This window comes from Acidovorax sp. CF316 (assembly GCF_000276605.1).
Lineage (GTDB): Bacteria > Pseudomonadota > Gammaproteobacteria > Burkholderiales > Burkholderiaceae_C > Acidovorax.
This window is the reverse complement of sequence record NZ_AKJX01000163.1, coordinates 1-55,593: the sequence shown is the minus strand read 5'-3', so window position 1 is coordinate 55,593 and position 55,593 is coordinate 1. Positions and strand designations below refer to the sequence as shown.

The 55,593-nt window shown below is 66.1% G+C and carries 55 protein-coding genes and 1 pseudogene; 23 read left to right on the top strand and 33 right to left on the bottom strand.

Annotation, left to right across the window (positions count from 1 at the left end; translation table 11 throughout):
* On the top strand, positions 1-748 hold a 748-nt coding region (locus tag PMI14_RS20655), incomplete at its 5' end, for a LysR substrate-binding domain-containing protein (RefSeq protein ID WP_007857301.1).
* A gap of 8 nt (positions 749-756) precedes the next feature.
* Here PMI14_RS20655 and PMI14_RS20650 read toward each other — a convergent pair.
* Positions 757-2,394 carry an HD family phosphohydrolase gene (locus tag PMI14_RS20650; RefSeq protein ID WP_007857300.1) on the bottom strand — a complete coding sequence of 546 codons (1,638 nt, stop codon included), beginning with the start codon at positions 2,392-2,394 and terminating at the stop codon, positions 757-759.
* A 94-nt stretch (positions 2,395-2,488) separates the two neighbouring features.
* Here PMI14_RS20650 and PMI14_RS20645 point away from each other — a divergent pair, with 94 nt between their 5' ends.
* The 8 genes and pseudogenes from PMI14_RS20645 (at position 2,489) to PMI14_RS35000 (ending at position 9,554) form a co-directional block, all read left to right on the top strand.
* Entirely contained in the window at positions 2,489-3,475 is a 987-nt protein-coding gene (locus tag PMI14_RS20645) for a rhodanese-related sulfurtransferase (RefSeq protein WP_007857299.1), read from the top strand.
* Positions 3,476-3,528: 53 nt separating this feature from the next.
* Positions 3,529-4,152 carry a glutathione S-transferase gene (locus PMI14_RS20640; protein ID WP_007857297.1) on the top strand — a complete coding sequence of 208 codons (624 nt, stop codon included), beginning with the start codon at positions 3,529-3,531 and terminating at the stop codon, positions 4,150-4,152.
* Positions 4,153-4,430: 278 nt separating this feature from the next.
* The gene (locus PMI14_RS20635; protein ID WP_007857296.1) at positions 4,431-5,495 is read left to right on the top strand and encodes an asparaginase; all 1,065 of its coding nucleotides are present in this window, start codon (positions 4,431-4,433) and stop codon (positions 5,493-5,495) included.
* A 557-nt stretch (positions 5,496-6,052) separates the two neighbouring features.
* The gene (locus PMI14_RS33655) at positions 6,053-6,508 is read left to right on the top strand and encodes a hypothetical protein (protein ID WP_146187897.1); all 456 of its coding nucleotides are present in this window, start codon (positions 6,053-6,055) and stop codon (positions 6,506-6,508) included.
* Between the two features lie 37 nt (positions 6,509-6,545).
* Positions 6,546-6,962, top strand: a complete 417-nt coding sequence (locus tag PMI14_RS20620) for a transposase (protein WP_035204866.1) — start codon at positions 6,546-6,548, stop codon at positions 6,960-6,962.
* Entirely contained in the window at positions 6,959-7,291 is a 333-nt protein-coding gene (gene tnpB, locus PMI14_RS20615; protein WP_007857293.1) for an IS66 family insertion sequence element accessory protein TnpB, read from the top strand. The genes PMI14_RS20620 and tnpB overlap by 4 nt, the downstream gene beginning before the upstream one ends.
* An 89-nt stretch (positions 7,292-7,380) precedes the next feature.
* Positions 7,381-8,889 (top strand): annotated as a pseudogene (locus PMI14_RS20610) (IS66 family transposase).
* A 200-nt stretch (positions 8,890-9,089) separates the two neighbouring features.
* Entirely contained in the window at positions 9,090-9,554 is a 465-nt protein-coding gene (locus tag PMI14_RS35000; RefSeq protein WP_146187896.1) for a hypothetical protein, read from the top strand.
* Between the two features lie 568 nt (positions 9,555-10,122).
* On the opposite strand, the gene PMI14_RS20605 is transcribed toward PMI14_RS35000, so the two are convergent.
* Both PMI14_RS20605 and PMI14_RS20600 read right to left on the bottom strand, forming a co-directional pair.
* A complete protein-coding gene (locus tag PMI14_RS20605; protein WP_007857290.1) occupies positions 10,123-10,719 on the bottom strand; it encodes a flavodoxin family protein in 597 nt (198 codons plus the stop codon).
* Positions 10,716-11,600 carry an NmrA family NAD(P)-binding protein gene (locus PMI14_RS20600; protein ID WP_035204835.1) on the bottom strand — a complete coding sequence of 295 codons (885 nt, stop codon included), beginning with the start codon at positions 11,598-11,600 and terminating at the stop codon, positions 10,716-10,718. The genes PMI14_RS20605 and PMI14_RS20600 overlap by 4 nt, the downstream gene beginning before the upstream one ends.
* 162 nt (positions 11,601-11,762) lie before the next feature.
* On the opposite strand from PMI14_RS20600, the gene PMI14_RS34310 reads away from it, so the two are divergent.
* Entirely contained in the window at positions 11,763-12,674 is a 912-nt protein-coding gene (locus PMI14_RS34310; protein ID WP_007857288.1) for a LysR family transcriptional regulator, read from the top strand.
* A gap of 1,836 nt (positions 12,675-14,510) precedes the next feature.
* Positions 14,511-14,870: a hypothetical protein gene (locus tag PMI14_RS34995; protein WP_146187895.1), complete on the top strand. Its 360-nt coding sequence runs from the start codon at positions 14,511-14,513 to the stop codon at positions 14,868-14,870.
* 910 nt (positions 14,871-15,780) lie between these two features.
* On the opposite strand, the gene PMI14_RS34990 is transcribed toward PMI14_RS34995, so the two are convergent.
* Positions 15,781-16,197: a hypothetical protein gene (locus PMI14_RS34990; protein WP_146187894.1), complete on the bottom strand. Its 417-nt coding sequence runs from the start codon at positions 16,195-16,197 to the stop codon at positions 15,781-15,783.
* A gap of 981 nt (positions 16,198-17,178) precedes the next feature.
* On the opposite strand from PMI14_RS34990, the gene PMI14_RS34985 reads away from it, so the two are divergent.
* The 6 genes from PMI14_RS34985 to PMI14_RS20555 all read left to right on the top strand — a co-directional run bounded on the left by PMI14_RS34985 (position 17,179) and on the right by PMI14_RS20555 (position 22,807).
* Positions 17,179-17,736, top strand: a complete 558-nt coding sequence (locus tag PMI14_RS34985) for a hypothetical protein (protein WP_146187893.1) — start codon at positions 17,179-17,181, stop codon at positions 17,734-17,736.
* Positions 17,737-17,938: 202 nt separating this feature from the next.
* Positions 17,939-18,823, top strand: a complete 885-nt coding sequence (locus PMI14_RS20575; RefSeq protein ID WP_007857286.1) for a LysR substrate-binding domain-containing protein — start codon at positions 17,939-17,941, stop codon at positions 18,821-18,823.
* A 114-nt stretch (positions 18,824-18,937) separates the two neighbouring features.
* Positions 18,938-19,756: an NAD(P)-dependent oxidoreductase gene (locus PMI14_RS20570; protein WP_007857285.1), complete on the top strand. Its 819-nt coding sequence runs from the start codon at positions 18,938-18,940 to the stop codon at positions 19,754-19,756.
* Positions 19,753-20,778, top strand: a complete 1,026-nt coding sequence (locus PMI14_RS20565) for a Gfo/Idh/MocA family protein (RefSeq protein ID WP_007857284.1) — start codon at positions 19,753-19,755, stop codon at positions 20,776-20,778. Before PMI14_RS20570 ends, PMI14_RS20565 begins: the two co-directional genes overlap by 4 nt.
* A complete protein-coding gene (locus PMI14_RS20560; protein WP_007857283.1) occupies positions 20,775-21,782 on the top strand; it encodes a Gfo/Idh/MocA family protein in 1,008 nt (335 codons plus the stop codon). The genes PMI14_RS20565 and PMI14_RS20560 overlap by 4 nt, the downstream gene beginning before the upstream one ends.
* Before the next feature lie 50 nt (positions 21,783-21,832).
* A complete protein-coding gene (locus PMI14_RS20555) occupies positions 21,833-22,807 on the top strand; it encodes a tripartite tricarboxylate transporter substrate binding protein (protein ID WP_007857282.1) in 975 nt (324 codons plus the stop codon).
* Between the two features lie 66 nt (positions 22,808-22,873).
* Here PMI14_RS20555 and PMI14_RS20550 read toward each other — a convergent pair whose 3' ends face one another.
* The 10 genes from PMI14_RS20550 to PMI14_RS20505 all read right to left on the bottom strand — a co-directional run bounded on the left by PMI14_RS20550 (position 22,874) and on the right by PMI14_RS20505 (position 31,767).
* Positions 22,874-23,407: a disulfide bond formation protein B gene (locus PMI14_RS20550; RefSeq protein WP_035204861.1), complete on the bottom strand. Its 534-nt coding sequence runs from the start codon at positions 23,405-23,407 to the stop codon at positions 22,874-22,876.
* Between the two features lie 71 nt (positions 23,408-23,478).
* The gene (locus PMI14_RS20545) at positions 23,479-24,603 is read right to left on the bottom strand and encodes a sulfate/molybdate ABC transporter ATP-binding protein (protein ID WP_007857280.1); all 1,125 of its coding nucleotides are present in this window, start codon (positions 24,601-24,603) and stop codon (positions 23,479-23,481) included.
* 22 nt (positions 24,604-24,625) lie between these two features.
* The gene (gene cysW / locus PMI14_RS20540; protein ID WP_007857279.1) at positions 24,626-25,540 is read right to left on the bottom strand and encodes a sulfate ABC transporter permease subunit CysW; all 915 of its coding nucleotides are present in this window, start codon (positions 25,538-25,540) and stop codon (positions 24,626-24,628) included.
* Positions 25,537-26,427, bottom strand: a complete 891-nt coding sequence (gene cysT / locus PMI14_RS20535) for a sulfate ABC transporter permease subunit CysT (RefSeq protein WP_007857278.1) — start codon at positions 26,425-26,427, stop codon at positions 25,537-25,539. The genes cysW and cysT overlap by 4 nt, the downstream gene beginning before the upstream one ends.
* A 3-nt stretch (positions 26,428-26,430) precedes the next feature.
* On the bottom strand, positions 26,431-27,435 hold the full coding sequence (locus tag PMI14_RS20530; RefSeq protein ID WP_007857277.1) for a sulfate ABC transporter substrate-binding protein: 1,005 nt from the start codon (positions 27,433-27,435) through the stop codon (positions 26,431-26,433).
* A 173-nt stretch (positions 27,436-27,608) separates the two neighbouring features.
* Positions 27,609-28,223, bottom strand: coding sequence for an alpha/beta hydrolase (locus PMI14_RS20525; protein WP_007857276.1), 615 nt, complete (start codon positions 28,221-28,223; stop codon positions 27,609-27,611).
* A gap of 73 nt (positions 28,224-28,296) precedes the next feature.
* Complete coding sequence (locus tag PMI14_RS20520; protein WP_007857275.1) at positions 28,297-28,938, bottom strand: peroxiredoxin; 642 nt, start codon at positions 28,936-28,938, stop codon at positions 28,297-28,299.
* Positions 28,939-29,051: 113 nt separating this feature from the next.
* Positions 29,052-29,783 (bottom strand): AAA family ATPase, encoded by a 732-nt coding sequence (locus PMI14_RS20515; RefSeq protein ID WP_007857274.1) that lies wholly within the window; start codon positions 29,781-29,783, stop codon positions 29,052-29,054.
* A gap of 30 nt (positions 29,784-29,813) precedes the next feature.
* The gene (locus tag PMI14_RS20510) at positions 29,814-30,683 is read right to left on the bottom strand and encodes an HDOD domain-containing protein (RefSeq protein ID WP_035204827.1); all 870 of its coding nucleotides are present in this window, start codon (positions 30,681-30,683) and stop codon (positions 29,814-29,816) included.
* Between the two features lie 136 nt (positions 30,684-30,819).
* Positions 30,820-31,767, bottom strand: coding sequence for a LysR substrate-binding domain-containing protein (locus PMI14_RS20505; RefSeq protein ID WP_035204824.1), 948 nt, complete (start codon positions 31,765-31,767; stop codon positions 30,820-30,822).
* Positions 31,768-31,892: 125 nt separating this feature from the next.
* Between PMI14_RS20505 and PMI14_RS20500 the strand changes: the two genes are divergently transcribed.
* Positions 31,893-32,537, top strand: coding sequence for an FMN-dependent NADH-azoreductase (locus PMI14_RS20500; RefSeq protein ID WP_007857271.1), 645 nt, complete (start codon positions 31,893-31,895; stop codon positions 32,535-32,537).
* 68 nt (positions 32,538-32,605) lie between these two features.
* Here PMI14_RS20500 and PMI14_RS20495 read toward each other — a convergent pair whose 3' ends face one another.
* The 9 genes from PMI14_RS20495 to PMI14_RS20455 form a co-directional block, all read right to left on the bottom strand.
* A complete protein-coding gene (locus tag PMI14_RS20495; RefSeq protein WP_007857270.1) occupies positions 32,606-33,154 on the bottom strand; it encodes an NADPH-dependent FMN reductase in 549 nt (182 codons plus the stop codon).
* Between the two features lie 185 nt (positions 33,155-33,339).
* Positions 33,340-35,400, bottom strand: coding sequence for a family 2A encapsulin nanocompartment cargo protein cysteine desulfurase (locus tag PMI14_RS20490; RefSeq protein WP_007857269.1), 2,061 nt, complete (start codon positions 35,398-35,400; stop codon positions 33,340-33,342).
* 9 nt (positions 35,401-35,409) lie between these two features.
* Positions 35,410-36,342 (bottom strand): family 2A encapsulin nanocompartment shell protein, encoded by a 933-nt coding sequence (locus PMI14_RS20485; RefSeq protein WP_007857268.1) that lies wholly within the window; start codon positions 36,340-36,342, stop codon positions 35,410-35,412.
* 73 nt (positions 36,343-36,415) lie between these two features.
* Positions 36,416-36,688 carry a helix-turn-helix transcriptional regulator gene (locus PMI14_RS20480; protein ID WP_007857267.1) on the bottom strand — a complete coding sequence of 91 codons (273 nt, stop codon included), beginning with the start codon at positions 36,686-36,688 and terminating at the stop codon, positions 36,416-36,418.
* The gene (gene epsC / locus PMI14_RS20475; protein ID WP_007857265.1) at positions 36,685-37,620 is read right to left on the bottom strand and encodes a serine O-acetyltransferase EpsC; all 936 of its coding nucleotides are present in this window, start codon (positions 37,618-37,620) and stop codon (positions 36,685-36,687) included. The genes PMI14_RS20480 and epsC overlap by 4 nt, the downstream gene beginning before the upstream one ends.
* A gap of 59 nt (positions 37,621-37,679) precedes the next feature.
* Positions 37,680-38,171: a rhodanese-like domain-containing protein gene (locus PMI14_RS20470; protein ID WP_007857264.1), complete on the bottom strand. Its 492-nt coding sequence runs from the start codon at positions 38,169-38,171 to the stop codon at positions 37,680-37,682.
* Between the two features lie 141 nt (positions 38,172-38,312).
* Positions 38,313-39,524 (bottom strand): N-methyl-L-tryptophan oxidase, encoded by a 1,212-nt coding sequence (gene solA / locus PMI14_RS20465; RefSeq protein WP_007857263.1) that lies wholly within the window; start codon positions 39,522-39,524, stop codon positions 38,313-38,315.
* A gap of 121 nt (positions 39,525-39,645) precedes the next feature.
* Complete coding sequence (locus PMI14_RS20460) at positions 39,646-40,764, bottom strand: hypothetical protein (RefSeq protein ID WP_238541874.1); 1,119 nt, start codon at positions 40,762-40,764, stop codon at positions 39,646-39,648.
* A gap of 195 nt (positions 40,765-40,959) precedes the next feature.
* A complete protein-coding gene (locus PMI14_RS20455; protein WP_007857261.1) occupies positions 40,960-41,913 on the bottom strand; it encodes an ADP-ribosylglycohydrolase family protein in 954 nt (317 codons plus the stop codon).
* 82 nt (positions 41,914-41,995) lie between these two features.
* Between PMI14_RS20455 and PMI14_RS20450 the strand changes: the two genes are divergently transcribed.
* Positions 41,996-42,691 carry an NUDIX domain-containing protein gene (locus tag PMI14_RS20450; RefSeq protein WP_007857260.1) on the top strand — a complete coding sequence of 232 codons (696 nt, stop codon included), beginning with the start codon at positions 41,996-41,998 and terminating at the stop codon, positions 42,689-42,691.
* 1 nt (position 42,692) lies between these two features.
* Here the strand turns inward: PMI14_RS20450 and PMI14_RS20445 are convergent, their stop codons facing one another.
* The 9 genes from PMI14_RS20445 to PMI14_RS20405 form a co-directional block, all read right to left on the bottom strand.
* Positions 42,693-43,448, bottom strand: a complete 756-nt coding sequence (locus tag PMI14_RS20445; RefSeq protein ID WP_007857258.1) for an ABC transporter permease — start codon at positions 43,446-43,448, stop codon at positions 42,693-42,695.
* 5 nt (positions 43,449-43,453) lie between these two features.
* On the bottom strand, positions 43,454-44,704 hold the full coding sequence (locus PMI14_RS20440; protein ID WP_007857257.1) for an ABC transporter substrate-binding protein: 1,251 nt from the start codon (positions 44,702-44,704) through the stop codon (positions 43,454-43,456).
* 33 nt (positions 44,705-44,737) lie between these two features.
* Positions 44,738-45,562, bottom strand: a complete 825-nt coding sequence (locus PMI14_RS20435) for an ABC transporter ATP-binding protein (RefSeq protein ID WP_007857256.1) — start codon at positions 45,560-45,562, stop codon at positions 44,738-44,740.
* A complete protein-coding gene (locus PMI14_RS20430) occupies positions 45,559-46,674 on the bottom strand; it encodes a hypothetical protein (protein ID WP_007857255.1) in 1,116 nt (371 codons plus the stop codon). The genes PMI14_RS20435 and PMI14_RS20430 overlap by 4 nt, the downstream gene beginning before the upstream one ends.
* Positions 46,664-47,260: a carboxymuconolactone decarboxylase family protein gene (locus PMI14_RS20425; RefSeq protein ID WP_007857254.1), complete on the bottom strand. Its 597-nt coding sequence runs from the start codon at positions 47,258-47,260 to the stop codon at positions 46,664-46,666. Before PMI14_RS20425 ends, PMI14_RS20430 begins: the two co-directional genes overlap by 11 nt.
* A gap of 110 nt (positions 47,261-47,370) precedes the next feature.
* Positions 47,371-48,405, bottom strand: a complete 1,035-nt coding sequence (locus PMI14_RS20420) for an AraC family transcriptional regulator (RefSeq protein ID WP_007857253.1) — start codon at positions 48,403-48,405, stop codon at positions 47,371-47,373.
* Positions 48,406-48,526: 121 nt separating this feature from the next.
* Positions 48,527-49,468, bottom strand: coding sequence for a CysB family HTH-type transcriptional regulator (locus PMI14_RS20415; RefSeq protein ID WP_007857252.1), 942 nt, complete (start codon positions 49,466-49,468; stop codon positions 48,527-48,529).
* A 106-nt stretch (positions 49,469-49,574) separates the two neighbouring features.
* On the bottom strand, positions 49,575-50,372 hold the full coding sequence (locus tag PMI14_RS20410) for a MetQ/NlpA family ABC transporter substrate-binding protein (protein WP_007857251.1): 798 nt from the start codon (positions 50,370-50,372) through the stop codon (positions 49,575-49,577).
* A 116-nt stretch (positions 50,373-50,488) separates the two neighbouring features.
* The gene (locus tag PMI14_RS20405; protein WP_007857250.1) at positions 50,489-51,583 is read right to left on the bottom strand and encodes a DUF6817 domain-containing protein; all 1,095 of its coding nucleotides are present in this window, start codon (positions 51,581-51,583) and stop codon (positions 50,489-50,491) included.
* A gap of 101 nt (positions 51,584-51,684) precedes the next feature.
* On the opposite strand from PMI14_RS20405, the gene PMI14_RS20400 reads away from it, so the two are divergent.
* Positions 51,685-52,281 carry a helix-turn-helix domain-containing protein gene (locus PMI14_RS20400; RefSeq protein WP_007857249.1) on the top strand — a complete coding sequence of 199 codons (597 nt, stop codon included), beginning with the start codon at positions 51,685-51,687 and terminating at the stop codon, positions 52,279-52,281.
* The gene (locus PMI14_RS20395; protein ID WP_007857248.1) at positions 52,278-52,823 is read left to right on the top strand and encodes a GNAT family N-acetyltransferase; all 546 of its coding nucleotides are present in this window, start codon (positions 52,278-52,280) and stop codon (positions 52,821-52,823) included. The genes PMI14_RS20400 and PMI14_RS20395 overlap by 4 nt, the downstream gene beginning before the upstream one ends.
* On the opposite strand, the gene PMI14_RS20390 is transcribed toward PMI14_RS20395, so the two are convergent.
* Complete coding sequence (locus PMI14_RS20390) at positions 52,810-53,724, bottom strand: LysR family transcriptional regulator (protein ID WP_007857247.1); 915 nt, start codon at positions 53,722-53,724, stop codon at positions 52,810-52,812. The two genes, PMI14_RS20395 and PMI14_RS20390, sit on opposite strands and share 14 nt — an antisense overlap.
* 70 nt (positions 53,725-53,794) lie before the next feature.
* Here PMI14_RS20390 and PMI14_RS20385 point away from each other — a divergent pair, with 70 nt between their 5' ends.
* Both PMI14_RS20385 and PMI14_RS20380 read left to right on the top strand, forming a co-directional pair.
* Positions 53,795-54,652, top strand: coding sequence for a DMT family transporter (locus tag PMI14_RS20385; protein ID WP_007857246.1), 858 nt, complete (start codon positions 53,795-53,797; stop codon positions 54,650-54,652).
* 29 nt (positions 54,653-54,681) lie between these two features.
* Positions 54,682-55,491: an N-acetyltransferase gene (locus PMI14_RS20380; protein WP_007857245.1), complete on the top strand. Its 810-nt coding sequence runs from the start codon at positions 54,682-54,684 to the stop codon at positions 55,489-55,491.
* The last annotated feature ends 102 nt before the right edge of the window (positions 55,492-55,593 follow it).

Sequence of the window (55,593 nt, the reverse complement as noted above, 5' to 3'; positions counted from 1 at the left end):
CCGGCTGGGCAAGCCGCTGTTTCGCCGCCTGCCCCGGGGCCTGGCCTTGACGGACGAGGGCCAGGCGCTGCTGCCGGTGCTCAGCGAGGCCTTCGAGCGCATTGCAGCCGCCCTGGACCATGTGAGCGACGCGCGCCCGCGCGAGGTGCTCACGGTGGGCGTGGTCGGCACCTTCGCCGTGGGCTGGCTGCTGCCGCGGCTGCGCGACTTTCAGCAGGCCTGCCCCTTCGTGGACCTGCGCCTGCTGACCCACAACAACCGGGTGGACATGGCCGGCGAGGGCCTGGACTACGCCATCCGCTTTGGCGACGGTGCTTGGCACGGCACCGAGGCCCAGTGCATATTGCACGCCCCCATGACGGCCATGTGCGCCCCGGCCCTGGCCCACCACCTGCGCCACCCGGCCGACCTGGCGCGCCAGCCGCTGCTGCGCACCTACCGCGTGGACGAATGGGCCGCCTGGTTCGACGCGGCTGGCGCGCCCTGCCCCGTGGTGCGCGGCGCCGTGTTCGACTCGTCCCTGACCCTGGCCGAGGCGGCCGTGCAGGGCGCGGGCGTGGCACTGCTGCCGGTGAACATGTTCACGCGCGAGCTGCAGCAGGGCCGCCTGGTGCGCCCGTTTGCTCTGGAGCTGCAGCACGGCGCCTACTGGCTCACGCGGTTGAAGTCACGCACGGCCAGTCCGGCCATGGAGGCCTTCCACGACTGGCTGATGGCGCAGGTGGGAGCCGCCGCGCAGGCGGCGTAAACACAGCTTCAGCCCAGGGCCTTGGCAATCACCTCGGCCGGGATCTCGTCCACCTGGGCTGGCTCCAGGAACTCCTGCCCGTAGCGCGCATACACGCCCTCGCGCACGAACACCTGGAACAGGTCGGGGTCGATGTGGCCGTTGTCGCGCATCTTGCACATGATGGCCAGCGCCTGCGACAGCGTCATGCCGCTCTTGTACGGCCGGTCGGCGGCCGTGAGCGCCTCGAAGATATCGGCAATGCCCATCATGCGGGCCTGCACCGACATCTGGTCGCGCGTGAGGCCGCGCGGGTAGCCCTTGCCGTCCATGCGCTCGTGGTGGCCGCCCGCGTACTCGGGTACGTTCTTCAGGTGGCGCGGCCAGGGCAGCGTCTCCAGCATCTTGATGGTGGCGACGATGTGGTAGTTGACGGTGTCGCGCTCGGCCTGGGTGAGCGTGCCGGAGCGGATGGTCAGGTTCTCCACCTCCTCGGCCGTGAGAAAGCTGGTCTGCACACCCTGCGGGTTGCGCCACTGGCGCGCGGCCGAGATGTCGCGCACGCGCTGCTGGTCCTCGGCGCGCATGGCCTCGGCGCCCTGGTTGCAGCGGCGCATGAACTCGCGCTCCTCCTCCAGCGTGTGGATGCTGCTCTGCAGGCCCTGCAGCTCCTGCGCCTCGGCCGCGGCGTCGACCACGGGGCGCAGCGCCAGCTGGCGGCGCAGGGCGGCCAGCTCGGCATCGCGCTTGAGCACCTCGAAGCGCGTGTCCACCAGGCCGATGCGGTCGTACAGGGTCTGCAGCTTGGTGGCCTTGTCCACCACGTGCACGGGCGTGGTGATCTTGCCGCAGTCGTGCAGCAGGCCGGCCATCTTGAGCTCGTAGCGGTCGCGCTCGGTCATGGTGAAGCCTGCCAGCGGCCCCACCTGCGTGGCGTTCACGGCCTCGGCCAGCATCATGGTCAGGGCCGGCACGCGCTGGCAGTGGCCGCCGGTGTAGGGCGACTTTTCGTCGATGGCCAGGTTGATCAGGTTCACGAACGACTCGAACAGCCGCTCCAGCTGGGTGATCAGCAGCCGGTTGGTCAGCGCAATGGCCGCCTGCGAGGCCAGCGATTCGGCCAGGCTCTGGTCGGCCGTCGAGAACTCGGTGACCTCGCCGCTCACGGGGTCGCGCGCATTGATGAGCTGCAGCACGCCGATAAGCTCGCGGTCATGGTTGCGCATGGGCACCGTGAGGAACGACTTGGAGCGGTAGCCCGTGCGCTGGTCGAACAGGCGCGTGCCCGAAAAGTCGAAGCCCTCTTCGCTGTAGGCATCGCCCACGTTCACCGTGCGGTCGTGGATGGCCGCATACGCCGCCACCAGCGAGTCGTTGGGCGAGCCATCGGCATTGCGCAGCGGCAACTGCGGGAAATCGATGGGCCGGCCCGTGGTGCCACCCAGCCGGATGTCGAGCGAATCGGTGCGCACGATCTCGAAGCGCAGGGCGGTTTCGTCCTCCGTCACGCTGTAGAGCGTGCCGCCATCGGCTCCGGTGATGGCCTTGGCGGCCTCCAGGATGTTCTCCAGCAGCCGGTCGATATCGCGCTCGCGCGAAAGCGCCGCACCGATGCCGTTGAGCTGCTCGAGCCGGCGAAAAAGGTGGACGGTGGATTCCTTGCTCATGAAGCGACCCTGGCTGCAACGTTGGCGACCACCCATCGTAACCAAAAGTGACCGCTATCATCAGTCCTTTCTGTCCAGTTTTACACCCGCCTCCGTGCAGTCCGTCACGCCCCCCATCCTCACCACCGCCCTGTACCAGTTCGTCGACCTGCCCGACTTCGAGGATTTGCGCGCCCCTTTGCAGGCGCTGTGCGAGGCGCACAGCGTGCGCGGCATGCTGCTGCTGGCGCCCGAAGGCATCAACGGCACCATCGCCGGGCCGCCCGAAGGCGTGCAGGCCGTGCTGGCCTGGCTGCGCAGCGATGCCCGCTTTGCCGCCCTGCAGCACAAGGAGGCCCTGGGCGAGCGCCAGCCCTTCTACCGCATGCGCGTGCGCCTCAAGCGCGAAATCGTGACCCTGGGCGTGCCCGGGCTGAACCCCGCGCGCAACGCCGGCACTTATGTGAAGCCCGAGGACTGGAACGCCCTGATCGCCGACCCCGCCGTGGTCGTGGTGGACACGCGCAACGACTACGAGGTGGGCATCGGCAGCTTCGAGCGCGCCATCAACCCCCACACCAAAAGCTTTGCGGAGTTTCCGGCCTGGGTGGAGGCGCAGTCCCAACCCGGCGGCGCCCTGGCCGGCAAGCCCCGCGTGGCCATGTTCTGCACCGGCGGTATCCGCTGCGAGAAATCGACCGCGCTGCTCAAGTCCCAGGGCTTCGACGAGGTGTACCACCTGCAAGGCGGCATCCTCAAGTACCTGGAGACCGTGCCCGAGGAAGACAGCCTGTGGCATGGCGACTGTTTCGTCTTCGACGAGCGCGTGTCGGTCGGCCACGGCCTGGCGCCGGGCCACCACCAACTGTGCCGCTCCTGCCGCATGCCCCTGGGCGCGGCCGAACTGGCTTCGCCCCACTACGTGGCCGGCGTGAGCTGCCCCTTTTGCCACGGCACGCGCACGCCCGAGCAGGAGCAGGCCCTGGCCGAGCGCGAACGCCAGATGCAACTGGCCAAGGCGCGCGGCGAAGAGCACATCGGCGCACGCCAGCCGGGCACACCCGCACGCGCCACGGCCAGTGGCGGGGACGAATCCCCGTGAGCGCTACGTCTCCCCTCCCCGTCCTCTACTCCTTCCGCCGCTGCCCCTATGCCATGCGCGCCCGCCTGGCCCTGGCCGTGAGCGGCCAAGTGTGCGAATTGCGCGAGGTGGTGCTGCGCGCCAAGCCCCAGGGCCTGCTGCAGGCATCGCCCAAGGCCACCGTGCCCGTGCTGGTGCTGCCTGATGGCACGGTGCTGGAACAGAGCCTGGACATCATGCGCTGGGCACTGGCCCACAACGACCCCGCCGGCTGGCTGAGCCCCAGCCAGGGCGATGAGGCCGCCATGCTGGCGCTGATCGCCGAATGCGACGGCCCCTTCAAGCAGGCGCTTGACCGGTGCAAGTACCCGAGCCGCTACCCCGATGCCGATGGCGCACTGGCGCGTGTGCAGGCCGTGGAATGGCTGCAGGGGCTGGAGGCGCGGTTGGTGGACCAGCCATTTCTGTTTGGCAACCACGCGGCACTGGCCGACATGGCGATTGCGCCCTTTGTGCGGCAGTTTGCCGGCATCGACGCCGATTGGTGGGGCGCACAGCCCTGGCCCAAGCTGCAGGCGTGGCTGGCGCAGTGGCAGGCTGGTGCGCTGTTTGAGAGCGTCATGCCCAAGCTCGACGCCTGGGTGGATGGCACGGTGGGCGTGCGCTTTCCGTTCCAGCATCCCCTGCCCGCCGCCTGAGCATTCTGGAATTCCGCACAGATCCGGCGCCGTTTGGCGGCTTTCCCGCCAGTGGGGACACCGTGCGCGCTGTCTGAAGGCCCTTGGTCCGGAGGAAATCCGGGTGCTTCCTCTCTCGAACCACCTCGCAAACAGGCACGCACCGGGGCGCGGAGTAGCGCCGGCGCGCGTGCTGGCACGGCGTTTGCGAAAGCGGCCTGCCCCGGCAAAATCACCGAGCCCTTTCCAAGAGCCCTGCTGCGGCAGCAGCCTTACGACAACAGACTGGAGACAAAACCATGCAATTGAGCGTCCACCGTTCCCTCGCCGCACTCGCGGCCTTGTGCCTTGCCTACGGGGCCGCCCTGGCGCAGGCCCCTGCCCGCCCGGTCGTACAGTTCATCGCCACCGGCGGCACCATCGCCATGAAGGTCGACCCCGTCACCAAGGGCGTCGTGCCCGCGATCTCTGGCGACGACCTGATGCAGACCGTGCCCGACGCCGGCAAGTACGCCACCATCGAGGTGAACAACTTCTCCGCCATGTCGGCCAACTACGTCGAGGCCAAGTGGTGGTCGCGCCTGACCAAGGCCGTGGACGACGCGTTGGCCCGGCCCGAAGTCAGCGGCGTGGTGATCGCCCAGGGCACCGACACCATGGAAGAGACGGCCTACTGGCTGGACCTGACCGTCAAGTCCAGCAAGCCCGTGGTCATGATCGGCGCCCAGCGCAACGCATCGTCGCCCGACTTCGATGGCCCGCGCAATTTGCTCAACGCCATCCGCATCGCCACCACCCCCGAGGCCACGGACAAGGGCGTGATGGTCGCCATGAACAACCAGATCAACGCCGCTCGCAGCGTGACCAAGACGCACACCGGCAATGTGGAGACCTTCAAGTCGGGTGACTTCGGCTTTCTGGGCGAAGTGTGGGACGACAAGGTCGTGTTCTCGCGCGCCCCGCTGCGCCGCCAGCACATCGACATCGGCACCGCCGAAATGCCCCGCGTAGAAATCCTGGCCATGTTCGGCGGCGCCGACGGTTCTCTGATGCGCTATGCCGTGGACCAGGGCGCCAAGGGCATCGTGGTGCAGGCCGTGGGCATGGGCAACATGAACGTCTCGATGTTCGAGGCGGTGAAGTACGCGCTGTCCAAGGGTGTGCCGGTGGTCATCTCCACCCGGGTGCACAACGGCCGCACGTACCCGCTGTATGGCTTTCAGGGTGGTGGCAAGACGACGTTCGAGGCGGGTGCCGTGATGGCAGGTGATTTGAGCCCGCAGAAGGCGCGGCTGCTGCTCATGCTGATGCTGCACCAGGGGAAGGCGAGCAAGGCGGAGTTGCAGGCGGCGTTTGAGCGGTGAACCGAAGACTCGCTAAATGGAATGCGCTCTCAGGAGCGCTTTTTCATTGGGCGTGCTTACGGCAGCTTCGGCCCGGTCCAGCCACTGCTACGATGACGGCTAACGGCCAAGAGCGGACGTCGCCAACGAATAAATGACAAAAATTCGCCCTACCTTAACCTCAGCAGCCAGCACGGGTCTTCTCTTGGGGGTCATTGCAGGGTGCTACGAGAAGCTAAGTGAGCTTCCTTCCCTCCAGACCTCGGCTTGGGGCGAGGCCGTGTGGATTCTTGCTGTGGTCTTAACCCTCGCGCTTGTCTCCCTTTTTGTCATTGGAATCCAAGAGCCTTTCAAGCGCCGCAGTGTCCAAGACCAAAGCCAAAGCAATCGGCGAGATCACGAGATAACAAAGCGCATGCTGGTTTGGATCTTGGCAGCTGGACTGTCGATGGTGGTGGTTCAGCCCCTGCTCTCGCTTGCGCTTCGCTTGGTCGGTTAGATGGAGTCTGACTAAGAGGGCTGCCTTGGGACCATGGCTGCCCGCTGAGCGACTCGACTGAGGCTGGATAATCGTGAGCATGGCATACCGATTCACAGGCTTTCTGGCGCGAGGTCTGGAGCGAGTTGCGGACTCCTCCGAGCTCCCTGCAGATTCAATTGTCCGATCCATTCAGACCCCGTTCTTAGGTATGGGCATCGCGCTTCCATCCCTGGCGGGAAAGCTGCTCACCATTTCTGAATTGTTGGCGCTCGCCAACCAAACGGGCATCGCGGCGGCGACGGCGTGGATGTTCATCGACTATGAGACCTGGGGTCGCGTTGATGCGGTGTATGCGGCCGGCCTGGCAGACGGCAGCGCCTTTGGCCCCTTTGACGATTCCAACGGCGAAACGGTAGAGACGACCTACCTCGACGCATGGCTCGCTTCGGCGTTAACAATGTCGACGCACTTGATTTCGAACCGTTCTACAGAGGCTTCTGGGGTGAGTAGTTGGTATGCGTCCGGCCATCCCATCTTGAATCTATCGCCATGATCGTGCATCGTCCCCACGATGGAGGATCGTGGAGACGATGAATCGAGTGTCGATAGATGAGCGCCCTCGGCGGCGCGAGTACACGGGGCAGTTCAAGGACGCCGTCCTTGAGCAAACGCGCCAGCCAGGAGCATCAGTGTCAGCCGTGGCTTTGAGTCACGGCCTGAATCCAAACATGGTGCACCGCTGGCTGCGTGAGGCTCGCCAGCAGATTGCGCTGGAGCGGTTGCAGGGTACAGCCGCGGCATTCGTGCCGCTGCGCTTGCCTGAGGTGTCTCAGCCGTCGGTCGCCATCAATTCGAGTTTGGAGGTTGCTCAGAAGCCTGTTCCTAATGAGCCAACCCAGGACATCCGCATCGAGATTAAACGACCCAGCGGCGGCTCGGTGACCGTGCACTGGCCACTGTCGGCTGCCGCCCAGTGCGCACAGCTACTGCGCGATGTGCTGCGATGATCCGGGTCGACCAAGCTTGGCTCGCCACCGCACCACTGGACATGCGTGCTGGTACCGATACTGCGCTGTCGAGGGTCATTGCCGTCTTTGGCGCTGCTCACCCTCACCACGCGTACCTCTTCGCCAACAAGCGCGCGAACCGCTTGAAGATCCTGGTGCATGACGGCATCGGCATCTGGCTAGCGGCGCGCCGGCTGCATCAAGGCAAGTTCATCTGGCCATTGCTAGGAGAGGCAACCTACGGGCTCGACCTGGCGCAGCTTGACGCCTTGGTGCTCGGTCTGCCGTGGCAACGCCTTGGTGAGCATGGCGTCATCAAACTGGTTTAAAGGACATGTTGCTTGGCACATGTCCGCAGCGATGCCATCAGGAGATCCGCTCTCACGGTCGGCGTCCTTCAGTGGCACAGTAAGCGTCCATGGTCGATGAGCAGCAAGCCCTGGACAGCCTTGACGCAGCACAACTGCGTGAGGTCGCTGCCCGCCTGCTGACCCAGCTGCGCCACACCCAAGCACTGAACGAGAAGCTCGCCCACGAGAACGCGCTGCTCAAGCGCATGAAGTTCGCCGCGCAGTCAGAGCGCTACTCTCCCGAGCAGCGAAGCCTGCTCGATGAAGAGCTCAATGCCGACTTGGCAGCAGTGGCGCATGAGATTGCGGAGTTCGACACCCAAGTGCCAGCACAAGGGAACAAGGCTCAACCCAAACGCCAGCACCTTCCAGCAAACCTGCCCAGACGAGAGATCCACCATGAGCCTGCATCCGTCTGCACGTGCGGCTGCTAGATGAAGCGAATCGGAGAGGACGTGGCGGAGAAGCTGGACTACACGCCGGGCGTGTTCACCGTGGAGCGCCATATCCGCGGCAAGTGGGCATGCGCGAGGTGCGGGCGCATCGTCCAAGAGCCAGTGCAAGCGCATGTGATCGACAAGGGCATCCCCACCGCCGGTCTGCTGGCCCAGGTGCTGGTCGCCAAGTATGCCGACCACCTGCCGCTCTATCGCCAGGAAGCGATCTTTGAACGCGCAGGCCTGGCTATCCCTCGCTCCACGCTCGCCCAGTGGATAGGCACTTGTGGAGTGCAGCTGCAGCCCCTCGTCGATGCCCTCAAGGCCGAAATCCTTCAGCGCGACGTGCTGCACGCGGACGAGACGCCTGTGCCGATGCTCAAGCCGGGCGCAGGCAAGACCCATCGTGCCTACCTGTGGGCATACGCACCCGGAGCGTTTGAGGACATGAAGGCTGTCGTATACGACTTCTGCGAGTCTCGCGCCGGCGAGCACGCGCGCAAGTTTCTCGGCGGCTGGAAGGGTAGCCTGGTGTGCGATGACTTCAGTGGCTACAAAGCCTTGATCGCATCAGGCGTCACCGAGGTCGGCTGTCTGGCACATGCCCGGCGCAAGTTCTTTGAGTTGCATGCGGCGAACAAAAGCCAGCTCGCCCAGTTTGCGCTCGATCTGTTCGCCAAGGTCTACTTGGTCGAGCAGCAGGGAAAGGCAATGGGTGCTGACGACCGCAGGGCAGCCAGGCAGGAGCAGTGCAAGCCCGTGCTCGACGCGCTTCATGAGTGGATGAGCCTCCAGCGGCAGAAGTTGCCGGACAGTTCGGCCACCGCCAGGGCTTTGGACTACAGCCTGCGGCGTTGGACTGCACTCACCCGATTCATTGATGACGGCCGGCTGCCGGTGGACAACAATTGGATCGAGAACCAGATCAGGCCGATAGCGATTGGTCGCAACAACTGGCTTTTTGCCGGTAGCTTGCGCGCGGGTCAACGAGCTGCGGCAGTCATGAGCCTGATCCAATCGGCACGGATGAATGGCCATGATCCGTATGCCTACCTGCGCGACGTGCTTGAGCGGCTGCCAACGCAACGGGCCAGCTTGATCGGCGAGCTGTTGCCTCACCGCTGGAAAGCAGAGACATAGGAGACGCAGGCCGTCATTGCTTCTCCGGTACTATGGCTGCTATCGGCCAAAAGCGGTCGCTCTCAACCCCCCCGCGGCAGCGCTCGTGGACCAGTCCAGGCGGCGGTGCCAATTTGCGACACTTGCATGCTGAGCCAGCATGAAATGGTGCGCGAAGAAATGCGTTCTGAGACACTCACCTCACTCCCCAATGAGGCCTCATGAAATCGTTCTCGCGCACACTCGCCCTCTTCCTTGCATGCTTTGCGGTTCAATCCCTTCAAGCGAGGCCCGCAACGGAAGTTGAAACCAAAGCTGCCTACTGCGAAGCACTACTCAAGCCACAGATCGAGATGCACAGGTTGCTGCCAGCCGATGCAAAAGATGCTGCGATGGATGCCCAGAACGCTCGGGCGGTTGCCAACCTGAAGAGAATATCCGCGTACCTGTCCCCTCGCCGCAGCGCCATTGATGCGCCAACGTTCTCCCAGGCGGACGAGCGATACAAGGCAGATATTCGGGAATCCACACAGGTCGCCAAGGCATGCAACAAGAAGTGCATGGCGGAGGTGACGGCAGACCCTTCGCTGCTCAAGTCCCGTTCGTGCCGCAAACCTCAGAACTGCCCCAACCCTGCGGAAGATCGCATCAATGAATGCAGCACTGCAGATTGGATACCCAACTGAGGAACTCCCGCCTTCAGCGCGCCCTGCACTTCATGGCACGCTCCCGTCGGTTGCGCTCCTGATCTTCCATTCAAACGTTGGGCCCGTTGCGGGATGCACCCCTCGCGCGGGGCGGTCAGTTCGCAGCAACAGCGCATTGCTCTGACCTGGGCAGAAGGGGCGGCGTTGTCCGCGTGTGAGGGCTCAACCCCAAGAACGTGTTTGCGATCTTTTCGGGCCGCGCAGGTGCCTTGCCGGAATGGGGTGCAATGCGCGGTGCGCATCTGGATGTCAGGCCATAGGCGACGCAGGTCTTCATTGCTTTATGGCCGCTATCGGCCAGGAGCAGACATTCGCCAATTGACGCCGAAGCAACTGCCCGCGAGCAATCGCAGAGTGAACCGACATGGAAATTCCAGAACTCAACAACGTGCGGCTGACTGCAACGCTACAGAGGGCGTCTGTTGAGGTCGGTAAGCCGGCGGACTGCAACCGCTGCAAAGAGGTCACTCAGGTTAGCCGACGATAAGTGGGCTTTGGGCTCAAAGCGAAATTCCCCCAAGCCAGACCCTCCGCCCAAAAGCAGACATCAAAAGCGATGGGCCGGAGCCGGCATTGTCGGGTAGCGCTTGGCAACGTCCCGGAGCCGTTCACCAAAGCGCCGGGCCGTCTCGATATCGCCTTCCCACACTTCGTTGACCCCCGCATCGACCGGGGTGGTGGCCATCGCGCCTGAAGATGAACCGACATAGTTCAGGTCGTTGCGCAGGGCGGCCTTGGTATTGGAGGGCATCATGCCGGTGCCCACCCACAGGCCGCTGTGCTGCATGGCAAATGTCATGAAATACTGCAAGGTGGACAGCTTGTCGCCGCTCATGCTCCCACTGTTGGTGAAGCCCGCGAAGAACTTGTCTTTCCACTTCTGGGCCATCCAGGCCGCGGAAGAGTCGTCGGCAAATCTCTTGAACTGCCAGCTCGCGCTGCCCATGTAGGTGGGTGAGCCCAGCACGATGAGATCCGCAGCATCCAGTCGCATCCAGGCGGACTCGGGCAGGGTCCCTTGCGCATCAATCTCCAGCAAGGTGGCTTGCGCGCCCAGGGCAACGGCCTGGGCCAGTCGCTGTGTATGGCCGTAGCCGGAATGGTAGACCACGGCAATGGAAGGTAGGGTGTTCTCTACCTTCATTGCGCAGCCCTCCAGCGCCCAGCGGTTTCCAGCGCATGGTCGCGGTAGCTGCGCAGCGAAGTGCCCAGCTCCTGTTGCATGCGCTCGACTGCGTCGGCAGAGCCCCGCTCGCCATCCAGCTGCATGCGCGCCATCATGAGCCGCATGTCATACGCCATCCACCCGGGTGCAAAGCCCTGGAACTGCGCTTCGAACGGCCCGATGTCGTCACCTGCGTACGTGACGGTCTTGCCCAGCACATCGCTCCACACGGCGGCAGCGCCGTGGCCCGACAGCGCCGTGGGGCCCACGACATCCAACACCTCGGTGGGCAAGGGTTCGCTTGCGGCGTCTCGGCGCAGCAGGTGCCGTGCGGCAACCTGCGCCACGTCACGCGCGTCCACCATGGAAATGCCGGCACTGCCGATGGGCATGGGGTACACGCCCCGCTCCAGAACGCTGGACCGTATCAAGGCATCGTCGTTCTGCATGAAGTAGGCGGGACGCAGAATGGTCGCGTGCATTCCGAACTGTTCAATCATGCGTTCAACCGTGTGCTTTCCAGTGAAATGCGGAACCTCGGTGAAACGGTCGCTGTGCATGACAGACAGGTAGACGATGCGCTCGATGCCGGCATCGCGCGCCAGGTTGAGTGCAATCAGCGCCTGGGTGACTTCGTCTGCAGCCACCGTGTTTAGTAAGAAAAGCGTTCTTGCGCAAGCCGTGGCAGCGCGCATCGAACCGACATCCAGAAAGTCCCCCTTGACCGCCGTGACGCTCGGCGGAAACTGCCGCTTTTCTGGTGTTCTGGTGAGGGCGTGAACGTCTGCGCCTTGCGCGGCCAGAAGTGCCACAACGTGTGAGCCGATAAGCCCCGTGCTGCCCGTAACGAGTATGGTCATTTGAGTTGCTTGAAAGTGTGCAATGGTTGTTGAATGAAGCGGGTCTGCGGCCGGGCAAGGAAGCGATCCATGTGGGCTCGTTCGACCCGGCAACAAGCCCCATTGTTGATGGTTTGACCTTGCTCCAATAGACTCGTTGTGTAGACAACGGCGTACCAAAATATGAACAATGAAAACTACTCGATTGACGATCTGCAGTGGTTCATCAAGATCGCGGAGGCGGGGAGCCTGTCAGGTGCTTCTCGCCAACTGGATGTTCCAAAATCAACCTTGTCGCGCCGCCTGGCGCGCATGGAGGCTGCTGCAGGGGTCAGCCTCGTCAAGCGCAACACCCGGGCCTTCGCCTTGACCGACGCTGGCCAACGCCTGCTGGACGGAACAGGTCCACTGTTCCATAAACTGAACGCTGTCACCCAGGAGGTTTTTTCTCCGGATCAAACGCCAGGGGGTCGCGTTCGTCTGGCTGCGTCAGCGACCTTTGGCAAAGTCGTGCTGCTTCCGCTGGTGACCGAGTACCTGTTCCAACACGAACATCTGGAACTGGATGTCAAGCTCAGCAACCGCCATGTCAACATCGTCGAAGAAGGCATTGATCTGGCAGTGCGCATTGGCGAACTTGCCGATTCCAGCTTGAAGGCCCGTGCCATTGGCACCGTACGCCCAGCCTTGTTTGCAAGCCCCGCCTATGCAAGCCAATACGGGTTGCCGCAGCATCCAGGTGAACTCAGCGCGCACGCCGGCCTTCTGCAGTCGAGGGAAGCCGCAGAAATCAAACTGCATTCGCGAACCAGAACCGCAAAAGGACTTTTGCGTTCACGTTTGATCATCGGCCCATCCGACGCCTTGATTGCCCCCACATTGGACGGACTGGGGATCGCCGTGCTGCCCGAGTTCCAGGCGGCAACGCTGGTCGCATCAGGGCAATTGGTCAGGGTGCTGGAAGGCTGGCAAATGCCGCCGCTGAAAGTCCATCTGATCTACCCCACGCAGCGCCATCAATCGCCCACAGTTCGGGCACTGATGGCATTTCTGGTGGAGCAGATCCCCAAGAAGTTGAAGGCACTGTCGATCTGAGTTGCCTCGGGGTCACCACCGCTGCGCCTTGCGCGATCCACCCGATCGCAAGCGCGGGCCCAAAGCCGTCGAACTGCGGCACCCGCGGCAAGCCCTGGCAACAGCAGCACAGGGCATGCCTACCCCCATGCGTGCTCCCGCCTCGGCACCTGGGTAGACGCTGGTGAAGTCTGGAGGCCGCTCCGACCGATCGAGCGGTGAGGTCGCCACGCTGGCGGTATCGGCCGGCCGGATCTCGCAGATCGTTTCGTTCTCCAGGACTTCGATCACGAAGGGGAGCGCTGCATCTAGGTTTGCGGTAAAGAGATAGAAGGCGACCGGCCTGGCGCGATGCTTGTTGTCCGAAAAAGTGGCCGAACGCTGCGGCGACTGTAGGTCCTTGCACAGGATGGCAGCCCCCTCAGTGCCGATGACACGGTGACCCGGGCCGAGGATTGATTTGGCCGGGCTTGCTGCGCGACGGCTGCTCTGCAGCGCCAGCTGCCGCTCGGCTCCGGCAGCTCCAGCGTCGGGTTTCAGGCAGCCATTTCAGCAGGGAGAGTGACTTCGGTTGGTCGATGGCCGCCGTTGGCCGAGTCCGACGCGATCGGCAGTTCACAACCTGCTGCGGTCGTCGACTTTCGTGCCCACAGGGGACTCCAAAATCTACGTCAGTGTTCAGTCCGCTCGCCGCGGATTGGGCAAATGACCAGTTTGCATATCCGGTCAACGTGTGTCGGCTGTGTTCGCCTTCTTGAGAAGCTTCGGAGCGCCTTCCAACCGCGCTTTGGAATAGACGGATGTTGCGATCAGCAGGACTTCCCACTGACTGGGCGCCGGAAGGTTTGCGCCTTTATGAACGCGATGAAGTCGAACCAAGCAATATCGGGCCTCCTGCCACTCAGGGCCTCCCCGCCATTTTTGATATGCAACAAACCGCATCTTAGCGCCCAAACTGCACACATTCTCGGGGGCCGGCCGCCCTGCGGCACCGGCGGGCTGAATGCTTGGGCGGCTGCTTCACTATTGACAGCAGCCATCGGTGAAGTAGGTCAATCAGTGAGCCGTTGACCGAATGGTATACAGAGCGTGAGCCGGGGCCTTATGCCACGACAGACGGCAACCGCTGCAAAGAGGTCGCTCAGGGTAGCCGACGCAAAGTCGGCTTTGGGCCGAAGCAGTCCTACGAGTTCTCGGGATCGACATTCGCAATGCATCTGTAGGCGGGTGCGCGTTCTACAGCTTGCAGCCCAAATGCACCCACTCGTGAAGGTCCTGGGCCACTTCAACAAAGTCTGCCCGGGACATGCTGCCGTGGTCCACGAGATACACGGGCGTTGGCCATTTGTCCGGATCGACAACGATAGCTCTACCTCCGCCGTCATCGCCAATCGTCAACCAACCAGGACAGTATTTCCCCGTTTCGTAGGTCTGATTGCGCTCAAGAATCTCGTCAGGGGCGTAAAACCGCACGAGTTCGCCAACGGAGGCGCCATCGGTCCGAGACAGCATCACACGCAAGGGAATTGTGACGGCGCACCCACTCCATAACTCCACTGCGCGAAATATATCTTCAGGCGTCATGAGTAGCGCACTTGCTTGGAACGACCGGTATCGGCCGATAGCGGAAGTCTAGCCGCTCTCTGCAGCTGCAAGTCAAGATGGGATGGCCGCCCGCTTACAGTAGTTGCCAGCGCCAGTCCGATCTGCGGTCAGGATTGGCACATACCGCTGAATGACTGACCTGCGGCCGGCCAACCAGCTTGGCACTGTAAGTGACGGCAGGAATGGGACCGATACAGGCCCCGCTACGATGGCGGCAGCCGGCCAGAACCTGACATTGAGAGGAGAAAAGAGATGGCGGAATACGAAGTCCAAGAGGAATGGCTGGAGTCGCTGCCATCTCTCCACCAAATAATTTTTCTGACGGCACTTAGTAACGCTTTGACCGTTGCTGGCCGTGATAGCTACGTACCTCAAAGCGAAGAGTTAGAACATCCCGCACATCTTCGCCAAATCAACGAGATCCAGCATCGTGTTGCAGCTTGCACCTATGAGTTGCTAACCAATGAGTCGACAGAGAGCTTTCGGCGTTCCATTGCCCATTTGGTTCTCGATCAATCGGATCAGCGTATGTTGGGGAACATGCAATGGGCATGGAAAAGGGCTAAGGAGAATTTATTGAGAGCCTCAGCGCACGGAGCTGTGCAGCAATAAACTGTTGAGGGCCGATGTCTGTTTTTGGGCGCGGCGTACAGCCGCTTTGGGCCGCTGCAGCCGCTAATATCATGACGGCAACCGGCCAGAAGCAGCCGGCCACCGCAAATGAAAGCGGACGCTCAACGTTTGACATGAGGGGTTACGCCTGCAGTCGCTCAGCAAGGACTCGCCAAGCCACGAAAACTGACAGCGCAGCCCAAGGCCACCAGGCGAGCCACCAGTTCTGAATTAGAACGCTTGATTCAATGACTTGCGCATCATCGATTTTTAAGCTGATTGGAAATGATCGGAGAGTGGCTTTGCCCCAAGAAACTTCGGCCGAATGCTCGCTGTTCTGAAACTTAAACCCCTCACTATGCGAGGCCGAAATCTTGAAGACGCCGCCAGTTTTTAAGATGGGTTGGTCTTCCACAAAGACGTCTATTGATGCCGTCGTCCACGCGTATCTTGGAACGAGTCTCGCCGTTACTGAAACGACTCTGCCGTTCCAAGACGCGTGACAGGCGCTTTGCGGCGATGGCATGTGCAGGCCTAACTTGATGTATCCCGCAAAACCTGCGGGATAAACTGGACCGTGCGGGATATTGTGGGCATTGATTCCTCCAGGAAGTGGCTTGCAGCGTGGGCTAGCGGTCAGTGCGCTGTAAAACCACGGGTTCAAAATTACCGCCTAACCCGGCAAGCGTCGAGTCAGCACACTATAGGGTACCAGTAGGCGGGCACCTAAGCGCGGCTACGGGCCCTTCGCTGCCGCTGGTACGATGGCTGCCATCGGCCAGAAGCAGCCAATGGCTGCCGGTGCAAGAGGACTTTTAGAGCGAGGCAGTCCTGTGAACTTCGGGCAGACCTTAATCAGTCAGGGAGCTGCCCCCTAGGACTTATGGCCAAGTGCTAGGCGACATGGCTCTCATTGCTGCTCATTCTTCATTGGCATGTCGTTGTACGGGTCCAGGGGCATAGGACCAAATTCCTGGCTTGCTTCACAGATGGTCCACTGAACAACAGGCGATGTAGTTGAAGCCAGGCTTTTGTTCATCATGAAAAGCATTGCATCGGATAGCCCCATATGTCCAATAATCCATAACATTGACTCGGTTGAGTGAAGATCCGCTGGATCCCAAGTCTGAGTAACGTAAGAGGTGACTTGAGCGGACGTTTCTGCACTTGGCCTTTCGTAGGTGTGCCACTGTTTGCTTGCAAGCTCACGTAAAACTGCAAGCCTCTCCGTTTCCGCGGCAGTCGCTGCTAGCGCACTAGAAAAGAGCACCGCGAGCTCATCTATGGCTACTGATTCCGGCAAGGCGTCAACGTCTGGTAGTTGCATGAGAAGCTCAATGAAGTGAGGGGAGTGCCGCGTGCAACTTGACCCAGGCGCTTGCGTAAGCGGTATGCAAGAACCTCGACTGTGGGGCGACTTTTCGTCAAAGGGCCAGTCGAGACTGGCCAGTCAAGGTCGGGATCGTACCCCATGTCAAACAGCTTTAAAAGGCCGCTTCGGGCCCAAAACCGCCGTTCAGAAGTGCCGCCTGGAAGCCGTCATTGACTTGCTGAGCGGCTGTTGGAAATCCCGCTGTCCGCCTACAGCAAGCTATAGTTTGCTGACTTAACGCGTGCCGGGTTCCATGGAATTTTTATACCTGGACGTTTGAACAGCTCTTCGCTTGCAAAGCTATGCTGCTAGCGGCCTCCGGGAGAAATTAGTGTCCAGAACATCCCGCACGGTCCAGTTTATCCGGCAGGTTTTGCGGTTTAAATTACGTTAGGTTCGCAAGTCATGCCTTGTCCCACGCCTGAAGAGATCAACATCCATGACTCTCTTGATGAGCGAGTCGCGCTAGAGATTTTCCAGGGAAAATCCCAAAGCGAGGCATTTGCGTTGTTCCATGAGAACGCGATGCTGTGCGCAGAGGCGCTGGTCCACATGGGGCCGCGCGCCCGGCTCTACTATCTCGACGCATACTTACAGTACCTTGCGTCAGACGCATCGAGAGGCAATGAGTGGGCTGCATCAAGTCTGCCGCCCGTTGCACAAGCTGTCATCGAGTCCGGCCTCGCTAGCGCCCAGACTCAAGAGAAGCTTCTCGTAGCTCTTGAGCGGGTTCACTCCCAGTTTGCTAGCTATGTACCCGACAGAATGACTCAGCGCATCTACCATCAAGTTCCGGGTGAGGTTCGCAGAGTGATTGCCCTATTGCGTCCAGGAGTGCAAACCTGACTATGCGTTCAAGCGGACCGCGGGGAGAGACTTTCGTGTTTCCTGGTGTTGTATCGGCCCGCGGCCGCTTAACGCGGCGTTAGTCATTAGATGCAGACTCTTCCTTTCGCGACCGAGTGGCGTTCTAGTTTCGGCTATGTGTTGCCCGCAGGATTCCTCTGTCGGGTAGCGTTGGCAGATCGATGGTTGCGCGTTCATAGCCTTCCAGAATCGAAGCGTTATGCGGAGACGGAGGCTGAGCGAGCAGAACTTCTCCATCGCCAGAATGCCGCTGCAACCTACGTCCTCGGCGAAGACGCCGACTGCCAATTGGTTGTCACTCGCTTCGGCGAGAACCAGGCGTGGTCGTTTGAAGCATTGCAGGTGGATGGCAGAACGCCGGTACATGTCTTGTCCGCCGGAGATGAGGACGACGGGCTTCAGTTCTTCGGTCTGCCGGTGAAGTGGAAAACGGCCTCGTTCAATGACCTTCTCCTCTCCGTCGCGGACGATCGAACCGGACCTGTACTTCTGGCGGATATTCAGCGACGCCGCATATACGCTCCCTATGACGGAGGCGCTGATCTGTTTTTTGCCAGTCCCGAAGAGGCAGAGTTGGCACGAGCACACTTCCAAGGTTGGTTATCGGCTCGGGAGGACGGGCTGTGAGACTAATGGCTAACTGGTCGTTCGTGTGGACGGCTTCGCCGCCCCACAACTTCAACGTTGAATGTCCGCTTCTTTAACCCACCATCGACTGCTAGTGGCCGTTAACGGTCATCGTAACATCGGCGTTCGTCGGCGCCGCGCAGCCGCTCACGACAAGAACGTCGATCAAAATGCAGTGGTGTCTTGTCGCGCAAACCTCTAAATGGACCTCCGCCGCCTAACTTATTTCGTAGCCGTAGCGGAAGAACGCCACCTCGGCCGCGCCGCCGAGCGCCTGCACCTATCCCAGCCCCCCCTCACCCGCCAGATCAAGGCCCTGGAGGCTGAAGTCGGCGCGCAGCTCTTCGAGCGCACGCCACGCGGCATGGTGCTGACCCATGCGGGCGAGACCCTGCTGCGCGATGCCAAAGCCATCTTCGGCATGGTGGACCAGGCGGCAGACCGGGCGCACCGGGCGGCGCGCGGCAAGCTGGGGCGGCTGGATGTGGGGGTGTATGGCTCGGCGATCTTCGGCATCGTGCCGAACATCCTGGCCCGGTTTTCGCGCGAGAACCCCGATGTGGAGATTGCGCTGTACCACGCGCAGACGCCGCAGCAGGTGACTGCGCTGCGGCAGGGCCGGGTGCTGATCGTGTTCGAGCGGTTATTACCGGCCGACAGCGACCTGCAGGTGGAGCGCGTGGCCAGCGAGCCGCTGTGGGTGGCGATGTCAGACAATCATCCGCTGGCGCGGCGCAAGAAGATCCCCGTAGCGCTGCTGCGCAACCATGCGCTGGCGGTGGGCTCGTCGCCTTCGGCCACGGCCACGCTGCTGCGGCTGTGCGCCGAGGAAGGCTTTGAGCCGCAGATTGCCACGCAGACCAGCGATGTGGTCATGGCCACGATGCTGACCGCCTTCAGCAACTGCCTGACGGTGGTGCCCTACTCCATGCTGAGCGTGCAGTTCCCTGGCGTGCGCTATGTGCCGCTGGTGGCGGCGCGCGGCGAGGCCACCATGGACCTGTACTGCTTTTACCGCAAGGACGAGGCATCGCCGCTGTTGGCGCGGATGTTAGAGACGGTACGGGGGTACAGCACCCCAAGTTAACGGCCGAGCGGCTCCTTACCGAAAAGGTATGGAGTTGAACGAAATTGGGAATGGACGTTTCTCGTGGACGGGTGAACACTGCGATGCAGGTCACACAAGAACACGGAGACAACATTGAGTTCACGTCCATTCAAGCGCCTGCTGTTGACGGGCGCAGCCGGCGCGCTCGGCCGCGTGCTGCGGCCGGCCATGCGGGGCCATGCCTCGGTCCTGCGCGTTTCAGATATCCAGCCGATGGAGGCGTCAGGCAGTGACGAGGTCGTCGTCTGCGACCTGGCCGACAAGGCGGGCACCGATGCGCTGGTGGCGGGCTGCGATGCCATCGTGCACCTGGGCGGCATTTCGGTGGAGCGGCCGTTCGAGGAAATCATCGAGTCGAACATCCGGGGCACCTTCCACCTCTACGAAGGCGCGCGCAGGCATGGCGTGAAGCGGGTGGTGTTTGCCAGCTCGAACCATGTGGTGGGTTTTCACCCGCAGGACGAGCACCTGCAGACCGACTGCGAGCGGCGGCCCGATGGCTACTACGGCATCTCCAAGGCGTTTGGCGAAGACCTGTCGCGCTTTTACTTCGACCGCTATGGCATCGAGACCGTGTGCCTGCGCATCGGCAGCGCCTATGCCGCGCCCAAGGACCAGCGCATGCTATCGACCTGGCTGAGCTTTGGCGACCTGGAGGCGCTGGTCGGCCGGTCGCTGCTGGCGCCCGAGATCGGCCACCTGATCGCCTACGGCATGTCGGCCAACCCCTCGGTGTGGTGGAGCAATGCCAAGGCGGCGCGCCTGGGCTTTGCGCCGCAGGATACGTCCGCGGCATTCGAAGGCGCCAGCGCGCTGCCGGCCGCCCTGCCCGGCTCGCCGGAGGCACGCTACCAGGGCGGGTCCTTCGTGGTCCGCGGTCCTTTTGAAACCCTGCCCGAGGTGCCCCAATGACGATCCGCTTTGGCGTGGTGGGCATCGAGCACCGCCATATCTACCACCTCATCCAGGGCCTGCTGGACGCGGGCGCAACCTGCGCCGGCTATGCCACCTCGCGTGCCGACCCGCTGGTGCTGCAGGGCGTCCAGTCGCGCGTTCCCGGCCTGAAGGCCGTGGAGTCGGCCGAGGCGCTGCTCGACGACGATTCCATCCAGTTGATCGTCACGGCCGATGTGCCGTCGCGGCGCGCAGAACTGGCCGTCGATGCCATGCGGCGCGGCAAGGACGTGCTGACTGACAAGCCTGGCGTGACCAGCTTTGCGCAACTGGCAGCGGTGCAGGCCGCCGTGCGCGAGACCGGGCGCATCTTTGCGATCTGCTTTTCTGAGCGGCACATCGTGCCTTCGGTGGCCATGGCCCAAAAGCTGGTGCAAGACGGCGCACTGGGCAATGTGTTCCACACGTTGAGCATGGGCCCGCACCGGCTGAACGCGACCACCCGGCCGGCCTGGTTCTTCGACAAGGCCACCTACGGCGGCATTCTGGTGGACATTGCCTCGCACCAGATCGACCAGTTCCTGGTGCTCACCGGCTCGACCGATGCCACGGTGGCCCATGCCGTGCACTCGCACATCGGGCAGGCCACGCCCGTGAGTTTTCAGGACTTTGGCGAGATCGCGCTGGCCTCGCGCGACAACGCGGCGCGCGGCTATATCCGCGTGGACTGGTTCACGCCGGATGGGCTGCCCACCTGGGGCGATGGCCGCCTGTTCATCGGGGGCACCGAGGGCTCCATCGAGATCCGCAAGTACGTGGACATCGAGGGCCGCGCCGGCGGCGAGCACCTGTTTCTGTGCGACCGCAAGGGCACGCGGCACATCGACTGCAGCTGGGAGCCGATCACCTTCTTCAGCGACTTGGTGGCCGACGTACAGAACCGCACGGACAAGGCCGTGCCGCAGGACCATGTGTTTGCCGTGAGCCGGCTGGCGCTGGAAGCGGATGCACTGGCTACATCAGGGAGCACCACTCCATGAAGAAGCTGGGCATTGCACTCCTGGGCGTGGGCCCGGGCTCCGAGCCGCACCTGCAGAGTCTGGCCACGCTGGCGGACAGCGTGGACCTGCGCTGGACGCTGGCCCGCAGCAACCCCGACAAGGCCCGGGCGGCGGTGCCGCCGAGCACCCGGGTGACGGGCGCTCTGCAGGAGATCCTGGGCGACCCGCTGGTCGAGGCGGTCATCGTGGCGACGCCGGCCTATACCCACCTGGAAATCGCCTCGGCCGCGCTCGCAGCCGGCAAGCACACGCTGGTCGAAAAGCCGCTGGACGTGACCCTGGCCCGGGCCGAAGAACTGGTGGGCCAGGCTGCAAGCCATGGTGTGCAGCTGGGCGTGGTGCTGCAGCACCGCTTTCGGCCGGGGGCGCAGCGCCTCAAGCAGCTGCTGGACGCGGGCACGCTGGGTGCCGTGCAGAGCGCCGTGCTGCAGGTGCCGTGGTGGCGCTCGCAAGAAGGCTACTACGCCAAGGCCGGGCGCGGCACGCTGGCGCGCGATGGCGGCGGCGTACTGCTCACCCAGGCCATCCACGCGATCGACCTGTTCCGCAGCCTGGTGGGGGTGCGCGCCGTGGTGGCCTCGCAGATTGCGACCACGGCCATCCACGAGATGGAGACGGAAGACTTTGCCAGCGCCCTGCTCACCCTGGGCAATGGCGCGCCGGGCGTGCTGGTCGCTACCACGGCGATGTACCCGGGACGGGCCGAGGTGCTGGAGCTGGTGTGCCGCCATGCCACGGCCACGCTGGAGGGTGGCAACCTGCGCGTGCAGTACCACGACGGCCGCGTCGAAACCCTCGACGGCGAGTCGAAATCGGGCAGCGGCGATTCGATCATGGACTTTTCGCCCGATGCGCACATTGCCCTGCACCGGGACTTCTTTGGCGCCGTGGCCGAGGGCCGGGCCCCCACGGTGACGGGTGCCGAGGCCGTGGCCACGCACCGGCTCATCGACCAGATCGTGCGGCAAGGGCAAGCCGCTTGAAGCAAGCAAGCCAAGCAAAACAAAGCAATTACCACAAGGAGACAAAAGCCATGAAGAAAGTGTTCCACCAGATCGCACTAGCCCTGACGGCGGTGTGCGCAGCAGCCACCCTGCCCGCGCACGGCGCCGACTTTCCGACCAAGCCCGTCAAGATCGTTGTGCCCTATGCGCCCGGCGGCACCACCGACGTGCTGGCCCGCTTCATCGGACAGCGCCTGGCCGACAACCTGGGCCAGTCCGTCGTGGTGGACAACAAGCCCGGTGCCGCCGAGGCCGTGGGTGCAGGCCTGGTGGCCAAGGCGCCGGCCGACGGCTACACCCTGCTGCTGTCGACCATGACCACCCAGGCCATCAACCCCACGCTGTTTCCCAAGCTGTCGTTCGATGCGACCAAGGAGCTGACGGCCATTGGCCGCGTGGCCGATGTGCCGGCCATGATCGTGGTGAACCCTGGCGTGCCCGCCAACACCCTGCCGGAGTTCCAGCGCTACCTCAAGGCCAACCCGGACAAGAGCTATGCCTCGCCCGGCAACGGCACGCCCAACCACTTGGCCACCGAGCTGTTCAAGCGCGCCGCTGGGGTCGAGGCCCTGCACGTGCCGTACAAGGGCGGCGCACCGGCCGTGCAGGATGTCATGGCCGGGCAGGTGCAGTTCATGCTGATCCTGGCACCCGAGGCCATGCCCCTGGTCAAGACCGGCAAGCTGCGCAACCTGGCCATCACCACCCAGCAGCGCTCGCCCATGTTCCCTGACCTGCCTACTGCGTCGGAACAAGGCGTCAAGGACTTCGAGCTGGTGGTCTGGTACACGCTGCTGGCGCCTGCGGGCACGCCCAAGGACGTGGTGGCCAAGCTCAATGCCTCGCTGAACGCGGTGCTCAAGGAAAAGCAGACGATGGACAAGCTGGCCGAGCTGAGCATCAAGCCCGCGGGCGGCACACCCGAAGAGGCCATGGCCTATGCCCGAAGCGAGGCGGCGCGCTGGAAGAGGGTGATCGAAGACGCGGGGATCAAGGCGGAGTAAGTCCCGCCCCCAAAAAAGCAAAAGGCGCTCCGAGGAGCGCCTTTTGCATGGGTACAGACAGAAAACTCAGGCCATCGAGTAAGAACCGCCCCGACGCCCGCCCTTGAGGTGGCGGGCCAGCAGCACCAGCATCACCAGGCCGAAGCCCACGAAGCAGACGAACGACCAGTTGGCGATGGAGCCGCCCAGGAAGGTCCAGTCGATGGCCGAGCAGTCGCCCGAGCCGCGGAAGATCATGGGGATGGCGCGGCTGATGGGGTAGTTTTCGATCATGCCGTAGAAGTCGCGCCCGCAGGTGGCGACCTCGGGCGGGTACCACTGCAGCCAGCTCTGGCGTGCGGCCACGAAGGCGCCGAAGCCGGCGATGAGCACGGCGATGCCGGCCAGCGACATCCACCAGCCGCGCGAATCGCGTGCAGCGGCCAGGCCGGTGAAGATGGCCACGCCGATCAGCGCGTAGCGCTGCACGATGCACATGGGGCACGGCTCCAGTCCCACCACGTGCTGCAAATACATGCCGAATGCAAGCATGGCCACGCAGGCAAAGCTGATCAGCGCAAGCAGGCGGCGCGGCGCGTTGTCGATCCAGTTGAACACCATCATTCTTGTCATCCCCAAATGCCCCGGCACCCGGCTTGCGCCGGCCCGCGAGGGGCATGGGGCGGCAAGCGTCAGATGTTGGCGGCGTGGTCCAGAAAAACCTTGGCGCGGCGCGGTGTCACCACCAGCGTCTCACCCTCCTTGAAACCCATCTCCTTGAACTGCTGCGCGGGGATCTGTGCCTCGATCAGCGTCTCGGGATTCGAATTGTCCGCTGGTTTGTGATCGTCGGACGGAATAAGTTCCAGCCGCGCGATCGGGCCGACCACAATGGCACGGCTCAGCTGCGCCACGATGCCGGTCGGGCGGCCTGCCGCATCGACGCCCACGCCAGGCGAGTAGCGCTGCACATCGAGGTCGTGCGGGCGCACATAGGCAAAGGCCTTGGTGTCCTGCGCGTCGGCGTGCTCGGGGGCATCGAGCTGCATGCCGTCGAGGTGCACCAGGCCCTCATGGGCGCGGCCCTGGAACAGGTTCACGTCGCCCAGGAAGCCGTAGACGAAGGGGCTGGCCGGGTGGTCCCAGACCTGCTGGGGCGAGCCGCTCTGCTCGATGCGGCCCTGGTTGATCACCACCACGCGGTCGGCCACTTCGAGGGCTTCTTCCTGGTCGTGGGTCACGAAGATGCTGGTCACATGCAGTTCATCGTGCAGGCGGCGCAGCCAGCGGCGCAGTTCCTTGCGCACCTTGGCGTCCAGGGCGCCAAAGGGCTCGTCGAGCAGCAGCACCTTGGGCTCCACCGCCAGGGCACGGGCCAGCGCAATGCGCTGGCGCTGGCCGCCCGACAGCTGCGAGGGGTAGCGCTCGGCCAGCCAGTCGAGCTGCACCAGCTTGAGCAGGTCGGTGACCTTCTTCTTGATCTGGGCCTCGCTCGGGCGCTCGCCACGCGGCTTGACGCGCAGGCCGAAGGCCACGTTCTCGAACACGGTCATGTGACGGAACAGCGCGTAGTGCTGGAAGACAAAGCCCACGTTGCGCTCGCGCACGTGCACGTCGGTGGTGTCCTCGCCCGAGAAGTGGATGGTGCCCACATCGGCCGTCTCCAGGCCGGCGATGATGCGCAAGAGCGTGGTCTTGCCGCAGCCCGAGGGGCCGAGCAGTGCGATCAGCTCGCCCGAGGCGATGTCCAGGCTCACGTCGCGCAGCGCATGGAAGTCGCCGAACTGCTTGCTGACGTTGCGAATTTCGATACTCATGGTGTGTGCTTTCTTGCTTGCTTCAGCGCGTGGACGGTGCCACGGCGGGCGCGGGGCGCTCGGGCGGCAATTCGGCCGCAGCCTTCATGTCCTGCTCGTTGCGCCATTCGGCAATCGACTTGATGACCAGGGTGACCAGGGCCAGCAGCGCCAGCAGCGAGGCGGCGGCAAAGGCGGCGACCGACTGGTATTCGTTGTAGAGGATTTCCACGTGCAGCGGGATGGTGTTGGTCTGGCCGCGGATGTGGCCCGACACCACCGACACCGCACCGAACTCGCCCATGGCGCGCGCATTGCACAGGATCACCCCGTACAGCAGGCCCCACTTGATGTTGGGCAGCGTGACGTACCAGAAGGTCTGCCAGCCGGTGGCGCCGAGCACGATGGCGGCCTGCTCCTCGTCGTTGCCCTGGGCCTGCATCAGCGGGATCAGCTCGCGCGCGATGAAGGGGAAGGTCACGAACACGGTGGCCAGCACGATGCCGGGCACGGCAAAGATGATCTTGATGTCGTGCGCCTGCAGCCAGGGGCCGAACCAGCCCTGCGCGCCGAACATCAGCACGTAGACCAGGCCGGCCACCACGGGGGACACCGAGAACGGCAGGTCCACCAGCGTGGTCAAAAAGGCCTTGCCCTTGAACTCGTACTTGGCAATGCACCAGGCCGCCGCCACGCCGAACACCAGGTTCAGCGGCACGGCGATGAGCGCGGTGATCAGCGTGAGCTTGATGGCCGACCAGGCATCGGGCTCGCGCAGGCCATCGAGGTAGGCGCCAAAGCCCTTGCGCAGCGCCTCGGCGAACACCGCGGCCAGCGGCAGCACCAGGAACAGCAGCATGAAGGTCAGTGCCACGGTGATCAGCGTGTAGCGCACCCAGGGCGCCTCGGTCGTGCCGGCGCGCGCACGGCGCACCGTGCGGGAGTTGTTGCCACTCATGCGGGTGCTCCTGCGTGACGGCGCTGCCAGGCCTGCAGCGCGTTGATGACCAGCAGCAGGATGAACGAGATCACCAGCATGACCACGGCCACGGCGGTGGCGCCGGCGTAGTCGTACTGCTCGAGCTTGCCGATGATGATCAGCGGCGTGATTTCAGAAACCATGGGCATGTTGCCGGCGATGAAGATCACCGAGCCATACTCCCCCACGGCCCGGGCGAACGCCATGGCAAAGCCGGTGAGCAGCGCGGGGGTGATGGAGGGCAGGATGACCTTGGTGAAGGTCTGCCAGCGCGTGGCGCCCAGGCAGGTGGCGGCTTCCTCGAGCTCTTTTTCGGCGTCTTCGAGCACCGGCTGCACCGTGCGCACCACGAAGGGCAGACCGATGAAGATCAGCGCGATCACGATGCCCGCAGGCTTGAAGGCCAGCTGGATGCCCAGCGGCTCCAGGTACTGCCCGACCCAGCCGTTGCTGGCCAGAAGCGCCGTCAGCGAGATGCCGGCCACGGCGGTGGGCAGCGCGAACGGCAGGTCCACCAGCGCATCGACGATCTTCTTGCCGGGGAACTTGTAGCGCACCAGCACCCAGGCGATGAGCAGGCCGAAGAACAGGTTGACGATGGCCGCCAGGAACGAGGCGCCGAAGGTCAGCCGGTACGAGGCGACCACGCGCGGCGCGCTGATGGCGGCCCAGAACTGGTCCCAGGTGAGGGTGAAGGTCTTGAAGATCAGTGCCGACAGCGGGATCAGCACGATGATGCTCAGGTAGAACAGCGTATAGCCCAGCGTCAGGCCAAAGCCGGGCAGCACCCGTTTGGACGCACGCCGGCCGGCCGGCGCAGGGGCCTGTAGGGCACCCCGCGCGGCCACAGAGGTCGCAGCGGTCATGGTTTACTTGGCGCCAGGCGTGTAGAGCTTGTCGAACTGGCCGCCGTCGTTGAAGTGCACCTTCTGGGCATCGCTGAGCGAACCGAAGTACTTGGCCACGGTGAACTGCTTCAAGGGCTTGAAGGTGTCGGCGTACTTCTTGAGCACGGTTTCCGAGCGCGGACGGATGGCGTGCTTGGCCGCGATCTCCTGGGCTTCTTCGGAGTACAGGTAATCGAGGTAGGCCTTTGCCAGTGCGGCCGTGCCCTTCTTGGCCACGGTGCGCTCGACCACGGCCACGGGGTTCTCGGCCACCACGCTGACCGACGGATAGATCGCATCGACCTTGCCGGCGCCGAACTCGCGGTCGATGGAGACCACTTCGGATTCGAAGGTGATCAGCACATCGCCCTGGTTGCGCTGCAGGAAGGTGGCGGTGGCGTCACGGCCACCCTTGGCCAGGATGGGCACGTTCTTGTAAAGCTTGCCCACGAACTCGGCGGCCTGTGCCTCGGTGCCGCCCTTTTCGCGCACGGCGCCCCAGGCAGCCAGGTAGGCATAGCGGCCGTTGCCGCCGGTCTTGGGGTTGACCACGATGACCTGCACGCCGGGCTTGATCAGGTCGTCCCAGTCCTTGATGCCCTTGGGGTTGCCGTTGCGCACCAGGAACAGCATGGTCGAGGTGGTGGGCGATGCGTCGTGCGGGAATTTCTTGGCCCAGTCCTTGGCCACCACGCCGCTGTCGGCGAGGAACTGCACGTCGGTGGTCGTGTTCATGGTGACCACGTCGGCCGCCAAGCCGTCGTTCACGGCGCGCGCCTGGGCGCTGGAGCCGGCATGCGACTGGTCGATCTTCACGTCCTTGCCGGTGGTCTTCTTGTAGTGGGCCGAGAACGCGGCGTTGTAGTCCTTGTAGAACTCACGGGCCACGTCGTACGACACGTTGAGCAACGAGTCCTGGGCCAGCGCCATGCCGCTCGCGGTCAATGCCAGAGTGGCCAGGAGAGTCTTGAGTTTCAAAGAAGTCATGTGGCGTAGCCCGTAAGGAAAAGCGGAAGATGCCACATTGTGCGCACAGCGCCTTAAAACTCAAAAGAATACATTCTTGTTAATTAATCGGATTTTGGAATAAAGAAACAAGATGTAGTCGCATTGGCAGCACCGGCCTGCACGCCGGCAGCCAGGTGCGGGCGCGGATGCGCTCAGGCCGAGGCCTGCCAGGCAGATGCCGGTGCGGGCGATGCAGCGGATGGCGCAACACCGACGCCGCCCTGCTCGCCCGTCAGCGACTGCAGCAGCGCCCAGCCCAGGGGCCATTCGCCATGGCCTGATTCCACATTGATGTGGCCGGCCTGCTGCATGCGCACGAACTCGCTGCCCCAGGCACGGGCATAAGCGCCGGCCAGGCGGATCGGGCAATAGGGGTCGTTGCTGCTGGCCACCACCACGCTGCGGTAAGGCAGTTGTGCGTAGGGCACCGGCGCAAAGTCGTTGAGGATGGCGCGGCGCTCCGGGTCGGCCGGGGCCACCAGCAGCGCGCCCTGGATGCGGGCCGCCGCCTCGGGCCCGAGGTGGGTGGTGGCGATGCAGCCCAGGCTGTGCGCCACGATCACCACCGGATGGGGCGCGGCCAGCACGGTCTTTTCGAGCGTGCCGACCCAGGCGTTGCGGGTGGGGGTGATCCAGTCGTCCTGCACCACGCGGCGCGCGCTGGGCAGCCGCTCGGCCCACAGGCTCTGCCAGTGGCCGGGGCCGGAGTCGCGCCAGCCGGGGACGATGATGATGGAAGTGGGGTTCACGTTGGTAGCGCCCGGCATGGCCCCGGCAGCGCCCTGCCCTGCTGGTTGCAGCAGGGGCGCGCGCCGCAGGCCACCGCCTGGCTTGCTTGGCTTACTTGTTGGGCTGCGGTGTGATGCGCAGATAGGGGCGCACGGCCTTGAAGCCCTTGGGGAAGCGCTGGGCGATCTCGGCCGGGTCCTGCAGGCTGGGCACGATGATCACGTCGTCGCCGTCCTTCCAGTTGGCGGGCGTAGCCACCTTGTGGCTGTCGGTCAGCTGCAGCGAGTCGATCACGCGCAGGATCTCGTCGAAATTGCGGCCCGTGCTCGCGGGGTAGGTGAAGGTGGTGCGAATGACCTTCTTGGGGTCGATGATGAACACGCTGCGCACCGTGACCGTGGTCGAGGCGTTGGGGTGGATCATGTCGTACAGGTCGGCCACCTTCTTGTCCGCATCGGCCAGGATGGGGAAGTTGACGGTGGTGTTCTGCGTCTCGTTGATGTCGCCCACCCAGCGGTTGTGCGAATCCACGGGGTCCACGCTCACGGCGATGGGCTTGACCTTGCGCTTGGCGAATTCGGTGGCCAGGGCCGCCGTCTTGCCCAGCTCGGTGGTGCAGACGGGGGTGAAATCGGCGGGGTGCGAGAACAGCACCACCCACGAATCGCCTGCCCATTCATGGAAATGGATGGGGCCGGCGGTGGATTCCTGGGTGAAGTCGGGGGCGGTGTCGCCGAGTCGCAAGGTGGCCATGGATGTGCTCCGTCAATGTCTGATGGAGCCATTCTGCGAGCCGCGCTTTAAAACCCAAACGAATATATTGTTCTGACTTAATCGCAAAAACGTCTATCAAGGCGCCAAAAAGCTCAGTCCTGGTCCAACAGGCGGTCCAGTCGTGCCCGGTAGTTGTTGAGGAAATCGTGCGTCACGGCGTAGTGCTCGGTGTCCTCGAAGGCCACTTCCGACAGGCCCGTGCCGTCGAACAGAATGATTTTCGCGTGCGGGTAGGACAGCAGGATGGGCGAATGCGTGGCGATGATGAACTGGGATTTGTCCTCCACCAGCTGGTGGATGGCCGAGAGCGCGGCCAGCTGGCGGTTGGGCGACAGGGCCGCTTCGGGCTCGTCGAGCAGGTACAGGCCCTTGCCCTCGAACTTGTGCGTGAGCAGCGCCATGAAAGCCTCGCCATGCGAGCGTGCATGCAGCGACTTGCCGCCATAGCCGTCCAGATAGCCCACCTCGTCCATGTAGGTGGCCACATTGAAAAAGCTCTCGGCCCGCAGGAAATACCCATCCTTGGGCTGGCGAAAGCTGCGCGCCAGCCGCAGCACTTCATGCAGGGAGGATTCCGAACCCGCAGAAGACAGGCTGAAGTTGCGTGTGCCGCCCTCCGGGCTGTACCCCAGGGCCAGGGCAATGCCCTCCAGCAGAGTGGACTTGCCCGAGCCGTTTTCCCCCACCAGAAAGGTCACGTCCGGGTGGAATTCCATCCGCCCCATATCCCGGATGGCGGGGATGTTGTGGGGGTAGGTGTCGTAGTCCACCTCGGCGTCGGGGCGGATGCAGACGCTTTGCAGATAGGGTTTGGCGGGCAGCATGGGGTGCCATGCTAACGGCCAGGGAGGGGATCAGAAGCGCGCAGCCTCGAAGGCGGGGTGCAACTCGTCCACCCAGTGGTCCAGCTCCTCTTCCGACACCGCCAGGTGGTCCATGCAGGCCTGGCCGTGCTGCAGCCAGTCGCGCGTGGGCTGCAGGCCGTCGTGGTGGTTCACCAGGTACTCGGCCAGCAGGCCCAGGGCCACCAGGTGGCGCACCGTGGGGTTGAAACGCTCGTCCTGTAGGGCCGTGAAGTCGTGGTGCAGCCAGATGGCCTGGGCCACGTCGCCCGGCAGGTGCCAGGTGCGTGCCACCAGGGCGCCCATCACCGCGTGGTCGGTGTGGTGGTTGGCGTTTTCGGTCTGGGTGAAGGTGCGGTCCTTGCGGGCCAGGGCCTCGGTCACGGTGGAGCCATAGCCGCGCACGGCCTTGACCAGCACCGGCATGCCCACGTGGCAGAACAGGCCGAAGCTGTAGCCCAGGCCGGGGTCGAAGCTGTACAGCTGGCGGCCGATGTGCTCGCAGGCGATGGCGCGGCGCTGCGAGCTTTCCCAGAAATGCTCGAGCAGCGGCGAGCGCACCATGAGCGCATTGCGCGTGATGAAGGCTGAGAGCAGTTCCACCGCCGGGTTGAGCCCGAGCACGGTGAGCGCCATGCCGATGGTCTGCACCGGCTGGGCCAGGCCGAACAGCGGGCTGTTGGCCTGGCGGATCAGGGCGGCCGCCAGGGCCACGTCGGACGAGGCCAGTTGCTCCAGCGCGCCCGAATCGAGCTCGGGTGCGGCCACGATCTGCTGCAGGCGCAGCAGCGACTCCGGGCACGGCGGGATCACGATGGCCCGCACCGAGGGGTGGGTGCGGGCCTTCTGGAGGTCGGTATCAATAGGGTGGGGGTTTTTCACGGCGCGCCCCGGGGTACCTGCGCAGGGTGGTACGCAGGCAATCCGGTCAGTTGCAACTGGTTGCATTGTGGCCTGAAAACGCGCGGGGCGAAGTGACCTCAGGCCAGAGCGGCCTTCACTGCACGGCGTATTGACACTAGATGCCCGCGCCGTCCAGCCCGGCCCCACCATCGCGCGTGGCCAGGCTGTTGCGCCCCGGCATGGCCTCGCCCAGGTAGTCGAGAAAGCTGCGCACCGCGGGCGACAGCCCGCGCCGCGAAGGGAACACCGCGTGCACGATGGCCGGGGGCGGCACCCACTCGGGCAGCACGCGCACCAGGCGGCGCTCGCGCATCTCCTCGTGGCACATGTAGTCGGGCATCCAGCCCATGCCGATGCCGGCCAGCACCGCGAACTTCAGGGTCAGCAGGTCGTCGGCCACGTAGCGCGGCGTGTGGTGCACGACCTGGTGCGCGCCGCCCGGGCCCATCAGGTTCCAGGTGGCGCGGCCGTCGGGGGCCGACATGGCCACGCTGTCCATGCGCGAGAGGTCTGCCAGCGTGGTGGGCGTGCCCTGGCGTATCAGCAGGTCGGGGCTGGCCACGAGGATCTGGCTGGTCATGTCCAGCCGCTTGACCACCATGCTGCCGCTGTCCTCCAGCGTGGGGCGCACGCGCAGGGCCACGTCGATGCCCTCCTCCACCACGTTCACCGCCCGGTTGCTGACCATCATGTCGACCCGCACCTCGGGGTAGCGCGCCAGGAAGGGCGGCATCATCTCGGCCAGCACCGTCTGCGCCAGCGTCACCGGGCAGCTCACGCGCACGGTGCCGCGCGGCACGGTCTGCACCTGGGCCACCGTGTCGGCGGCCGCCTGGGCCGACTCGCGCATGGCCTGGCAATGGCGCAGGTAGGCCTCGCCCACCTCGGTCAGCGAGAGCTTGCGCGTGGTGCGCTGCAGCAGGCGCACGCCCAGCTGCGCCTCCAGGTCCGACACGCGGCGCGAGAGGCGCGATTTGGGGATGCCCAGGGCGCGGCCGGCGGCGGCAAAGCCACCGCGCTCGACCACCTCCGCGAAATACAGCATGTCGTTGAGGTCTTGCATAAAGTACATCGTTCTACTGATAGGACAATCTATCGCAAGTTCAATACCTTATCAACAAATGAGTGTGTCTCCACAATTCATTCCATGGCCACACGCTGTGGCTACCACCCACAGGAGATCCACTCATGCAACTGCTTCACATCGACTCGGCCATCACCGGCGAACAATCCGTTTCCCGCGAACTCACGAAGCGCATCGTCGCCGCCTGGAAGGCCGGCCACCCCAACACCGCGGTGCAGCACCTGGACCTGGCCGTACAGGCCCCGGCCCACCTGGGCGCCGATGCCCTGGGCTTTCGCACCGGCCAGGCCGCCGCGACCGAAGTGCAGCGCCAGGAAAACGCCCTGTCCGAAGCCCTGGTAAGCCAGTTCCTGGCCTCCGACGTGATCGTGATCGGCGCCCCGCTGTACAACTTCACCATCCCCAGCCAGCTCAAGGCTTGGATTGACCGCATCGCCCAGGCTGGCCGCACCTTCAAGTACACCGACAAGGGCCCCGTGGGCCTGGCCGGTGGCAAGACCGTGATCGTGGCCTCGACCCGCGGCGGTGTGTACTCCACCAGCGAAGGTGGCCAGGCCATGGAACACCAGGAAAGCTACCTCAAGGTAGTGTTCGGCTTCTTCGGCATCACCGACGTGCGCTTCGTGCGTGCCGAAGGCGTGGGCATGGGCCCTGACGCCAAGGCCCTGGCCATCGCCAGCGCCGACAAGGACATCCAGGCCCACGCCAGCGTGCCGGCCAACCAGCCACAGATCGCACAAGTGGCCTGATCCAGTTTCTGGTCAGCCCAGCAAAACGCCGCCCATCGGGCGGCGTTTTGCTTGGTGCGGTCAGAAACTCAGATGTGCTTTTTGACCCATGCGGCATACGCATCGACCCAGCTTTGCAGGAACTTCTTGCTGCCCTCGCCCACGTTGCCGTCGGCGTCGAACAAACCTTCCTTGGCGTGGATGAAGCCCTCGGGCTGCCCCAGGGTGGGCACGTCGAGGTAGGCCAGCACGTTGCGCAGGTGCTGCTGGGCCAGCGCGGTACCGATGGCGCCCACCGAGGCACCGATCACGCCCGCGGGCTTGCCGCCCCAGGCACTCTGGCCGTAGGGGCGCGAGGCATGGTCCAGCGCGTTCTTGAGCACGCCGGGGATGGAGCGGTTGTACTCGGGCGTCACGAACAGCAGGCCCTGCGCCGCCTTGAGCTCGCCCTTGAGGCGCAGCACCGAGGCGGCCTGCTGGCCGTCGTCGTCCTGGTTGTACAGGGGCAGGTCGTCGATGCGCAGCTGCGTGAACTGGAAGTCTGCCGGTGCCAGCCGCTCGATGGCGGTGGCCAGCTTGCGGTTGAACGAATCCTTGCGAAGGCTGCCGACGATGACGGCGATCTGGACATTGCTCATGGAAACTCCTTGTGAAGGGGACGACACGGAGAAAGGCGCTGCAGGAATGGTCTCCAGGCCCTGCTGCGCGAAGCACTCGCCATGATAGCCACAGACCGTGACGCCATGGCCTGCTCACCCGGCGCAATTGCTATATTTTGTATAGCGGATTGCGCCGGGAAGTTCGCCAGGGCTGGCGGCCGGCGTCATCCCGCCCGGCGCTGCCCTGCCAGGCGCTGCACCACCGTGACCAGACGGTCGATCTCGTCGAAGGTGTTGTAGAACGCCAGCGAAGGCCGCACCGTGGTCTCCACGCCGAAGCGGCGCAGGATGGGCTGGGCGCAGTGGTGGCCGGTGCGCACGGCGATGCCCTCCTCGTTCAGCGCCTTGCCCACCTCTTCCGTGGTGTAGCCCGCGAGCACGAAGGACATCACGCTGGCCTTGTCGTCGGCCGTGCCGATGAGCCGCACGCCGCGGATGGCACCCAGGTGGCGCATGCCGTAGACCAGCAGCTCGTGCTCATAACGCGCGATGTTCTCGATGCCCACGCGGTTCACGTAGTCGATGGCGGCGCCCAGGCCCACGGCGTCGGCGATGTTGCCGGTGCCCGCCTCGAACTTGTTCGGGATGGGCTGGAACACCGTCTTCTCGAAGGTCACGTCGGCAATCATGTTGCCGCCGCCCTGCCAGGGCGGCATGTCTTCGAGCACCGCACGCCTGCCCCAGACCACGCCGATGCCGGTGGGCCCGAAGACCTTGTGGCCCGAGAACACGAAGAAGTCGGCCCCCAGGTCCTGCACGTCCACCCGCATGTGCGAGACCGACTGCGCGCCGTCGACCAGGGTCGTGGCGCCGGCCCGCTTGGCCAGGGCCACGATCTCCTTGACCGGCACCACCGTGCCCAGGGCGTTGGAGACCTGGGTGACAGCGACGATCTTGGTGCGGTCGTTCAGGAGCTTCTGGTACTCATCGAGCAGCACCTGGCCCGAGTCGTCCACCGGGATCACGCGCAGGCGCGCGCCCTTGGCGGCGGCCAGTTGTTGCCAGGGCACGATGTTGGCATGGTGCTCGAGGTTGCTGACGATGATCTCGTCGCCCTCGCCCACATGCTGCGCGCCCCAGCTCTTGGCCACCAGGTTGATGGCCTCGGTGGTGCCGCGCACGAAGATCACCTCGTTCACATCGGGCGCGTTGATGAAGCGCTGCACGCGCTGGCGTGCGCCCTCATAGGCGTCCGTGGCGCGTGCTGCCAGCTCGTGTGCTGCGCGGTGGATGTTGGAGTTCTCGTGCGCGTAGAAGTAGCTGATGCGGTCGATGACCGACTGCGGCTTGTGCGTGGTGGCCGCGTTGTCGAACCATACGAGCTGGCGGCCGTTCACACGCTCCTGCAGCACCGGGAAGTCGCGGCGCACCGCATGCACGTCGAACGCCGGGTGGGCGCTGCGGTCGGCCTGGGGGACGCTGCCGGCAGCCGGGGCACGGCCGGGCGTGGTGTAGCCGCCGGGCAGCACCACCGCGTCGGCAAAGTAAAAGCGCGGTTCGGTCGATGGCACCGTGCTGGGCACGCCGGTGCCGGCCGTGGGCGAGCCCACGCGCGGCACCTCGGGTGCGGCAAAAGGCAGCCGCGCCAGGGCATCGAGCCCGCCAGGTGCGGCGCCATGTCCGTCGGGCGGGGTCACCTGGGGCAGGCGGTCGGCCGCCAGGGGGTGGCCGTGGCGCTCACCGAGAAAGTAGTACGGCGAAGCGCCCTGCGCCACCGCAGGAGCGGCCTGGGCGGGCGCTGCCTCTGGCACACCCAGCACGCCGCTGCCAAAGCGCGGCTCGTAGGCCGGCAAGGTGCTGACCACCGAGTCGGGCACGCCATTGCCGGCCACCGCATGCGGCAGCAGCGCCGGCGCACGGTGCGCCAGCGAGGCCAGCGGCGTGGGCGACGCCGGCACCAGGTTGGCACCCGGCACCAGCCCTTGCGGAATGGGCGTACCGGGCACGCCGGGGCCAAAGCCCGCCGGGCTCACCAGCGGCGAGCCGGCGGGTGCGATGTTGACGGGCGCCTGCACGCCAGGCGGCCAGGGCGTGCCCTGCCCCGCCCCGGGCAGCGAGCCCGGTGGCGTGGACGGCAGGCCTGCAGCCGGCCCGGCAAAGCGCGGCTCTTCGCCGGGCCGGGCCGCGAACAGGGCCGTCGCCAGCCCGGCCAGCAGCGCCGGATCGATCGGCGGCTGCAGCGTGGCGGGCACGCTGGCAGGAAGGGAGGATGGAATGGTCACCACGCGGCCGCTTTACTTGTAGGTGTCGGGGTAGTCGTGGTACTTGTTGATCTCCACGTCGTCCAGCACGGCCAGCGCATCGGGCGTGAGCACGGCCAGCGAGCAGTACAGCGAGATCAGGTAGGACGCGATGGCATGGTTGTTGATGCCCATGAAGCGCACCGACAGGCCCGGGCTCTGCTCGCCCGGCAGGCCGGGCTGGAACAGGCCGACCACGCCCTGGCGCTTGTCGCCCACGCGCAGCAGCAGGATCTTGCTCTTGCCGTCGGCCACGGGCACCTTGTCCGAAGGGATCAGCGGAATGCCGCGCCAGGTGATGAACTGCGAGCCGAACAGGCTCACCGTGGGTGGCGGCGTGCCGCGGCGCGTGGCTTCGCGGCCGAAGGCGGCGATCGCCAGCGGGTGGGCCAGGAAGAAGGCGGGCTCCTTCCAGACCTTGGTGAGCAGCTCATCGAGGTCGTCCGGCGTGGGTGCGCCCGTCAGCGGGAACACGCGCTGCTCATCCGTCACCTGGGCCAGCAGGCCGTAGTCGGGGTTGTTGATGAGTTCGCTCTCCTGGTTTTCCTTGATCGTCTCGATCGTCAGGCGCAGCTGTTCCTTGATCTGGTCGTGCGGGCTGCTGTACAGGTCGGAGATGCGGGTGTGCACGTCGAGCACGGTGCTCACGGCGTTCAGGAAGAACTCGCGCGGGTTCTCTTCGTAGTCCACGAAGGTGCGCGGCAGCTGGTTCTCTTCCTCGCGGGCGGTGCAGGTGACCTTGATCAGCTCGGGGTTCTTGACCTGGTTCAAGCGGTAGATGCCCGCTTCGACCGGCACCCATTGCAGCAGGTGCGTGAGCCAGCGCGGCGAGATGGTCGAGAGTTGTGCGGTGGTCTTGGTCGCGTTGGCAAGTTGCCGTGCTGCGTTGTCGCCCAGGGCGGTCGTGCCGCCCACTGTTGCCGTCATGTGAGGCTCCGTATCAGAAAAGGTGGGATGAGAGAAAAACTCCCAGCCAGTTTCCGCCGGTGGCCTCAGCGCTTCAACATGCTATAGCCGCCAATCGCGTGCCTTTGAGCGCATTCGCATCGCTCAATGCGTCGCAGTGCCCGAGCAGCGTGGCGCTGCGCACGCCGAAGGCCTGGGAGAGCTTGTCGATGGTGACCAGCGAGGCAATGGCGCGGCCGCGCTCGATCTCGCCCACATAGGAGCGGTTGAGGTCGGCATGCTCGGCCAGTTGCTCCTGCGACCAGCCGCGCGCCTCGCGCAGGCGCCGCACGGCGGTGCCGAAACTGCGTACCAGCACCTCGCTCATGCCACGCCCACCCCGGGTTTTTCGCCCTCGTGGTGTCCGTTGTGCCGCGACAGCGCCTGCGTCACATTGCCGCCTGCGGGCACGTCGTGCGTGATCCAGACATTGCCGCCGATGGTGGCGCCCTTGCCCAGCGTGACCCGGCCGAGCACCGTGGCACCGGCGTAGATCACCACATCGTCTTCTACCACCGGGTGGCGTGGCAGGCCCTTTTGCAGGTGCCCGTCCTCGTCGGTGGGAAAGCGCTTGGCGCCCAGCGTGACGGCCTGGTAGACACGCACGCGCTCGCCGATCACCGCTGTCTCGCCGATCACGACGCCCGTGCCATGGTCGATGAAGAAGCCCGCGCCGATCTGCGCGCCGGGGTGGATGTCGATGCCGGTCTGCGCATGCGCCTGCTCGGCCACGATGCGCGCCAGCAGCGGCAGCTCCAGCTGGTACAGGCGGTGCGCCAGGCGGTGGTGGATCATGGCCAGGATGCCGGGGTAGCACAGCAGCACCTCGTCCACGCTGCGCGCGGCCGGATCGCCGTGGTAGGCGGCCAGCACGTCGCTGTCGAGCAGGCTGCGGATGTCGGGCAGCGAGGTGGCGAAGCTGCGGGCCGCCTGCACGGCGCGCTTTTCGATGTTCTGCTCTTCCACCGGCTGGTGGCGCAGCACGTAGCGCAGCTCCAGCCGGATCTGTGCCAGCAGCGAATGCAAGGCGGCGTCCAGCGTGTGGCCGACGTAGAAGTCCTCGCTCTCCTGGCGCAGGTCGGGTGGGCCCAGGCGCATGGGAAACAGCACGCCCTTGAGCTTGTCGACAATGTCGGCCAGCGCGTCACGCGACGGGAACTCGCGCCCGCCTGGCTCCTGGGAGCGCTTTTGCAGGCTGCGCCAGTCGCGGCGCACGGCGTGCAGCGACTGCACGATGGGTTCGATGTTGAAGACGGCCATGGGGAGAAGAGAGAGCAGTGGTTCAATCGTGAGGGGGTTGGCCGCGGGCAGTCGGTTCTTCAGTCCTGGACCCAGGGCAGGCCGTGGAAGCGCCAGCCATCGGAGCCGCCGCGCTGCTGGCGCTGGTCGATCTCGCCCTCGAAGCCTTCGAGCACGTTGAAGACGTGGGTGAAGCCGGCCTTGGCCGCCGCCTCGGCCGCCAGGGCCGAGCGCTTGCCGCTGCGGCACAGCAGCAGCGCCGTGGCCTCCTTGCCGCCGTGGCTGGCCAGGCGGGCCTCCAGCTCGCGCACGAAGCGCGGGTTGCGCTGCAGCGCGGTGCCCGTGGCCCAAGGCACGTGCAGGCTGTCCGGCACCCGGCCGACGAACTTCAGCTCTTCGGCCGAGCGCACGTCCACCAGCACGGCATCGCCAGCCAGGACGAGTTTCCACGCCACGGTGGGCGAAACGCCGCCCGCATAGGGCAGGCCGGACGCCAGTGCGACCGAACGGGCAGATTCCAATTCCTGTGCGAGCACAGCGTCCTGGGTATCCTGGATGGCGGATGAAGACATGGCAGGGGTCCTTGAAACGAGGGTGGTCGCAGCCCTCATGGGTGGGGCTGCTTTGAACATGCGTCCACTCTAAAACCCTTCCCATAAAACCCAAAAGAATAAAAATTGGTTTCTATAAAACCAAAACATCCTTGGAATTGATCAGGCAAGCCCCGCACCCGCCAGGCCGCGCAAGGCGTGCCCAAAGGGCCGAAGGTCCAGGCGCTCCGGCAGGTCGAGCACCTGCTGCGCCAGGGCCTCCCCCACAGCGGCCGAGTGCTTGAAGCCATGGCCCGAACAGGCCGAGGCCACGTGCACGCCCGGCCAGCCGGGCAGGCGGTCGATGACGAAGCCGTGGTCCGGGGTCACTGTGTACAGGCAGGCCCGCGCGTCCGTGCAGCGGGCGCCTGGGGCCTGAAAGCGCGGCAGCACATGGCGCTGGAGCATGGAATCCCGCTCGGCGTCGGCCACGACCCTGTCCACCGTATCGGGCGTGGTGGTCTCAAGGTACTGTGCGGTGGCCACCTTGAAGGCCGGCGCCTCTGCATCCGCGGTGGGAAAGCCGTAGATCGAATCGTCCGGCCCATCGCGGAAGGTCCAGATGAAGACCGGGAAGGCGCCGGGCCCGAAGGCGGGCGTGGCGGTCCCCACGTCGAACCAGAACATCACCTGGCGGTACACCGCCAGTTGGGGCGCCCAGGCATGCCGCAGCTCTTGGCCCAGCAGGCCCGGGAGCCACGGGCCGGCCGCCAGCACCACCTGCCCGGCGCTGTAGTTGCCTTGGGTGGTTTCCACGCGCACATGTCCGCCTTCGTGCGCGAGGCCGGTCACGCGAACCCCTGTCTGCACCGTGGCGCCATGCACCTGGGCCTGCTGCAGCTGGGCGCTGATGGCGGCCTCGGGCCGCACGAAGCCGGCGTCGCGCTCCCAGTAGGCGAACTCGTTGTCGTTGAGCTGGAACTGCGGGTAGCGCCGGCGCAGGTCGGCATGGTCCAGCACCTCGTGGTCTATGCCATGGCGGCGCGCGATCTCGATGGTGTTGTGCACGAAGTCGAGGCGGCGCCCCTGGTGCAGCGGCGCGCCATCGCGCGGCCCGAGCACCAGGCCGTGGGTGCGCGTGTAGATGGACTGGCCGGTGGCGGCCTCCAGCTCGTGCCAGATCTCGTGCGAGCGGCGCACCAGGGGCACGTATTCGTCGCCCTCCCCCACGGCCAGCCGCGTGATGCGGGTCTGGCCATGCGAGGAACCCAGGCTGTGCGGCGGCTGGAACTGGTCCAGCCCGAGCACGCTGGCCCCACGCCGTGCCAGCTGGTACAGCGTGGCGGAGCCTACGGCCCCGAGGCCGATGACGATGGTGTCGAAGTGATGGGGCATGCAGGCTCAGGCGAAGAGGCAAAGCGCCAGCTTAACGGCCAGGCCGCTCTCTTCCAACGCCGCATTTCGCATGAGCTCATGCCGAAACAAACCCGCCCCGCCCTTCAGCGGCGAACACCCCTCACTGCGGCCAGACCTTGCCCTTGCTCACGAAGCTGCCGGTGCCGGTCTTGTAGCCGAAGTGGACCTGCACGTTGAACGCGCGCAGCTCGGCCTCGGTGAAGTCCAGCGAGGGCGTGAACTTGAGGCTGGCGGCGTTGGCCACCTGGCTGGCGAAGGCGATGCCCTCCAGGTCCGCCGGCACCTGGCTGGCCCAGCTGCCGTTGGCCAGGCGGAAGAACCAGGTATCCGCCTGGAACGACTGGCCGTTGGCCGGAATGAGTGCCGCAACCCAGGTGCTGATCTTCGGGCTGGCAGCCACGTCGGATGTCGCCTGCGCCAGGGTGATATCGAGCCGCAGCGGCTGGCCGGCAGCGGACACCACCGAGGTGGACACCGTGGCCGGGACCGGCAGGGTCGTCGCATTGTCTTGCGGGGTGACCGTGCCGGTACCGCCGCCCGCGCTCGGTGCGTCCACCGGGTCGGGGTAGGCGCTGGTGGTCCAGACGATCTTGGCGTACCCGGCCGCATACTGGGCCATGTCCAGGTCGATGGCGCCCTGCACGTCGTACAGCGGGCTGCCGCTGAGCTGGCGCACGTAGAGCCAGTTGCCTTCCTTGGTGCTGCCCCGCTTGGCGTCGAGCTGGCCGCCCACGAAGCGCAGGGTGCCGCCCCCGTCGTGCACCACGAGTTGTTCACTGCGCTCGTTGACCAGGCGCGAGAACGCGCTGTCGATGCGCTCACTGGTCTGCGCGGCCTGGTACTCCGCGCCACTCAGGGCCGCCTCGCGCACCGGTGCCGAGCCATAGCGCAGCGCAAAGGCCGATTGCGTACGCTGGGGCGCATAGCCCGAGAACATGAACGAGCGCGTGCCCGCGGGGATGAAGATCTTGAATTCCTTGTTCTGCAGCTGGTAGCCGGTGAACTCGGGCAGAGCCAGGGAGCCACCGCCCGGAAAGGCACAACCGCCCGTGGCGTAGCCAATGGCGCAGCCCGTGACACCTGTCGGCGCGTACTGCTGCTTGAAGCCGATCCTGGTATCGAACTTGTAGTTGTAGGAGCCGGCTGCCGGAGGCAGGGCTATCTTGAGCGCCGACTGGTGGAGCGAGACGAAGTTGGCAGCCTGAGCGAACGGGGTCACCGCAGCCAGCAATAAAACAGCGAGATACCGCATGGGACACATCCAAAAAAAATAGACAGGAAACAAGGACAAAAATAAAAAACACGCCGCAAAAACAGCCTCTTGCAGGCCGCCGGGGGCATGCGTTGGCCCCCATCTCAAGCGTACCCGGGCGCCGCGCGGGCGATGGACGGAAAAGCAGGCAGGCGTGGCCTCTTATCCCGGCACGGCGCGCGTGCGGGCCCGGTGCAGCAGGGCCGCCGCCATCTCGCCGATCTCCTGGCCCATGAACAGCATGGCGCGCCAGTGCGCGGGAATGCCCTCGATGCCGTAGAAAGCCCCCGCCACCTGCCCGGTGATGGCGGCCGTGGTGTCGGCGTCGTCGCCCAGGTTGGCGGCGGCCAGCACGGCATCGGCAAACGAGCCGGTGGTGGCAAAGCACCACAGGGCCGCCTCCAGCGAGGCCACGCAGTAGCCGCTGCCCCGGATCGCCTCGCGCGGCTTGCCCAGGTAGGCGCCTGCCGTAATGGTCTGCACAGTCGGGCAGGCCAGGCCCGCCTGCGCCACGGACAGCACCTCCCGGCGGCCGGCCGGGCCCCGCGACGGATCTCCCTGGAGCGCATGGGCAATCACCTGCGCCAGCACGCTGCAGCACTCCACGGCCTCGGCCGCGCCGTGCGTGGTCTGCGAGCTGAGCCGCGCCTGGCGCACAACCGCCTGCATGTCGGGAAAGTAGCGCAGCACGACGGGCGCCAGCCGCATCAGCGAGCCGTTGCCGGCGGTCTGGGGATCGGTGGAGCCGGCCATCGGCTCGCCGTTGGCCATGAAGCGCGACAGCGCATCGCGCACGGTGATGCCGATGTCGAAGCAGGTGCCGGTCGGGCTGGGATCGCCCCGGCGCCACCAGTGCACATAGCGGTTCATCTGGTCTTCGGCATCGAAGCCGCCGCGGTGCAGCAGGCTCTGCCCCAGGCAGATGGCCATGGAGGTATCGTCCGTCCACTGGCCCGGCGCCAGGCCAAACGGCCCCCCGCCCACCATGTCGGCGATGGGTTCGAAGCTGCCACGCGGGCGGAACTCCAGCGTGGTGCCCACGGCATCGCCGCAGGCCAGGCCGACGAAACAGCCGCGGTAGCGGCCTTCCAGGTCCTTGTTGAAATGGGCTGCCATGGGTCCTCCGACTTAGTTTAATTGGTAAACTTATGATAGTTTCATTAAAATACTAAGTCAAGCCACCGCCACGGAGAACGCCATGCCCAAGACCCCTGCAGAAACCTTGTTCCCGCCCGTCATCTGCACCGTGGACGTGGTGCTCATGGCGCTCCAGGACGATGCCCTGCACGTCGTGCTGCTCGAACGCAAGAACCCGCCTTTTGCCGGCGCACTGGCCCTGCCGGGCGGCTATATCCACGCGCAGGAGGACAACACAGCCTGGCATGCGGCGGCGCGCGTGCTGCGCGACAAGACCGGCATCGTGAGCCCCTACCTCGAACAACTGGCCACCTACTCCGGCGCCGACCGGGATCCGCGCGGCTGGTCGGTCTCCGTCGTCTACTACGCGCTGGTGCCGGCAGAGCTGCTGCCCGCCGACCGCGAGGGGCTCACCCTGGCGCCGGTGGCCGCACTGCCAGCCCTGCCCTTCGACCACCGGGAGATCGTCACGCTGGCGGTGGAGCGCGTGCGCGCCAAGAGCCAGTACTCGTCGCTGCCGGTCTACCTGTGCGGCGAGCGCATCACCTTGCCGCGCCTGCAGGCGGTGTACGAGGCGGTGCTGGGCGAACCCATCAACAAGGTGAGCTTTCGGCGCAAGATCGACGAGCTGGACATGCTCGAACCCATCGCGGGCGCGCAGGAGACCGGTGGAGCGCACCGGCCGGCGCAGCTCTACCGCCTGCGCGATGCCTACCGGCGCGCGCTGTCGGTGGTGCAGCGCGGCATCAACTCCTGAATCAGGCGTGCAGCCACCGCGCATGCAGCCAGCGCGCGCAGTGGTCCAGCAGGTAGCCAAGGGCGCCGATCAGCACGATGGCGGCCATGAGCTCCGAGTACGCCAGGCGGTCGCGCGTGTCCAGGATGAAATAGCCCAGGCCGGCGGAGACGCCGAGCATTTCGGCAGGCACGAGCACGATCCACAGGATGCCGATGGCAGTGCGCACGCCGGTCAGGATGTGCGCGGTGATGCCGGGCAGGATGACGCGCAGCACCGTTTCGCGCCGGGTGGCGCAGACGCTGCGGGCCAGCAGCAGCCAGTGCGGGTCGAGCTGGGCCACGCCTGCCGAGGTGTTCAGCAAGATCGGCCACACGGCGGCGAAGGCGAGCAGGAAGTACACCGGCGCATCGCCCACACCCAGTACCATGACGGCGATGGGCATCCACGACAGCGGCGAGATCATGCGCAGGAACTGGAACACCGGCGTGGTGGCCTGCGCGAACAGCCGCCACACCCCGGTGAGGATGCCCAGGGGCACGCCCACCGCCACGGCCAGCAGCAGGCCCACGGCCACGCGCTTCAGGCTCAGCCATGCGTGGTGCCAGATGTCGGGGCCGGTCACCAGGTGCCACAGCGCCTCCAGCGAGGGCAGCGGCGCGAAGGCGGCGGCGATGGGAGTGCGCCGGGTCAGCAGCAGGCTGCCCACCCACCACAGCACCGCGACCAGCGCGATGCCGACCTGGGGCAGCACGAACCTGCGCAGGCGGGCCTCCACGGCGCTCAGGCGATCAGGGTTTCGCGTCGCGTGTAGTCGGCCGGCACGCCGAACACGCCGGGCCCACCCACGCTGTCGATGGCCTTGCGCACGAAGCGCGTGTCCACCAGGTCCTGCGCGACGAACTTCGGGTCGAGCCTGTCGAGGAAGCTGGTGTCGCCCTCGACCTTGGTGGCCTTGATGGAGCGCACGAGCTGCTCGGTGTACGAGGCGTAGGGGTACGGCTGGAAGTCGATGCGCCGCTGGTGCCAGCCCTTGTTGCGCACGATGCCCTTGGCCTCGTAGTCGGCATAGTCGGTGGCGGCCAGCACCTTGGCCAGCGTGCGCGCCGGGTGCGGCGTGTAGCGGCGCTCGCCTGTGCTGGACAGCAGCGACGCGGTCTCCAGCCGGTTGTCGCGCGTCCACAGCTGCCCTTGCACGATGGCGTTGGTGACGCGCTGCGACCACTCGGGCCGCTCGGCCAGGTCGCGCTCGGCCAGGAAGGTGACGCAGCAGGCGTGGTCCTTCCACACATCACCGGAGAAGCGCAGGATCTTGCCCACGCCAGCCAGCTCGGCGGCGGCGTTGAAAGGCTCGGCCACGATGAAGCCGGCAATGGCCTTGGAGGCCAGGGCCGAGACCATTTCCGCCGGGGCCAGCACAACCAGGTTCACCTCCTTGGGGCCTATGGCGGCTTCGCGCGCACGCGTCACGGCCGTGAGCCCTTCCTTGCGCAGCACGTCTTGCAGCAGGATGTTGTGCACCGAGTACCAGAACGGCACCGCCACCGTCTTGCCGCCCAGCTCGGCGATGCTGTTCACCTCCGGCAGCACCGTGAGCGCGGAGCCGTTGATGTGGTTCCAGGCCACGATCTTGGCCGGGAACTTGGAGCCGTAGCGCACCCACAGCGTGGCGGGCGTGAGCAGGTGGATGACGTTGACCTGGCCCGAGACGAAGGCCTCGACGATCTGCGCCCACGAGCGAAAGAGCCGGGGCGCCTCGGCCTTGAGGCCCTGCTTCTCGAACAGGCCCCGGCCGTGGGCCACCAGCAGCGGCGTGGCATCGGTGATGGGCAGGTAGCCGATCTTCACAGGCTGGTCGTCGCCCTTGAAGGCCTGGGCGCGCGCATCGTTGGCGAACAGCAGCGGCGCGGCGATGCCGCTGGTGGCCAGGGCGCCCAGGCGCAGCATGTCGCGGCGCGTCAGGCCGCAGTCGCAGTGGCTCGATGCACAGATGTGCGGGGCTGCGGGCGGTCGCGCGGTGGTGCTCTCGGTCATAGTGATCGGCTCTTTCAAGGGTGGTTCGTTCGTTCAGGGTGAGGGGGTGGGGTCGGCCTGCCGGGCAGCGTGCAGCGCGCCCAGGATCTGCAGCCGCAGGGCGCCGGCCTCGGGCGAATCGGCCCTGCGCGGCCGGGCGATGTCCACCCGCCACTCGCGCACGATGCGGCCGGGCCGCGCGCCCATGAGCACGATGCGGTCGCCCACCAGCAGGGCTTCGTCGATGTCGTGCGTGACCAGCAGCGCGGCGGTCTGCCAGCGGTGCACCAGGTCCACCAGCAGTTGCTGCATCTCGGCCCGGGTGATCGCGTCCAGCGCGGAAAAAGGTTCGTCGGCCAGCAGCAGCACCGGCTCGCGCACCAGGGCCCGGGCCAGCGCCACGCGCTGCGCCATGCCGCCCGACAGCTGCGCCGGGAACAGCCGACCCTGGCCCTGCAGCCCCACGGCGGCCAGCGCCTCGTCCACCCGCTGGCGCAGGGCGCTGCGGGTGATGGCACTCTGGTGCGCGAAGTCGAGGCCAAAGCCCACGTTGCGCTCTGCGTTGAGCCAGGGCAGCAGGGCCGGCTGCTGGAAGACCAGCGCCGCACGTGGGTGCGGGCGCAGATGCGGCGCGCCCATGAAGTGCAGCTCGCCGGTGGTGTGAGCCGCGTCCGCAGGCGCCTCCAGCCGGGCCAGCACGCGCAGCAGGGTCGACTTGCCGCAGCCGCTGCCGCCCAGCAGGCAGACGATTTCGCGCTGCCCCACGGACAGCGACACGTCGGAAAAGACCGCTTCGCCCAGGGCCTGCGCGTAGCGAAAGCCCAGGCCCTGGGCCTGCACCACGGGCGTGTCCACGGCGGTGGCAGTGGTCCCGGTCACGCCGCAGTGGCCGCAAAGGCCTGGGGCAGCGTTGCAGGAGTGGCTGCGGCATCGGCCTGTTGCTGCTGCTGCGCCCGCCGCGCCAGCTCGCCGCGCAGCTGCGTGACGCTGGGCGTGACGATGGGGATGAAGGCCGCCTCGCGCCAGTGGCGCGCGAAGCTCAGCGCCAGGTCGCGGTGGTAGGCCCGCCCGCCGCTGGCCTGCAGCTCGAGCTGCACCGCCTGCTGCACAGTGTCGGCCAGGTCCAGCCGCAGCTGGAACAGCAGCGCCGGGTGATCCAGAAAGCGCCCGCTGGCCAGGCCCTCGCGCAGCGCGGCCACGCTGGCATCGAGTCGCGCGCGCAGGGTTTGCAGCGGCTCGTCGAGCACGCTGCGCCCGGCACGGCCCCCGCCGGCCGCCTGGGCTGCCGTGGCCAGCGCGGCGCGCGCCAGGCCGATGGACAGCCCGCATTGCAGCCCCAGGAAGGCCGGGCGCACGCGCGGCAGGAAGACGTTGGCATTGTCGTGCAGCAGGTCGTCGGGCGAGACCTCCACCGCCGTGATGGCCAGCGACGCCGTGTTGCTGCCGCGCAGGGCGATCAGGTCCAGGTCGGCGCTGCGCACCAGACCAGCCCGGCCCGAGGGCAGCGCCGTGACCAGCGGCGGCCCATCGCTGCGGGCCACCACCGCCGCCGCCACGAAGCCCTCGGGCCGCAGGTTGGTGCACCAGGGCACGCTGCCGTCGAGCAGCCAGCCACCGGCCGTGGCCGTCGCCTGGATGCCCAGCGACTCGATGCCGCCCAGGTATTTCATGGCGTTGGACAGGCCGGTAGCGCCCGCGTGCTCACCCGCGATGAGCGCCGGCAGCCAGCGCTTGCGCAGTGCTGCATTGGGCGATTGCAGCAGGTACTCGATGAACGCGCGGTGGCCCCAGAAGGCGAAGGCCGCCGTCAGCGAGTGGCCAGCCACCTTGGCAATCGACTCGACGGCGTCCCACAGCGGCCCGCCCTGGCCATCGGCCCCAAACGCCCCGGCCCTGGCCAGGCGCGGCACGACTTCGGCTGCCAGGGTGCTGTCCTCGTCCAGGGCCTGCGCGTTGTCGGCAAACCAGGCGCTGTGTGCCTCATGCAGCATGGGGTGCCACCTGTGTGCTGGGGGCCTGCAGGTTGCCAGGCAGGTAGGGCTGCAGCTGGGGGTTGACGGGGCTTTGCGCCAGGCTGTTGGCAAAGTTGCACAGGGTGGCCAGGCTGACGCCCAGCACCACTTCCAGCGCCTGCTGCTGCGTGCAGCCGCCCGCGCCCAGGAAGGCGGCGAGCGCGGCGTCGGGCACCGCGCCGCGCTTGGCGATCACGGCTTCGGCGAAAACACGCACGGCATCGAGGCGGGCGTCGCCGGTGGCCTGGCCGGCCTGCAGGGCCTGCACCTGCTCCACCGCAAGCCCCGCCTGCTTGAGCGCCACGGCCGTGTGCCCGGCCACGCAGAAGTCGCAGCCGTGGATGCGCGCCGCGGTGATCTGCACCACCTCGCGCTCGGCCAGCGTGAGCGTGCCGCGCGCATTGATCCTGGCGACGCTGAGGTAGGTCTCCAGCGCCTCGGGCGAGTTGGCCAGGATGCCGATGAGGTTGGGCAGAAAACCGTTGTTGGCCAGGGCCCGCGCCACGAAGGGGCGGCTGCCCTCGGGGGCGGAGGCTTCGGTGTGCAATGTGAGGCGGGTGGGCATGGCAGCGGGGTGTTTGCAGGGGTGGCGTGAAGGGGGGCGGAACGCGATGGGAGTCGAGGCTGGATTCTTGCCGTGCGGCGCCGCGCGCTCAATGACCGAAGGTCGCGGCTTTATGCCTGTTCGTGCACGGCGTCGGCTGTGGCGGTGGCGGCTGCACCCCGCGGGTCGCGCGAACGCGCGCGCTGCCAGGCACCCGGCTGCTCGCCGATCACCCGCTTGAAGGCGCGCGAGAACGCGGCATACGACTCGTAGCCCACCGCCTCGGCGGCGCGGCCGATGGACTCGCCCTGCTCGAGCTGGCGCGCGGCCACCTGCATCCGGAGCAGCAGCAGGAATTGCAGCGGCGAGCGCCCGCAGGCCTCGCCGAACTGGCGAAAGAACGCGGCCCGCGAGAGGTGCACGCGGCGCGCCATGTCGTCCACCGACCAGGGGTGCGCTGGGGCCTGCAGCATGTCGGCCACCAGCCCGGCAAAGCCCGGCCGGCGCAGCAGCAGCCACAGGCCGCGCGCGCCGGGGTCGCTCTGCGCCACGTGCCGGAAAGCGTAGAAGAACAGCAGGCCGGTGAGCCGGTCCATCACGGCCGAGGGCTCGGTGCCGGTACGGCGCGCCTCCAGCAGCATCAGGTCGAACAGCGAAGCGGCGGCGGCCATGGAGGCGTCCGAGCCGCGCAGCACCAGCGACTCGGGCACCACATCGGCCACCAGTGTGCGCAACGGCCCCTCGAACGAGAAGAAGCCGCAGGCCAGCGCCGTGGCCCCGAGGGTCGGGCCCGCAGCCAGCGCCTGCATGGCCACCGGCCGGCAGTCGATGCCGGGGTCGGAATACGGCGACAGGAAATGCGGCACGTCACGCATCAGGAACACGCCGTCGCGCGGCATCAGCGCCACCGATTCGCGCCCCGGCATGTGCAGCCAGCAGCGCCCCTCCAGGATCAGGTGGAAGCTGGCCTGCGCATGCCCTGCGGTGGACGCCTTCCAGCGCCCGCAGTACTGCCCCACATGGAACAGCTGGGCGCCCCAGTCCAGGCCGTCGAGCAGCCAGCCCACCACCCGGTCCAGCTGCAGGGTGTCGGCATCGCCCGTGCCCCCGCTCTGCGGGGCGTGCACGCCGATGGATGCTTGTTGTTGTCGTTGAACCGTGGCCATGGGCTGAGTCTGGCGCCCAGCGGCCCGTGCGGCAACGAACGAATCATTCTGAACTTATGAGAAAGCTGGCCTTGGCCCGCACCCGCTGCATGCGCAACTTCATGTGGGCGGCAGCACCGCCCTACTCCAGCGGCGTGCCCGTGGCGCGCACCGCCTTCTCCACGGCCTCGCGCTGCAGCGTGGGCGCAAAGGTCTCGATAAAGCTGTAGGCATAGCCGCGCAGCCAGGTGCCCTTGCGCACGGCCAGGCGGGTGACGTTGACCTCGAACAGGTGGCGCGCGTCGAGCATGCGCAGCTGGCGGTCGCGCTCGGGGTCGACCGCGATGGAGGCCACGATGCCCACGCCCATGCCCAGCTCCACATAGGTCTTGATCACGTCGGCATCCATGGCCGAGAGCACCACGTCCGGGCGCAGGCCTTCGCGCGCAAAGGCCTCGTCGATGTGGGCCCGGCCGGTGTAGCCCAGCTCGTAGGTGATGATGGGGTACTCGGTGAGCTGCTGCAGCGTCACCGGCTCGGTCAATTCCAGCAGCGGGTGGTCGGGTGGCACGACGATGCTGTGCGTCCAGCGGTAGCACGGCAGGGTGACCAGCGCGTCGTAGTGCGCCAGCGCCTCGGTGGCCACGCCGATGTCGGCCTCGCCGCTGAGCAGCATCTCGGCCACCTGCTTGGGCGAGCCCTGGTGCAGGTGCAGCGAGACCTGCGGGAACATGGCGCGGAAGTCGCGCACCACCTGCGGCAGCGCATAGCGCGCCTGCGAGTGGGTGGCCGCGATCGACAGGCGCCCTTCATGGCTGGCGCTGTAGTCCTGCCCCGCGCGGCGCAGGTTGTCGGCGTCGTGCAGCAGGCGCTCCACGATGGGCAGCACGGCCTCGCCCGGCGGGGTGAGGCCCGTGAGGCGCTTGCCTGCGCGCACGAAGATCTCGATGCCCAACTCTTCCTCGAGCTCGCGGATCTGGCGGCTCACTCCCGGCTGCGAGGTGTAGAGGATGGAGGCGACTTCGGTCAGGTTGAAGCCGCTGCGCACGGTCTCGCGCACGGACCGCAGTTGCTGGAAGTTCATGGAGTGTCTCTGTAGTTCGTATCGGCAGGCGGATGGACCGGGCGACCCCGGCGATGGGGTCGCCAATGAAAAAAGGCGGCACAGGCCGCCCCTTTGCGCACCAGGATCAGAAGCCTGGCAGCACCGATCCCTTGAACTCGGTCTGGATGAACTTGCGCACTTCCTCCGAGTGGTAGGCCTTCACCAGCTTGGCCACCCAGGGCTTGTCCTTGTCGGCTTCGCGCACGGCGATCAGGTTGACATAGGGGCTCTTGGCGTTCTCTTGCGCAATCGCATCCTTGCCTGGGTTCAGGCCGGCGGAGAGCGCGAAGTTGGTGTTGATGGCCGAGGCGTCCAGGTCGTCGAGCGAACGGGGCAGTTGGGCGGCATCGAGTTCCACGAACTTGATCTTCTTGGGGTTGCTCACCACGTCCAGCGGCGTGGCCTTGAGGTCGGAGCCTTCACGCAGCTTGATCAGACCCTTGTCCTGCAGCACCAGCAGCACGCGGCCGCCGTTGGTCGGGTCGTTGGGGATGCCGAACTTGGCGCCTTCCTTGAGGTCTTCGAGCTTCTTGACCTTCTTGGAGTACAGGCCGATCGGGAAGTTGACGGTGTAGCCCACGGGCACGATCTTGTAGCCACGGTCCTTGACCTGGTTGTCCAGGTAGGGCTTGTGCTGGTAGCTGTTGGCATCGAGGTCGCCCGAGGCCAGGGCGGCGTTGGGCTGCACATAGTCGCTGAACTCGACGACCTGGATCTTCAGGCCGTCCTTCTCGGCGACCTTCTTGACCACTTCGAAGATCTGCGCGTGGGGGCCGCCCGTCACGCCGATCTTCAGGGGCTTGTCCTGCGCCATGGCGCCCGTGGCAAAACCAGTGGCGAGGGCCAGGGCAAGAGCGGACTGCAGGAGGGAGCGCTTATTCACGGAAAACACCTTTCGTTATGAGATGTTTCCACTATAGGGTTTGCCCTTTAAAACTCAAAAGAATAACTTTTAATTACCTTAGGTTCAATTGATATAAAGAAGTCAAGCAAGCAGCGTCAACCACGCAAGGCCACGTTGTTGAGCTTGTCCAGCCGCTCGGGCCAGGTGCCCTCGGTGGCCGACTGGTGCAGGATGCGTGTCCACGCCACCCAGGCATCCCACTGCACGCGCTTGTCCCAGGAGTTGCCCCAGGCGCTGAACTGCTGCAGCGCGCTGGAGGCTGCGGCGGCTGCGTCCGCATTGCGGCCGGCAGACAGGTACAGCTGGGCCAGCACCATCTGCGGCTCGCCCACCCAGGGGTTGTGGCGCACGGCGCTCTCCAGCACGGCGGTGGCCACGTCAAGGTCGGCCAGGGGCTGGTCCTGCTGGATCACTGACCAGTACAGCGAGGTGGCCGCCGCTTCGTCGGTGGCCGACAGCTCGGCCGTGCAGCCGTTGAACACGGGCGGCATGGGCAGCAAGCCCTTGAGGCCCGGGTGCTGCAGCGCCAGGCCCAGCGCATTGATCTGGCTGACCATGCGGCCACTGGGGCGCATGGGGCCCGGCCACAGCGAGGCCGCCCAGTGCACGGCCTGCGGCCGCTGCTGCACCGTGGGAAAGCGCGAGTAGATGTCGTCCTGCCAGCTGAACCACTGCTCGATGGTGTCGGCCATGCTCACGATGATGAAGGCCGCCACCTCGTAGGGCGTGAGCGTGTGGGGCTTGCCGTCCTTCTCCAGCACCAGGCTGCCGTCGGCTTCGAATGCGCCGGCCAGCACGCGTTGCACGAACTGCGTGCGCGACTGGGTGCAGAACAGGTAGACCAGGTGCTCGGCCGAATCGCCAGCTATCTCGCGCACGCGGGCGCGTTCCTTGGCGGGGTCGAACTTCACCAGGTCCACGAAGGCATTGCCGTACACGCTGTGCAAGAGGCCCAGGAGGCGCACGTCGCGCGGCTGCTGCCACATGGCCAGCGAGCGTGCCACACCCACCAGGTGGTGGCGGAAGGTGCCGGCCTTGTGCCAGTCCTGCCCCACATTGCGCGCCAGCACGGTGGGCAGCACGGGGGCCAGGTCGGCGTCGCGGGCCAGCCATTCCTCGTCGAGCAGGGGCAAGGCGCGGGCCAGCAGGTCGGCATCGAGCGGTTGCAGTGGCAGCGGCGTCGTCGTCACGGTGTCTCCTTATAGGTATGTCTTGTACCCAAGTATCGCCGCGAAGGCATGTTTGCACATCAATCCAGCATACTGGAATAAAAATCCATTAAACTGGAATCATGGACATCCACACCCGCATTGCCACGCGTTTGCGCGAACTGCGCGACGTGCGCGGCTACTCCCTCGAAGCGCTGGCCGAGCGCAGCGGCGTGAGCCGCTCCAACATCTCGCTGATCGAGCGCGGCCAGAGCAGCCCCACGGCAGCCGTGCTCGACAAACTGGCCATCGGCCTGGGCGTGGCGCTGGCCTCGTTCTTCGATGATGGCATCCCGGGCGCGGAACCGCCTTCCCCCGTGATCCGCGCCGGCGACCAGCCGGTATGGCAGGACCCGGCCTCGGGCTATGTGCGCCGCCGGCTGTCGCCCCCGGCGCCATCGCCGCTGCAGTTGGTGGAGGTGGTCTTCCCCGCGGGCCAGCGCGTGGCGCTGGACTCGGCCGTGCACGACGCCGACATCTACCAGCAGGTCTGGCTCGTCGAAGGCGCCATGGACCTCACCGTGGGCGAGACCACCTGGCACCTCAAGGCCGGCGACTGCCTGGCCATGCGCCTGAACCAGCCCATCGTGTTCCACAACCCCACGGGGCAGGACGCGCGCTACTTGGTGGCGCTGGCCACCCTGCCCTCCACCCCCATCCCCACCCGGAGAAACCCATGAATGCCGCCGCCAACACCACCCCTATCATCACCGTGCGCCGCCTGGGCGCCAACGAAGCCGCAGCCAGCGTCCAGGCCCTGGCCGAGGTGCTGATCGACTGCGTGCACGGTGGCGCGTCGGTGAGCTTCATGGCGCCCCTGCCGCAGAACAAGGCCCTGGCCTTCTGGCGCGGCGTGGCCGAGGGTGTGGCGCAGGGCGAGCGCGTGCTGCTGGTGGCCGAGGATGCGGCAGAGGGCATCGTGGGCACCGTGCAGCTCATCACCGCCATGCCCGACAACCAGCCCCACCGGGCCGACGTGGCCAAGATGCTGGTGCACCGCAAGGCGCGCCGCCGGGGCGTGGCCCAGCGCCTGATGGCCGCGCTCGACGATGCCGCGCGCAGCGAGGGCAAGAGCGTGCTGGTGCTGGACACGGTGACCGGCGGCGATGCCGAGCGCCTGTACGAGCGCGCTGGCTGGCAGCGCGTGGGCGCGGTGCCGCGCTACGCACTGATGCCCGACGGTGCCTTCTGCGGCACCACCTTTTTCTTCAAGCAGCTTTGACGCCACGCGCCGCCAGGCCCTGCAGCGCATCCAGCACTGCGCGCGTGGCTGCGCCGTGCGCCTGGTCGGTGCGGTAGGCCAGGCCCAGTTCGCGCAGTAGCGGCGGGTGCAGCGGGCGCACCTGCAGGCCGGCGTTGTCGGGATCGCCACTCCGTACGTCGGGCTGCTCCAGCGGCAGCAGGGCCGCGCCCTGCCCTGCGGCCACCAGGCTGCGCAACGCCAGCGGGTGATTGAGCTCCATGCGCGGGCGCCCGTGCAGCCCGGCCTGGGCGAACCAGGCCGCGATCAAGCGGTGCATCTGCGTGGCCGGGCCGAACGACATCCAGGGGTGCTCGGCCAGCCATTCGCCCGTGATGCGCCGGGGCGCCTTCCAGCCCGGCGGCAGCAGAGCCACCATGGGGTCGCTGCGCCAGTGCAGCACCTGTGCCTGGCCGGTGGCGGCCTGCGGCAGGGCGACGATGGCCAGGTCCAGCGTGCCCGCCGCCAGGCGCGCCATGGCCTCGGCAGAGCCGAGCACATCGAGCCGCACGTCCACCCCCGGGCTCTGGAGGGCCAGCGTGTCCACCAGGCGCGGCAACAGGTGCGGGCTGACGCCCGCCGTGGTGCCCAGCCGCACCAGGCCTTCGAGGCCCTGGGCGCGGCGGCGCACCTGCTCCAGCACTTCGTCGGCCCCGGCCAGGAGGCGACGGCCGCCAGCCACCAGGGCCTCGCCCGCAGGCGTCAGGCCGGCCTGCCGGCGCCCGCGCACCACCAACTGCGCCCCCAGGCGCGACTCCAGTTCGCTGATGTGCAGGCTCACCGTGGGCGGCGCCAGGTGCAGCGCCTGCGCCGCGGCCGCCAGGGTGCCCAGGTCGGCAATGGCCACCAGGGTCTGCACCTGGTCGAGGTTGAGGTTACGCATCAGAAATCCTGAATCGAGCAGTCATTGAATTCAACTTTACAGATGTCTGGGCGCGCAACACCATCTCCGGATGCTTACCAACGACGTTTTTTTCATCGTGCTGCTGTCCGCCGCCCTCAATGCCGGCTGGAACAGCGCCATCAAGATCGGCGGCGACCGCATCACCGCCATGGCCATCACCACGCTGTTCGGCAGCGCGCTGTCGCTGCTGGCCCTGCCTTGGGTGGACTTGCCCGGCGCCGCGGCCTGGGCGCTGCTGGGCTTGTCGATTGCTATCCACACCGCCTACCACTTCGCGCTGCCGCTGGCCTACAACCACGGCGACCTGGGGCAGGTGTACCCCATCGCGCGCGGCTCTGCGCCGGTGATGGTGATGCTCGGCGGCGCCCTGTTCGCGGGCGAATGGCCCGGGCCTGGCGCCCTGGTGGGCGTGCTGTGCCTGTGCGCCGGGGTGCTGTCGCTGGCGCTGCTCAAGACACCCAAGGGCGGTGGCACCAGCAGCAGTCGAAAAGCGGTGGGTTACGCCTTGCTCACCGGCGCGCTGATCGCGGCCTACACGGTGGTGGATGCGCTCGGCGCCCGGCAGTCCGGCACGGCCATCGGTTTCGCGGTGCTGATCACGCTGGGCGACGGCATTGCCACGGCGCTCATCGTGCTGGGGTGGAAGGGGCGGCGCGCCTTCGTGGTGGACCGCCGTGCCCTGTGGCTGTGCGCTGCCGCGGGCACCATGCAGATGGGCGCCTACTGGACCGCCGTGTGGGCCCTGGCCCGCGCGCCCATGGGCCAGGTATCGGCCCTGCGCGAGACCAGCGTGCTGTTGGTGGCGCTGGTCTCGGCGTGGCTGCTCAGGGAGCGCGTGGGGCCGGGCCGCATCGTGGCGGCGGTGCTGGTGTTCGCAGGCATCGCGGGCATCCGGCTGGGCGCGTGACACAGGGCTGTCGGTGGCGGTTGGTATAAATGGCCATGTCTTTCGCATTGCCCCTGGCCACCCCTGCTCCCGGCGATCTCGCCAGCCCCGAGAACCCCATCCTCGTCCGCACCCTCGAAGAGCGCGCCTTCAACGCCTGGCCCGCACGCCAGAGCGTGCTGCATGGCGGCTGGGTGTTCCGTCTGTCGGGTGGCTTCACCAAGCGCGCCAATTCGGTGAATGCCGTCGAGGCCGGCGCGTCGTTCACCGGTGTGCGCGCTGCGGCCGAGGCGCTGTATGCACGCCACGGCCTGCCGCCCGTGTTCCGCATGTCCCCCCTGGCGCACCCCGACGCCGACCGGGGACTCGCCGACGCCGGCTACACGCATTTCGACCCTTCGCTGGTGATGGCATCCGCCGGGCTGGACGCGGCTCAGGCCCATGCCGGCGTGCAGATCAACGCCACGCCTTCGGCCACCTGGCTCGATGGCTTTGCCGCGGCCAATGGGGTGCGTGCGCAATACCATGCCATCCACCACGGCATGGTGCATGCCATCGCCCTGCCCTGTGCATTTGCGAGCCTGCGCGACGGCTCGGGCCGGACCATCGGCTTCGGCCTGGCGGTGCTGGAGCGCGGGGCCATCGGGCTTTATGACATCGTGGTCGACCCGGAGTTGCGCGGGCTGGGGCATGGACGCGCGTTGGTGTGTGCGTTGCTGCACTGGGGGCGTGAAGCGGGTGCTGTGTCCGCCTATCTGCAGGTGCGGGCGGTCAATGAGGTGGCTCAGCGGTTGTATGCGGGGTTGGGGTTTGTGGAGGTGTATCAGTACCACTATCGGATTCCGCCGTTGAAGGTTTGATGGGTGGCGATCATTGCTGTTTGGCTTTGCTGAGGGCGGAGGCCGGGTCTCGGCCCGGCGGCCGAGGTACCTTTCTTTGCGTCGCCAAAGAAACGTACCCCA

Bases quoted from the DNA above. Each gene is read 5' to 3' on its own strand.
- PMI14_RS20650 (WP_007857300.1), bottom strand. From the start codon at position 2,394: ATGAGCAAGGAATCCACCGTCCACCTTTTTCGCCGGCTCGAGCAGCTC.
- PMI14_RS20640 (WP_007857297.1), top strand. From the start codon at position 3,529: ATGCGCGCCCGCCTGGCCCTGGCCGTGAGCGGCCAAGTGTGCGAATTG.
- PMI14_RS20635 (WP_007857296.1), top strand. From the start codon at position 4,431: ATGCAATTGAGCGTCCACCGTTCCCTCGCCGCACTCGCGGCCTTGTGC.
- PMI14_RS33655 (WP_146187897.1), top strand. From the start codon at position 6,053: ATGGCATACCGATTCACAGGCTTTCTGGCGCGAGGTCTGGAGCGAGTT.
- PMI14_RS20620 (WP_035204866.1), top strand. From the start codon at position 6,546: ATGAATCGAGTGTCGATAGATGAGCGCCCTCGGCGGCGCGAGTACACG.
- tnpB (WP_007857293.1), top strand. From the start codon at position 6,959: ATGATCCGGGTCGACCAAGCTTGGCTCGCCACCGCACCACTGGACATG.
- PMI14_RS35000 (WP_146187896.1), top strand. From the start codon at position 9,090: ATGAAATCGTTCTCGCGCACACTCGCCCTCTTCCTTGCATGCTTTGCG.
- PMI14_RS20605 (WP_007857290.1), bottom strand. From the start codon at position 10,719: ATGAAGGTAGAGAACACCCTACCTTCCATTGCCGTGGTCTACCATTCC.
- PMI14_RS20600 (WP_035204835.1), bottom strand. From the start codon at position 11,600: ATGACCATACTCGTTACGGGCAGCACGGGGCTTATCGGCTCACACGTT.
- PMI14_RS34310 (WP_007857288.1), top strand. From the start codon at position 11,763: ATGAACAATGAAAACTACTCGATTGACGATCTGCAGTGGTTCATCAAG.
- PMI14_RS34995 (WP_146187895.1), top strand. From the start codon at position 14,511: ATGGCGGAATACGAAGTCCAAGAGGAATGGCTGGAGTCGCTGCCATCT.
- PMI14_RS34990 (WP_146187894.1), bottom strand. From the start codon at position 16,197: ATGCAACTACCAGACGTTGACGCCTTGCCGGAATCAGTAGCCATAGAT.
- PMI14_RS34985 (WP_146187893.1), top strand. From the start codon at position 17,179: ATGCAGACTCTTCCTTTCGCGACCGAGTGGCGTTCTAGTTTCGGCTAT.
- PMI14_RS20575 (WP_007857286.1), top strand. From the start codon at position 17,939: ATGGACCTCCGCCGCCTAACTTATTTCGTAGCCGTAGCGGAAGAACGC.
- PMI14_RS20565 (WP_007857284.1), top strand. From the start codon at position 19,753: ATGACGATCCGCTTTGGCGTGGTGGGCATCGAGCACCGCCATATCTAC.
- PMI14_RS20560 (WP_007857283.1), top strand. From the start codon at position 20,775: ATGAAGAAGCTGGGCATTGCACTCCTGGGCGTGGGCCCGGGCTCCGAG.
- PMI14_RS20555 (WP_007857282.1), top strand. From the start codon at position 21,833: ATGAAGAAAGTGTTCCACCAGATCGCACTAGCCCTGACGGCGGTGTGC.
- PMI14_RS20550 (WP_035204861.1), bottom strand. From the start codon at position 23,407: ATGGTGTTCAACTGGATCGACAACGCGCCGCGCCGCCTGCTTGCGCTG.
- PMI14_RS20545 (WP_007857280.1), bottom strand. From the start codon at position 24,603: ATGAGTATCGAAATTCGCAACGTCAGCAAGCAGTTCGGCGACTTCCAT.
- cysW (WP_007857279.1), bottom strand. From the start codon at position 25,540: ATGAGTGGCAACAACTCCCGCACGGTGCGCCGTGCGCGCGCCGGCACG.
- cysT (WP_007857278.1), bottom strand. From the start codon at position 26,427: ATGACCGCTGCGACCTCTGTGGCCGCGCGGGGTGCCCTACAGGCCCCT.
- PMI14_RS20530 (WP_007857277.1), bottom strand. From the start codon at position 27,435: ATGACTTCTTTGAAACTCAAGACTCTCCTGGCCACTCTGGCATTGACC.
- PMI14_RS20525 (WP_007857276.1), bottom strand. From the start codon at position 28,223: ATGCCGGGCGCTACCAACGTGAACCCCACTTCCATCATCATCGTCCCC.
- PMI14_RS20520 (WP_007857275.1), bottom strand. From the start codon at position 28,938: ATGGCCACCTTGCGACTCGGCGACACCGCCCCCGACTTCACCCAGGAA.
- PMI14_RS20515 (WP_007857274.1), bottom strand. From the start codon at position 29,783: ATGCTGCCCGCCAAACCCTATCTGCAAAGCGTCTGCATCCGCCCCGAC.
- PMI14_RS20505 (WP_035204824.1), bottom strand. From the start codon at position 31,767: ATGCAAGACCTCAACGACATGCTGTATTTCGCGGAGGTGGTCGAGCGC.
- PMI14_RS20500 (WP_007857271.1), top strand. From the start codon at position 31,893: ATGCAACTGCTTCACATCGACTCGGCCATCACCGGCGAACAATCCGTT.
- PMI14_RS20495 (WP_007857270.1), bottom strand. From the start codon at position 33,154: ATGAGCAATGTCCAGATCGCCGTCATCGTCGGCAGCCTTCGCAAGGAT.
- PMI14_RS20485 (WP_007857268.1), bottom strand. From the start codon at position 36,342: ATGACGGCAACAGTGGGCGGCACGACCGCCCTGGGCGACAACGCAGCA.
- PMI14_RS20480 (WP_007857267.1), bottom strand. From the start codon at position 36,688: ATGAGCGAGGTGCTGGTACGCAGTTTCGGCACCGCCGTGCGGCGCCTG.
- epsC (WP_007857265.1), bottom strand. From the start codon at position 37,620: ATGGCCGTCTTCAACATCGAACCCATCGTGCAGTCGCTGCACGCCGTG.
- PMI14_RS20470 (WP_007857264.1), bottom strand. From the start codon at position 38,171: ATGTCTTCATCCGCCATCCAGGATACCCAGGACGCTGTGCTCGCACAG.
- solA (WP_007857263.1), bottom strand. From the start codon at position 39,524: ATGCCCCATCACTTCGACACCATCGTCATCGGCCTCGGGGCCGTAGGC.
- PMI14_RS20455 (WP_007857261.1), bottom strand. From the start codon at position 41,913: ATGGCAGCCCATTTCAACAAGGACCTGGAAGGCCGCTACCGCGGCTGT.
- PMI14_RS20450 (WP_007857260.1), top strand. From the start codon at position 41,996: ATGCCCAAGACCCCTGCAGAAACCTTGTTCCCGCCCGTCATCTGCACC.
- PMI14_RS20440 (WP_007857257.1), bottom strand. From the start codon at position 44,704: ATGACCGAGAGCACCACCGCGCGACCGCCCGCAGCCCCGCACATCTGT.
- PMI14_RS20430 (WP_007857255.1), bottom strand. From the start codon at position 46,674: ATGCTGCATGAGGCACACAGCGCCTGGTTTGCCGACAACGCGCAGGCC.
- PMI14_RS20425 (WP_007857254.1), bottom strand. From the start codon at position 47,260: ATGCCCACCCGCCTCACATTGCACACCGAAGCCTCCGCCCCCGAGGGC.
- PMI14_RS20420 (WP_007857253.1), bottom strand. From the start codon at position 48,405: ATGGCCACGGTTCAACGACAACAACAAGCATCCATCGGCGTGCACGCC.
- PMI14_RS20415 (WP_007857252.1), bottom strand. From the start codon at position 49,468: ATGAACTTCCAGCAACTGCGGTCCGTGCGCGAGACCGTGCGCAGCGGC.
- PMI14_RS20400 (WP_007857249.1), top strand. From the start codon at position 51,685: ATGGACATCCACACCCGCATTGCCACGCGTTTGCGCGAACTGCGCGAC.
- PMI14_RS20395 (WP_007857248.1), top strand. From the start codon at position 52,278: ATGAATGCCGCCGCCAACACCACCCCTATCATCACCGTGCGCCGCCTG.
- PMI14_RS20390 (WP_007857247.1), bottom strand. From the start codon at position 53,724: ATGCGTAACCTCAACCTCGACCAGGTGCAGACCCTGGTGGCCATTGCC.
- PMI14_RS20385 (WP_007857246.1), top strand. From the start codon at position 53,795: ATGCTTACCAACGACGTTTTTTTCATCGTGCTGCTGTCCGCCGCCCTC.
- PMI14_RS20380 (WP_007857245.1), top strand. From the start codon at position 54,682: ATGGCCATGTCTTTCGCATTGCCCCTGGCCACCCCTGCTCCCGGCGAT.